The 56,042-nt window shown below is 49.0% G+C and carries 71 protein-coding genes, 1 pseudogene and 1 other annotated feature (1 of these 73 only partly in view); of the genes and pseudogenes, 3 read left to right on the forward strand and 69 right to left on the reverse strand.

Annotated features, from left to right (window positions below):
- Positions 1–99 carry the 5' end (the start) of a stage II sporulation protein M gene (locus tag MHH82_RS29230; RefSeq protein ID WP_009589220.1) on the reverse strand. Its footprint begins 510 nt before the window's first position, so the window shows 99 of its 609 coding nt (coding positions 1–99); it begins with the start codon at positions 97–99; its stop codon lies beyond the left edge, outside the window.
- Positions 100–194: 95 nt separating this feature from the next.
- On the opposite strand from MHH82_RS29230, the gene pdaB reads away from it, so the two are divergent.
- Complete coding sequence (pdaB, locus tag MHH82_RS29235; RefSeq protein ID WP_009589226.1) at positions 195–998, forward strand: polysaccharide deacetylase family sporulation protein PdaB; 804 nt, start codon at positions 195–197, stop codon at positions 996–998.
- A 53-nt stretch (positions 999–1,051) separates the two neighbouring features.
- Here pdaB and MHH82_RS29240 read toward each other — a convergent pair whose 3' ends face one another.
- Positions 1,052–1,645, reverse strand: coding sequence for a KinB-signaling pathway activation protein (locus MHH82_RS29240; RefSeq protein WP_015737612.1), 594 nt, complete (start codon positions 1,643–1,645; stop codon positions 1,052–1,054).
- A 193-nt stretch (positions 1,646–1,838) separates the two neighbouring features.
- Here MHH82_RS29240 and gerD point away from each other — a divergent pair, with 193 nt between their 5' ends.
- Complete coding sequence (gene gerD, locus MHH82_RS29245) at positions 1,839–2,552, forward strand: spore germination lipoprotein GerD (protein WP_145041133.1); 714 nt, start codon at positions 1,839–1,841, stop codon at positions 2,550–2,552.
- 70 nt (positions 2,553–2,622) lie between these two features.
- On the opposite strand, the gene MHH82_RS29250 is transcribed toward gerD, so the two are convergent.
- The 67 genes and pseudogenes from MHH82_RS29250 to MHH82_RS29580 all read right to left on the reverse strand — a co-directional run bounded on the left by MHH82_RS29250 (position 2,623) and on the right by MHH82_RS29580 (position 55,334).
- Entirely contained in the window at positions 2,623–3,717 is a 1,095-nt protein-coding gene (locus tag MHH82_RS29250) for an Mrp/NBP35 family ATP-binding protein (RefSeq protein ID WP_145041131.1), read from the reverse strand.
- 63 nt (positions 3,718–3,780) lie between these two features.
- Entirely contained in the window at positions 3,781–4,554 is a 774-nt protein-coding gene (cwlD, locus tag MHH82_RS29255) for an N-acetylmuramoyl-L-alanine amidase CwlD (RefSeq protein ID WP_145041129.1), read from the reverse strand.
- 70 nt (positions 4,555–4,624) lie between these two features.
- Positions 4,625–5,794, reverse strand: a complete 1,170-nt coding sequence (gene sat, locus MHH82_RS29260; protein WP_145041127.1) for a sulfate adenylyltransferase — start codon at positions 5,792–5,794, stop codon at positions 4,625–4,627.
- Positions 5,795–5,850: 56 nt separating this feature from the next.
- Positions 5,851–6,543 (reverse strand): phosphoadenylyl-sulfate reductase, encoded by a 693-nt coding sequence (locus MHH82_RS29265; protein ID WP_015737617.1) that lies wholly within the window; start codon positions 6,541–6,543, stop codon positions 5,851–5,853.
- Between the two features lie 190 nt (positions 6,544–6,733).
- A complete protein-coding gene (locus tag MHH82_RS29270; RefSeq protein ID WP_015737618.1) occupies positions 6,734–8,383 on the reverse strand; it encodes an MDR family MFS transporter in 1,650 nt (549 codons plus the stop codon).
- Positions 8,384–8,392: 9 nt separating this feature from the next.
- On the reverse strand, positions 8,393–8,842 hold the full coding sequence (locus tag MHH82_RS29275) for a MarR family winged helix-turn-helix transcriptional regulator (protein WP_041622270.1): 450 nt from the start codon (positions 8,840–8,842) through the stop codon (positions 8,393–8,395).
- A 427-nt stretch (positions 8,843–9,269) separates the two neighbouring features.
- A complete protein-coding gene (rpsI, locus tag MHH82_RS29280) occupies positions 9,270–9,662 on the reverse strand; it encodes a 30S ribosomal protein S9 (protein ID WP_006212891.1) in 393 nt (130 codons plus the stop codon).
- 20 nt (positions 9,663–9,682) lie between these two features.
- Positions 9,683–10,120: a 50S ribosomal protein L13 gene (gene rplM / locus MHH82_RS29285; protein ID WP_009589234.1), complete on the reverse strand. Its 438-nt coding sequence runs from the start codon at positions 10,118–10,120 to the stop codon at positions 9,683–9,685.
- Positions 10,121–10,421: 301 nt separating this feature from the next.
- Positions 10,422–11,213 (reverse strand): tRNA pseudouridine(38-40) synthase TruA, encoded by a 792-nt coding sequence (gene truA / locus MHH82_RS29290; RefSeq protein WP_145041125.1) that lies wholly within the window; start codon positions 11,211–11,213, stop codon positions 10,422–10,424.
- Positions 11,214–11,539: 326 nt separating this feature from the next.
- Complete coding sequence (gene rplQ / locus MHH82_RS29295) at positions 11,540–11,905, reverse strand: 50S ribosomal protein L17 (RefSeq protein ID WP_009589203.1); 366 nt, start codon at positions 11,903–11,905, stop codon at positions 11,540–11,542.
- Positions 11,906–11,942: 37 nt separating this feature from the next.
- Positions 11,943–12,887: a DNA-directed RNA polymerase subunit alpha gene (locus tag MHH82_RS29300; RefSeq protein WP_006212895.1), complete on the reverse strand. Its 945-nt coding sequence runs from the start codon at positions 12,885–12,887 to the stop codon at positions 11,943–11,945.
- A 134-nt stretch (positions 12,888–13,021) separates the two neighbouring features.
- A complete protein-coding gene (gene rpsK / locus MHH82_RS29305; protein WP_009589209.1) occupies positions 13,022–13,417 on the reverse strand; it encodes a 30S ribosomal protein S11 in 396 nt (131 codons plus the stop codon).
- 19 nt (positions 13,418–13,436) lie between these two features.
- Entirely contained in the window at positions 13,437–13,805 is a 369-nt protein-coding gene (gene rpsM / locus MHH82_RS29310) for a 30S ribosomal protein S13 (RefSeq protein ID WP_006212897.1), read from the reverse strand.
- Positions 13,806–13,825: 20 nt separating this feature from the next.
- A complete protein-coding gene (gene rpmJ, locus MHH82_RS29315) occupies positions 13,826–13,939 on the reverse strand; it encodes a 50S ribosomal protein L36 (protein ID WP_003333770.1) in 114 nt (37 codons plus the stop codon).
- Positions 13,940–14,070: 131 nt separating this feature from the next.
- On the reverse strand, positions 14,071–14,286 hold the full coding sequence (infA, locus tag MHH82_RS29320; RefSeq protein ID WP_006212898.1) for a translation initiation factor IF-1: 216 nt from the start codon (positions 14,284–14,286) through the stop codon (positions 14,071–14,073).
- A gap of 2 nt (positions 14,287–14,288) precedes the next feature.
- Positions 14,289–14,600, reverse strand: coding sequence for a KOW domain-containing RNA-binding protein (locus MHH82_RS29325; RefSeq protein WP_015737620.1), 312 nt, complete (start codon positions 14,598–14,600; stop codon positions 14,289–14,291).
- 4 nt (positions 14,601–14,604) lie between these two features.
- The gene (map, locus tag MHH82_RS29330) at positions 14,605–15,357 is read right to left on the reverse strand and encodes a type I methionyl aminopeptidase (protein WP_015737621.1); all 753 of its coding nucleotides are present in this window, start codon (positions 15,355–15,357) and stop codon (positions 14,605–14,607) included.
- A 5-nt stretch (positions 15,358–15,362) separates the two neighbouring features.
- On the reverse strand, positions 15,363–16,007 hold the full coding sequence (locus MHH82_RS29335) for an adenylate kinase (RefSeq protein WP_127595291.1): 645 nt from the start codon (positions 16,005–16,007) through the stop codon (positions 15,363–15,365).
- A gap of 89 nt (positions 16,008–16,096) precedes the next feature.
- Positions 16,097–17,398, reverse strand: coding sequence for a preprotein translocase subunit SecY (secY, locus tag MHH82_RS29340; RefSeq protein WP_251502194.1), 1,302 nt, complete (start codon positions 17,396–17,398; stop codon positions 16,097–16,099).
- Entirely contained in the window at positions 17,398–17,838 is a 441-nt protein-coding gene (gene rplO, locus MHH82_RS29345) for a 50S ribosomal protein L15 (protein WP_006212903.1), read from the reverse strand. The genes secY and rplO overlap by 1 nt, the downstream gene beginning before the upstream one ends.
- A gap of 46 nt (positions 17,839–17,884) precedes the next feature.
- A complete protein-coding gene (gene rpmD / locus MHH82_RS29350; protein ID WP_006212904.1) occupies positions 17,885–18,070 on the reverse strand; it encodes a 50S ribosomal protein L30 in 186 nt (61 codons plus the stop codon).
- Positions 18,071–18,082: 12 nt separating this feature from the next.
- Positions 18,083–18,580 carry a 30S ribosomal protein S5 gene (gene rpsE / locus MHH82_RS29355; RefSeq protein ID WP_009589212.1) on the reverse strand — a complete coding sequence of 166 codons (498 nt, stop codon included), beginning with the start codon at positions 18,578–18,580 and terminating at the stop codon, positions 18,083–18,085.
- A gap of 26 nt (positions 18,581–18,606) precedes the next feature.
- Positions 18,607–18,975: a 50S ribosomal protein L18 gene (gene rplR, locus MHH82_RS29360; protein WP_009589217.1), complete on the reverse strand. Its 369-nt coding sequence runs from the start codon at positions 18,973–18,975 to the stop codon at positions 18,607–18,609.
- Between the two features lie 112 nt (positions 18,976–19,087).
- Positions 19,088–19,630 carry a 50S ribosomal protein L6 gene (rplF, locus tag MHH82_RS29365; RefSeq protein ID WP_015737622.1) on the reverse strand — a complete coding sequence of 181 codons (543 nt, stop codon included), beginning with the start codon at positions 19,628–19,630 and terminating at the stop codon, positions 19,088–19,090.
- Between the two features lie 29 nt (positions 19,631–19,659).
- Entirely contained in the window at positions 19,660–20,058 is a 399-nt protein-coding gene (gene rpsH, locus MHH82_RS29370) for a 30S ribosomal protein S8 (RefSeq protein ID WP_006212908.1), read from the reverse strand.
- Positions 20,059–20,091: 33 nt separating this feature from the next.
- Complete coding sequence (locus tag MHH82_RS29375) at positions 20,092–20,277, reverse strand: type Z 30S ribosomal protein S14 (protein ID WP_013312154.1); 186 nt, start codon at positions 20,275–20,277, stop codon at positions 20,092–20,094.
- A 46-nt stretch (positions 20,278–20,323) separates the two neighbouring features.
- Positions 20,324–20,866 (reverse strand): 50S ribosomal protein L5, encoded by a 543-nt coding sequence (gene rplE, locus MHH82_RS29380; RefSeq protein ID WP_007132558.1) that lies wholly within the window; start codon positions 20,864–20,866, stop codon positions 20,324–20,326.
- A 28-nt stretch (positions 20,867–20,894) separates the two neighbouring features.
- Entirely contained in the window at positions 20,895–21,251 is a 357-nt protein-coding gene (rplX, locus tag MHH82_RS29385; protein WP_006212910.1) for a 50S ribosomal protein L24, read from the reverse strand.
- A 77-nt stretch (positions 21,252–21,328) separates the two neighbouring features.
- Entirely contained in the window at positions 21,329–21,697 is a 369-nt protein-coding gene (rplN, locus tag MHH82_RS29390) for a 50S ribosomal protein L14 (RefSeq protein ID WP_006212911.1), read from the reverse strand.
- Positions 21,698–21,733: 36 nt separating this feature from the next.
- Complete coding sequence (gene rpsQ / locus MHH82_RS29395) at positions 21,734–22,000, reverse strand: 30S ribosomal protein S17 (protein ID WP_009589223.1); 267 nt, start codon at positions 21,998–22,000, stop codon at positions 21,734–21,736.
- Between the two features lie 44 nt (positions 22,001–22,044).
- On the reverse strand, positions 22,045–22,242 hold the full coding sequence (rpmC, locus tag MHH82_RS29400) for a 50S ribosomal protein L29 (RefSeq protein WP_007132561.1): 198 nt from the start codon (positions 22,240–22,242) through the stop codon (positions 22,045–22,047).
- Positions 22,232–22,666: a 50S ribosomal protein L16 gene (gene rplP, locus MHH82_RS29405; protein WP_009589221.1), complete on the reverse strand. Its 435-nt coding sequence runs from the start codon at positions 22,664–22,666 to the stop codon at positions 22,232–22,234. The genes rpmC and rplP overlap by 11 nt, the downstream gene beginning before the upstream one ends.
- Positions 22,667–22,668: 2 nt before the next feature.
- A complete protein-coding gene (rpsC, locus tag MHH82_RS29410; RefSeq protein ID WP_006212915.1) occupies positions 22,669–23,334 on the reverse strand; it encodes a 30S ribosomal protein S3 in 666 nt (221 codons plus the stop codon).
- Positions 23,335–23,347: 13 nt separating this feature from the next.
- Complete coding sequence (gene rplV / locus MHH82_RS29415) at positions 23,348–23,680, reverse strand: 50S ribosomal protein L22 (RefSeq protein ID WP_015737624.1); 333 nt, start codon at positions 23,678–23,680, stop codon at positions 23,348–23,350.
- Positions 23,681–23,716: 36 nt separating this feature from the next.
- Entirely contained in the window at positions 23,717–23,992 is a 276-nt protein-coding gene (gene rpsS / locus MHH82_RS29420; RefSeq protein ID WP_006212917.1) for a 30S ribosomal protein S19, read from the reverse strand.
- A gap of 71 nt (positions 23,993–24,063) precedes the next feature.
- On the reverse strand, positions 24,064–24,894 hold the full coding sequence (rplB, locus tag MHH82_RS29425) for a 50S ribosomal protein L2 (protein WP_009589218.1): 831 nt from the start codon (positions 24,892–24,894) through the stop codon (positions 24,064–24,066).
- A 29-nt stretch (positions 24,895–24,923) separates the two neighbouring features.
- Positions 24,924–25,217, reverse strand: coding sequence for a 50S ribosomal protein L23 (gene rplW, locus MHH82_RS29430; RefSeq protein ID WP_006212919.1), 294 nt, complete (start codon positions 25,215–25,217; stop codon positions 24,924–24,926).
- A complete protein-coding gene (gene rplD, locus MHH82_RS29435; RefSeq protein ID WP_009589231.1) occupies positions 25,217–25,840 on the reverse strand; it encodes a 50S ribosomal protein L4 in 624 nt (207 codons plus the stop codon). The genes rplW and rplD overlap by 1 nt, the downstream gene beginning before the upstream one ends.
- A gap of 26 nt (positions 25,841–25,866) precedes the next feature.
- Positions 25,867–26,490, reverse strand: a complete 624-nt coding sequence (gene rplC / locus MHH82_RS29440) for a 50S ribosomal protein L3 (protein ID WP_009589211.1) — start codon at positions 26,488–26,490, stop codon at positions 25,867–25,869.
- A 41-nt stretch (positions 26,491–26,531) separates the two neighbouring features.
- Positions 26,532–26,840 (reverse strand): 30S ribosomal protein S10, encoded by a 309-nt coding sequence (gene rpsJ / locus MHH82_RS29445; protein ID WP_009589214.1) that lies wholly within the window; start codon positions 26,838–26,840, stop codon positions 26,532–26,534.
- A gap of 192 nt (positions 26,841–27,032) precedes the next feature.
- On the reverse strand, positions 27,033–27,665 hold the full coding sequence (locus MHH82_RS29450) for a methyl-accepting chemotaxis protein (protein ID WP_340970188.1): 633 nt from the start codon (positions 27,663–27,665) through the stop codon (positions 27,033–27,035).
- Between the two features lie 183 nt (positions 27,666–27,848).
- A pseudogene (locus MHH82_RS29455) lies at positions 27,849–28,300 on the reverse strand (protoglobin domain-containing protein); the annotation flags it as partial.
- Between the two features lie 299 nt (positions 28,301–28,599).
- Entirely contained in the window at positions 28,600–29,790 is a 1,191-nt protein-coding gene (gene tuf / locus MHH82_RS29460; protein WP_009591967.1) for an elongation factor Tu, read from the reverse strand.
- A 97-nt stretch (positions 29,791–29,887) separates the two neighbouring features.
- Positions 29,888–31,969 (reverse strand): elongation factor G, encoded by a 2,082-nt coding sequence (gene fusA / locus MHH82_RS29465; protein WP_015737625.1) that lies wholly within the window; start codon positions 31,967–31,969, stop codon positions 29,888–29,890.
- A 48-nt stretch (positions 31,970–32,017) separates the two neighbouring features.
- Positions 32,018–32,488 carry a 30S ribosomal protein S7 gene (gene rpsG, locus MHH82_RS29470; protein WP_006212929.1) on the reverse strand — a complete coding sequence of 157 codons (471 nt, stop codon included), beginning with the start codon at positions 32,486–32,488 and terminating at the stop codon, positions 32,018–32,020.
- A gap of 53 nt (positions 32,489–32,541) precedes the next feature.
- Positions 32,542–32,961, reverse strand: a complete 420-nt coding sequence (gene rpsL, locus MHH82_RS29475; protein ID WP_006212930.1) for a 30S ribosomal protein S12 — start codon at positions 32,959–32,961, stop codon at positions 32,542–32,544.
- Positions 32,962–33,101: 140 nt separating this feature from the next.
- The gene (locus MHH82_RS29480; RefSeq protein WP_015737626.1) at positions 33,102–33,353 is read right to left on the reverse strand and encodes a ribosomal L7Ae/L30e/S12e/Gadd45 family protein; all 252 of its coding nucleotides are present in this window, start codon (positions 33,351–33,353) and stop codon (positions 33,102–33,104) included.
- A gap of 171 nt (positions 33,354–33,524) precedes the next feature.
- Positions 33,525–37,139 (reverse strand): DNA-directed RNA polymerase subunit beta', encoded by a 3,615-nt coding sequence (gene rpoC / locus MHH82_RS29485; RefSeq protein ID WP_015737627.1) that lies wholly within the window; start codon positions 37,137–37,139, stop codon positions 33,525–33,527.
- A 93-nt stretch (positions 37,140–37,232) separates the two neighbouring features.
- The gene (rpoB, locus tag MHH82_RS29490; protein WP_036662748.1) at positions 37,233–40,778 is read right to left on the reverse strand and encodes a DNA-directed RNA polymerase subunit beta; all 3,546 of its coding nucleotides are present in this window, start codon (positions 40,776–40,778) and stop codon (positions 37,233–37,235) included.
- A gap of 348 nt (positions 40,779–41,126) precedes the next feature.
- On the reverse strand, positions 41,127–41,732 hold the full coding sequence (locus MHH82_RS29495) for a class I SAM-dependent methyltransferase (protein WP_036662750.1): 606 nt from the start codon (positions 41,730–41,732) through the stop codon (positions 41,127–41,129).
- A 184-nt stretch (positions 41,733–41,916) separates the two neighbouring features.
- Positions 41,917–42,279, reverse strand: coding sequence for a 50S ribosomal protein L7/L12 (gene rplL, locus MHH82_RS29500; RefSeq protein WP_009591984.1), 363 nt, complete (start codon positions 42,277–42,279; stop codon positions 41,917–41,919).
- A gap of 68 nt (positions 42,280–42,347) precedes the next feature.
- On the reverse strand, positions 42,348–42,851 hold the full coding sequence (gene rplJ / locus MHH82_RS29505) for a 50S ribosomal protein L10 (protein WP_009591975.1): 504 nt from the start codon (positions 42,849–42,851) through the stop codon (positions 42,348–42,350).
- 58 nt (positions 42,852–42,909) lie between these two features.
- Positions 42,910–43,068 (reverse strand) — a sequence feature (ribosomal protein L10 leader region).
- 69 nt (positions 43,069–43,137) lie between these two features.
- A complete protein-coding gene (gene rplA / locus MHH82_RS29510) occupies positions 43,138–43,830 on the reverse strand; it encodes a 50S ribosomal protein L1 (protein WP_009591966.1) in 693 nt (230 codons plus the stop codon).
- 80 nt (positions 43,831–43,910) lie between these two features.
- On the reverse strand, positions 43,911–44,336 hold the full coding sequence (gene rplK / locus MHH82_RS29515; protein WP_006212938.1) for a 50S ribosomal protein L11: 426 nt from the start codon (positions 44,334–44,336) through the stop codon (positions 43,911–43,913).
- A 72-nt stretch (positions 44,337–44,408) separates the two neighbouring features.
- A complete protein-coding gene (gene nusG / locus MHH82_RS29520) occupies positions 44,409–44,942 on the reverse strand; it encodes a transcription termination/antitermination protein NusG (protein WP_006212939.1) in 534 nt (177 codons plus the stop codon).
- Positions 44,943–44,963: 21 nt separating this feature from the next.
- Entirely contained in the window at positions 44,964–45,155 is a 192-nt protein-coding gene (gene secE / locus MHH82_RS29525) for a preprotein translocase subunit SecE (protein WP_006212940.1), read from the reverse strand.
- A 24-nt stretch (positions 45,156–45,179) separates the two neighbouring features.
- Positions 45,180–45,329, reverse strand: a complete 150-nt coding sequence (rpmG, locus tag MHH82_RS29530) for a 50S ribosomal protein L33 (RefSeq protein WP_006212941.1) — start codon at positions 45,327–45,329, stop codon at positions 45,180–45,182.
- 561 nt (positions 45,330–45,890) lie between these two features.
- Positions 45,891–46,511 carry an RNA polymerase sporulation sigma factor SigH gene (gene sigH / locus MHH82_RS29535; protein ID WP_198031585.1) on the reverse strand — a complete coding sequence of 207 codons (621 nt, stop codon included), beginning with the start codon at positions 46,509–46,511 and terminating at the stop codon, positions 45,891–45,893.
- A gap of 229 nt (positions 46,512–46,740) precedes the next feature.
- Positions 46,741–47,259 carry an NYN domain-containing protein gene (locus MHH82_RS29540; protein ID WP_036662755.1) on the reverse strand — a complete coding sequence of 173 codons (519 nt, stop codon included), beginning with the start codon at positions 47,257–47,259 and terminating at the stop codon, positions 46,741–46,743.
- A 5-nt stretch (positions 47,260–47,264) separates the two neighbouring features.
- Positions 47,265–48,017, reverse strand: a complete 753-nt coding sequence (rlmB, locus tag MHH82_RS29545) for a 23S rRNA (guanosine(2251)-2'-O)-methyltransferase RlmB (RefSeq protein ID WP_036662775.1) — start codon at positions 48,015–48,017, stop codon at positions 47,265–47,267.
- 92 nt (positions 48,018–48,109) lie between these two features.
- On the reverse strand, positions 48,110–48,553 hold the full coding sequence (locus MHH82_RS29550; protein WP_009591968.1) for a Mini-ribonuclease 3: 444 nt from the start codon (positions 48,551–48,553) through the stop codon (positions 48,110–48,112).
- On the reverse strand, positions 48,550–49,956 hold the full coding sequence (gene cysS, locus MHH82_RS29555; protein WP_340969093.1) for a cysteine--tRNA ligase: 1,407 nt from the start codon (positions 49,954–49,956) through the stop codon (positions 48,550–48,552). Before cysS ends, MHH82_RS29550 begins: the two co-directional genes overlap by 4 nt.
- A gap of 155 nt (positions 49,957–50,111) precedes the next feature.
- Positions 50,112–50,801, reverse strand: a complete 690-nt coding sequence (gene cysE, locus MHH82_RS29560) for a serine O-acetyltransferase (RefSeq protein ID WP_340969094.1) — start codon at positions 50,799–50,801, stop codon at positions 50,112–50,114.
- 655 nt (positions 50,802–51,456) lie between these two features.
- Positions 51,457–52,920, reverse strand: coding sequence for a glutamate--tRNA ligase (gltX, locus tag MHH82_RS29565; RefSeq protein WP_009591965.1), 1,464 nt, complete (start codon positions 52,918–52,920; stop codon positions 51,457–51,459).
- Positions 52,921–52,988: 68 nt separating this feature from the next.
- Positions 52,989–53,477, reverse strand: coding sequence for a 2-C-methyl-D-erythritol 2,4-cyclodiphosphate synthase (gene ispF / locus MHH82_RS29570; protein WP_015737634.1), 489 nt, complete (start codon positions 53,475–53,477; stop codon positions 52,989–52,991).
- The gene (ispD, locus tag MHH82_RS29575; protein ID WP_090914123.1) at positions 53,474–54,169 is read right to left on the reverse strand and encodes a 2-C-methyl-D-erythritol 4-phosphate cytidylyltransferase; all 696 of its coding nucleotides are present in this window, start codon (positions 54,167–54,169) and stop codon (positions 53,474–53,476) included. The genes ispF and ispD overlap by 4 nt, the downstream gene beginning before the upstream one ends.
- A 76-nt stretch (positions 54,170–54,245) precedes the next feature.
- Positions 54,246–55,334, reverse strand: a complete 1,089-nt coding sequence (locus MHH82_RS29580; protein WP_015737636.1) for a PIN/TRAM domain-containing protein — start codon at positions 55,332–55,334, stop codon at positions 54,246–54,248.
- Positions 55,335–55,614: 280 nt separating this feature from the next.
- Between MHH82_RS29580 and MHH82_RS29585 the strand changes: the two genes are divergently transcribed.
- Positions 55,615–56,010, forward strand: a complete 396-nt coding sequence (locus MHH82_RS29585; RefSeq protein ID WP_009594665.1) for a hypothetical protein — start codon at positions 55,615–55,617, stop codon at positions 56,008–56,010.
- The last annotated feature ends 32 nt before the right edge of the window (positions 56,011–56,042 follow it).

Consider the following 56,042-nt stretch of genomic DNA (forward strand, 5'->3'; position numbering starts at 1 on the left):
TGCTCCCGCTGCGATTCCGGCTATGAATAGAACGGCCGCCAAGAGCAATGCCTTCCGGATGGATCTTAAATCTCTAAGAAAAATGCTAAAACGTAACATTCGAGAACCTCCTAAATTGGTATAACTCGCAAGTACGAGCATATGTTGAAAGTAAACAAGCTATTGCACACTGAAGGGAGAGGGGCGCACGTATTATGAATTCTTTTTATGTATTCAACGGCAGAAAGATTAAGCGGTTTTTCTTCGTTCTTGCCGCGGCGATCTTTGCAATCGGCGTTATTTATGTGGAGAGTGACAACATCTCGGTCTTCTCCGAGGACAACCCGTCAGCGATTTACAGCGTGTCTACGGACAAGAAACAGATTGCGTTGACCTTTGACATCAGCTGGGGCGAAAAACGCGCAGAGCCCATTTTACAGGCTTTAAAGGACAATGGAGTTCAAAAGGCAACCTTCTTCCTGTCTGCGCCATGGAGCAAAACGCATCCCGATATCGTGAATGCCATCAAGGAAAGCGGATATGAAATCGGGAGCCACGGCTTCAAGCACGATAATTACAGCACGCTCACCGACGAGGAAATACGCAAGCAGATTTCTTCGGCACACACTATTTTAACCGCAATGACCGGACAAGAACCCAAATTGATACGGATGCCGAACGGGGATTTTGACAAAAGAGTCCTCAGCATCGCCCAAAGCCTGAACTACACGGTGATCCAGTGGGATACCGACTCCAGGGATTGGAAGAACATCGGCGTCGAGAAAATCGTCGATCGCGTCGTCTCCAAAGCCCATCCGGGAGATATCGTGCTGATGCACGCCAGCGATTCGGTGAAGCAAACCCATGAAGCGCTGCCTCTCATCATCAAGGAACTTCGCAATCAAGGCTACGAGTTCGTCACGGTCACCGATCTGCTTCAACAGGGCAGCACCCAAGGCACCGAGGTCCGCGATCACGCTTCATTGCAGAAGAGCATCGAAGACGCAGGCGGGCTATGACTCATGAAGACCCTTAACATTAAATAATGCTTAACAAAAAAAGAGCTAAGGCGTTAGCTCTTTTTTTCGTCTTGTGTAACTTTATGAAGCGTCAGAATCTGGTATGCATTACAGATCAGCAACGGTACAACCATAAAAATCGTGGCGTTGCTCACTCCGATTTGCAGCACGCCGATAATCTCTACGATGGAAATGGCCATCATGAAGAACAGCGTCGGGATCCATGCGTTGGCATTTGTGCTCTTTACTTTGAGGTAAGCAACGACAATGGCAATGACCAGTATGGAGATACCCAAAATCAAATCCTGCTGCAGGCTGGTGGATCCGCCGACAAACGTACGGAAGAACATCAGCTCCAGCAATGCCAGTACAGCCAACACAATCTGAATGTATTGCCAAGTCTTTCTTCGGAATATGCCAATCCCCATATAATTTAACGTCAGGTATGCAAAAAAGCCCATCTGGGAGTATACGCTCACCAGCGCCCCAGAGCCTAACAAAATCAGCGGGTATATCAATAAATCGGCCATTCCCGTGAACTCGATAGCGCCATTAAACAACTGCAGGATCAGACCTACGATCAATGCCGCCACTGCCCCGACGAGCAGCGTTTTCAAAAACAATTTGGACCACTTACGTAAGCTCAACTAACTTCCACCCCCACAGATCATTATTTTACCAACGTTCACAATAAAAAACCATTCTGAATCCGACATATTTCTGCAAATCCATCGCATACTATGCGAAGACCCGTAAGAAAAATGACAATCAACTTACTTTCACGAAAAGACAGACCGCATGCAGAAGGATTTTTCTTGCGAAAAAAGGAGGACAACGGTAATGAAGTGGCCGTTATTTCGTTTATGTATTATCGTCTTCGTTGCTGCCATGGTGCTTACCGCTTGTGGCGTAGAACAAAGCTCGTCCCCGCAGCTTGGCTATAAAGAAATCAAGTCTATGGTGGTCGACATTCTGAAAACCGACGAAGGCAAAAAAGCGGTGGAAGAAGCGCTAGGCGGCGGATCCGGCGGTTCCTCAGGCAGCGGAGGCTCAATGGGAATGCGGATGATGTCCGCCCAATCTGGCGATCAAATTCGGATGGCTGTTAAGGATACGCTGGTATCGGATGAATATAAGAAGGAAATTGAGAAGATCATGACCGATCCGCAATTCGCCGGCGATTTTGCCAAAGCCATTAATTCCGAGAGCAAGCAGCTGCATATGCAGCTGATCAAGGACCCTACGTATCAAAAGGCTATTCAGGATATGTTAAAATCACCGGATGTGATGAAATCGTTTCTTGAATTGACCAATACGCCGGACTACCGCAAACAGTCCATGACCGTGATGCAGGAAGCTATGCAAAATCCGCTGTTCCGCATGGAGGTTCTGGAACTGCTCAAAACGGTCGTGAAAGATGAACTTCAGCCTAAAGTGGAAAAGAAAAAACAAGGCGAGGGACAAGGCCAAGAAGAGCAAGGTGGTGGCGGCGGTGAAGGCGGCAGCGAAAGTGGCGGCGGTGAAGAAGGCGGCGGCGATGGCGGCGGCGGTTAAAGCATCCATTCCGAAAAATAGAACAAGCTCCCTGCAGAGGGAGCTTGTTTCGTCATATTATGAGTTGGTCTTAAACGGATCCTTCAAGCTTAGCCGCGATTCGTGAGGCGATCTCTTCGTAAATCGCTGCGTTCTCGGTCCCCGGTTTATAAACCGATGGCGAGAAATCCGGCTCCGAAGGGTGATTATCCGGGGCCCCCAACGGAAGCTGCGCGAGAAGCTCCGTATGAAGCGTCTCGGCAAGCTTGCCTCCGCCTCCACGACCGAACACATAATCCTTCTCTCCGCCATGGGAGCAGACATAATAGGACATGTTCTCGACGACGCCCAGAATTTCATGATCGGTCTGCAAGGCCATCGCACCCGCTCTGGCGGCAACAAACGCCGCCGTAGCATGCGGGGTGGTTACGATGATCTCTTTGCTCTGCGGAATCATTTGATGCACGTCCAGCGCCACGTCACCGGTTCCTGGCGGCAGATCAAGCAGCATGTAGTCCAAATCCCCCCAAGCGACATCGGTGAAAAATTGACGCAGCATTTTGCCAAGCATCGGTCCGCGCCAAATCACCGGACTGTTCTCACGGATGAAGAAGCCCATCGACATGACCTTGACGCCAAAGCGCTCAACCGGGTGAATGACGCCGTCTTCGGTTACGGAGGGCCCTTCCTCAATACCCATCATGTCCGGCACGCTGAATCCGTAAATATCCGCGTCGATCAGACCGACCCTCTTCCCTTGTCGGGCCAAAGCCGCGGCTAAATTCACCGTAACGGTGGATTTGCCGACGCCGCCTTTGCCGCTTGCGATCGCAATGAAATGAACGCCGGATTGTTCGCTTAGAAGCGTATTCTGCTCCATGCCGGCAGCATGCCCTTTTGTCAGCTTGTCGCGATCGTTGGCTTCCTCGCGGTTCGCTTGGTTTGAGGCATTGTCCAGGGGACGCATGCGGATATGAATATCCTCTGCCCCCATCGCCTCCAGAATTTCTCTGATCTGCGCTTCCAGGGAAGCGCGTACATCTTCGCTGCTGTACGTCACGGATAGTCGAACCGTGCGTTCCTTGACTACAATATCTCGAATACGCTGGAGTTCCATCAGGCTCTTCCCGGTTTCGGGATCACGTAAAGGCTGGAGTATCTCCTGTACCGTTTCTCTAGTCAGCATATAAGCACCTCTGCTCTATGTAATGGAATAGACAATGTTTCGATATTCGTGTCTATTATACCATTACTCTGCAGCTTGTGACGACTCGCTGATGGACTCTCCGGAGGTATACCGCAAAATGCCGTTATACACGGAAGCTGCGACCTTCCTCTGGTATTTCTCGTCCCGAAGCAATTCGGATTCCTGCGGGTGGGACAAGAAACCGACCTCGACCAGGGCGGATGGCATGCGCAGGGCTCGGAGCAAATATATCTTGTCGTCCGTTTTGGCCAGACGCTGCGTATTCTCCAGGTTATGCCTAATTTCAGCTTGGATCAATTCGGCAAGTTTCTTGCTGTCCTCGTTATTCGGCGGGAAAAAGGTCTGCGCGCCTCTCCACCGATTGGACGGAATGCTGTTCAGATGCATGCTGATAAACAGGTCGGCCTTGCTGTCCTCAATCATCCGCACGCGTTGTTTGAGATCTTCCGTTTTCCGCTTGGAATATCCCTTGGTGCTTTCCGCCGCCAGGTCGTAGTCTCCTTCTCTTGTCATAATGACAAGCGCGCCTGCCTGCTGCAAGTAATCACGTAGATACAAGGTGATGGCCAGGTTTACATCTTTCTCTATGACGCCTTGGCGGCTTACTGCTCCCCCGTCTGGCCCGCCATGGCCTGCATCAAGGGCAATGACTTTGCCGGCAAGCGGCAGGCTCCAGGTATTGGACGTTTTGGCAGAGGGGATTTCGTACGTCACTACGATAATGAGCAGTGCCAGTAGTACGGCACCAATCAGGGTTTGTTTGATTCTCTTCAACGATATCCATACCGTAACCTTGTCCGTTCTCCGCCTGGACATAACAAAACCACCTCGTCCCATGAGTTGTTCTACTCCATCATATGGGACAAGGTGGTTATTTATGCCTTTGTTATACCGTGATCTGCTCTTTCATGCCTTCGATCAGTACTTGCGCAACTTCCGGGCGCGTAAATTCCGGCGGCGGGCAATGTCCCTCGCGAAGCAAGCCGCGAACCTTCGTTCCCGACAAGGTCAGATGGTCCTCCTTAGGGTGCGGGCATGTTTTGCTCGAGGCCATGTTTCCGCATGTTGTGCAGAAGAAGCTGTGCTCGAAGAACAGCGGGGTAATGCCTAACTCTTCCGCAGTGAAATTCTTGAAAATTTCCTGTGCCTCATAAGTGCCGTAGTAGTCGCCGACTCCGGCGTGATCCCGGCCCACGATAAAATGAGTGCATCCATAATTTTTACGAACCATGGCATGGAATATGGCTTCCCTTGGGCCTGCATATCGCATGGCAGCCGGAAATACACCCAGGAAGGTACGATCCGCGGGGTAATAGTTCTCCAGCAAGGTCAGGTAGCTCTTCATCCGCACGTTGGCAGGAACGTCATCCGATTTGGTCTCTCCCACGAGCGGATTGAGGAATAGCGCATCTACGATTTCCATTGCGCTTTTCTGAATGTACTCATGTGCACGGTGGACCGGATTTCGGGTCTGAAAGCCGACAACCGTATTCCAGCCCTTGGCTTTAAAATGTGCGCGTGTTTCTGCCGGATCAAAATAAAACTCGCCAAACCGTTCCGGTTGCGGACGATTCAATACTTGAATCGGACCTCCAACATACGTCGCAGGTCGTTCCAAAAGCTTTTTCACGCCTGGATGCTCCGGATCATCGGTCTTGAATACTTGTACAGCCTCGACTTGCTGATCGACCTGGTAGACACTCTCGACATCGATGACGCCATAAACGACGCCATCTTCTTCTCCTACAAGCGCCGCCTTCTCGCCGACTACGAGCTTCGCCGCCGTGTCTTCATCTACGGCCAGCGTGACCGGTATGCTCCACACCGTTCCGTCAGATAAACGCATATTGGAAACGACGGATTTGTAGTCCTGCTCGTTCAGAAATCCCTGCAATGGCGAAAATGCTCCGACCCCGATTAGATCCAAGTCCGAAATGCTCCAGGCGTTTACAGGGATCTTATGAAAGGTGTCAACCTGCTTCAACAAAGCTTCACGTTCTTCTCCTTGGGCTACCCGCTGTACCAGCGTACCGCCATGAGGGAGTATGGCTGTCATGAATAATTCCTCCTTCTTATGCTGCAACTGTGATAAGGCAAGTGGTTCTTATCTGTTTATTTATGAAGCCCGCACTCCGTCTTCTCATGCCCGGACCAGCGTCCTGCACGTGGATCTTCTCCCGGCATGACCTGCCGCGTGCAGTATTCGCAGCCAATGCTCGGATAATTCTGATCATGCAGCGGGTTGTAGATGATCTCGTTCGTGCGGATGTAATTCCACACATCCTCACTCGTCCAGCCCGCGATCGGATTGAACTTCACCAAACCAAACTTGGTATCATATTCAATCTTCTTCGAGTTCGCCCGGGTAGGGGCTTGATCTCTTCGTATGCCTGTGATCCAAGCCTCGTATTGAGACAGAATCCGGGTCAACGGCTCTACCTTGCGGATGTTGCAGCATTCGTTCGGGCTGACGCTCCATAATGCTTCGCCATGCTGAGCCGCTTGCTCTTCCGGCGTGATGAGCGGAGATACGCGCACAAATTCCAGGCCATAACGTTCTGCCATACGATCCCGCGTTTCATATGTCTCCTTGAAATGAAAGTCGGTATCCAGATAAAAAATATCCGTCGACGGACTGATCTTCTGAATCATATCGACCAATACCACATCTTCTGCTCCAAAGCTGCAAGCAAACGTTATGTTAGGAAACGTCTTGATAGCAAATTCGATGACTTCCTCAGCCGATGCGTGCTCAAGCTCTTCAGCTTGCACTCTGATCAGATCTTCTTTCTCCAGCAAATTCATGATTGGATGCCTCCCCCGATATTAATCCCGATAATCCTACTGAAATAATATGAATTAAATACAGTATAAAACATTCCTAATAAATGTCAACCATCAAATCGATACCAAGAAAAACGAAAAAACCCTTCCTGCGCAAGCAGAAAGGGTCTTCTTTCTCTTCGATTTCCAAACATTTTGACAAATGCCAATCTTAGTCTGTAGTTGCCACCGATACCTCTTTAGCTCTAGTACCAGCGCCAGCACTTTTCCCTTCCGAGTCCTCGGATTTGGGAGCGGATGCCTGATTCGTCGTTCGCAGCGGAATTTCCTTCAAGAAGAATACGAGCAGCAACGCGACTACGAGGACTAACGTACCTGTGAGGAACACCATGGACAATGTATTTCCAAGTGCATCGCGGATACTGTCGATCATTTGCGCGAACAAAGGCTGTACATCAGCAGGAAGACTTGCCTGCGTTTGCTCGATCAGCGGTTTATTCATCAGTGTCTGCGGATTAGCGAAGGACAACATCTGCTGGGCTAGCTGCGGATCCACCGAGCTAAAATCCGGTGCATTAGTCGACTGAAGTGCTTCCTTCAAATTCTTCGTCAGATTGTTCGACATAACCGTTCCCATAACCGCAATCCCGATTGTACCGCCGAGATTACGGAACAATTGAGATGAAGCCGTTGCTACACCGAGCTCATTGTGGGGTACGGCATTCTGCGTAGCCAGCGAGAATACCGGCATACCCAAACCAAGACCGATACCGAAAATAATGGTACTAACGACAGTAAGCCATATGTTGTCCATAAACACCATAATGCCCATACCGACCATCATAATTGGAACTCCAAGAAGTGCGTACCGTTTGTACTTTCCGCTCTTAGCAATGAGTTGACCTGCTATAGCACTCGTACCCATCATGAAAATCGACATGGGTATGGTTACATAACCCGCATAGGTTGGTGAGATGCCAAGCACACCTTGAACATAGAAGGAAATATAAATCATGGCACCCATCAAACCAAAGTTCATAAAAAATCCAATCAGATTAGAAACCGTAACGACACTATTTTTGAACAAACTAAGTGGCAATACCGGTTCCTTCGCCTTCATCTCTACCAAGATAAAGATTAAAGCTGATACGACTGAAGCTGCGATGAGACCAATAATCTGAGGTGATCCCCAAGCATATTCCGTACCTGCCCAAGAAAAGGCCAGCAGTAAAGGAACGATGGACGTTGTAAGGAACAGGGAGCCCAGATAGTCAATGGATTGGCCAGGTTTGCGTTCAACCTTCGGAAACAACGTCCATATCATAATAAAGGCTACTACACCCAGCGGCAGGAAGATCCAGAATAACCAACGCCATTCAATGTTATCGACCAGGTATCCGCCTAGCGTAGGGCCAAGGACACTGGAAAAACCGAATACCGCCGTCATCAGGCCCATCCATTTACCACGTTCCCGCGGCGGGAATAAGTCCCCGACCGACATAAATGCCGTTGACTGGATAATGCCGGCACCGATACCTTGAATACCGCGATAAATGATAAACTGATACACGTCTGTTGAAGTACCCGTCAGGAAAGCTCCTAACATGAAAAATAATATACCTATCAAGATAAACGGCTTACGTCCGAACATATCGGACAGCTTGCCAACCAGTATGGTTGCGATCGTTGATGTTAACAAATAAATGTTGATGGTCCATGTGTAATAATCCATGCCATCAAGAATGGCGATAATCCGCGGCATCGCGGTGCTTGTTATCGTCTGGTTAATGGCTGCGAAGAACATCGCAGCCATGATCGCGATCATAATCGAAACTTTACGTTTAAGCGTTAAATGCTCCATGCTCCACCTCTACCCGTTGTGATTGTCTTTATCTATGTTTGACAGCATCAAGGAGAAGATTCTTCTTAAATGCTGAATGTCTTCCTCAGAGAGGAAGTCAAAAAATCCCTGGATCATTTCTTTTTGATCCTTCTTCACTTTCTTAATGATCTCAAGCCCCGGTTCCAAGAGCGTGATGTTGACAACTCTGCGGTCATCCTCGGCGCGTTCTTTCTGCAGATATCCTTCTGCAACCAATTTATCCGTCAGTCCGGTTATAGCCGGCGGCGTCAAAGACAAAACTTCAGCAAGCTCCGAGACCTTAAGAGGTCCTCTCATCTTTAATACATACAGCACCTGAAATTGAGGGAAACTTAAATTGTATTTCCCGGCGCTCGACTTGTTCCATTCTTGAGAAATGTTCTTCAGCAGCGCCCGAAACATCGACGACACCTTAAAAATCTCTTCATTGCGATCCAACCATATCACCCCTTACTGCTCCAAGAAATTACTTATCTAATTAATGATTAAATATTAATTATTTAAGTGCTTAATTAATTTGCAATTAATAATATATCTCTATTTACATATGAAGTCAAGTGGTTAACGATGTCAGATGATCATGCTCGGAAGCCAGCTTCATTCTTTCTATCCTCAACCTGTGCACATGATGTGAACAACATGCCCCAAAACACGCGAACGTATTCCAAATGTGCTCACCATGATGTGCATATCTTTGTGGACAACCTGACTACAAACGTCTTGTCCACTTAATATTCAGTAGACAGACTTCGTGCAGAGGACGGTGTATTGCGATAACCGGGAGACCTATGCTTCGAGAATTATGCTTTCAGACACCACAAAAAAGCCCTTGACCATAATGGCCAAGGGCTTGGTAAATCGAATATTAACGTTTGGAGAACTGAGGCGCGCGACGAGCTGCTTTAAGACCGTATTTCTTACGTTCTTTCATACGAGGGTCGCGAGTCAGGAATCCAGCTCTTTTCAGAGAAGGACGGAATTCAGGATCTGCTTTCAGAAGAGCACGGGAGATACCGTGACGGATTGCTCCAGCTTGACCGGAGATGCCGCCACCGTGAGCGATGACAAGCACGTCATATTTGCCCAGTGTTTCTGTCAGATTCAAAGGTTGTTTAACGATCAGTTTGAGTGTTTCCAAACCGAAATATTCATTGATATCACGTTTATTGATGACAATGCGTCCTTCACCCGGTACGAGGCGTACACGTGCTACCGAGTGTTTACGACGACCTGTCCCATAGTATTGTACTTGTGCCATGAAACTGTCCTCCTTTTTAATTAACCGCGAAGTTCGTAAACTTCTGGTTTTTGTGCTTCATGTGGATGTGCCGTGCCTGCGTATGCTTTCAGTCTCAGCTTCATTTTCTCGCCCATGCGAGTTTTAGGAAGCATGCCGTGAACCGCGCTTTCGATTACACGCTCTGGGAATTTAGCAATCAGGTCTTGAGCTGAAGTTACTTTCAATCCACCTGGATGCAGGGAGTGACGATAATATTTCTTGTTCTCCATCTTTTTGCCAGTGAGGTGGATTTTCTCGGCGTTGATAACAACCACGAAATCCCCTGTGTCAACATGTGGAGTGAATTGAGGCTTATGTTTGCCGCGGATCAGAGCCGCAACTTCACTTGCCAAACGGCCAAGCGTTTTGCCTTCGGCATCAACGATGTACCATTTGCGCTCAACTTCATTTGGCTTCGCCATATAGGTGGTACGCATGTATAGTTCCTCCTTGTATTCGTCCGAAAATCATCATTAATTTTCATCATTTATCTTCGTTCATGTGTAAAGCATTTTCATGGTGATGCTGTCTTGCTATTGGCATTCTCTTAACCGGGGCTGTGGGAGAGCCGTTAAGAAAACACAACTTATATAATACAGGATTACGCCCACTTCCGCAAGTGTTTTTTGCTTTTCTACCTTACACCCTGCGGTTTGATTCAAACAAGCCGCCAAACGCATCCCGAATGCTTTCCGGTTCTTTGGGGAATAGCCGTCTGCGTGGTACGTACCGCGTCAGTCATTGCAGCTTCTCGTGGCTGGCGATATCGTAATCCACTTCCCATAACATCAAGCCCTTGCCCATCGCTGTGGGACCGGCTGCCGCCCGATTTTGGGCTTCCAATATGACCTTCATATCATCCGGATGACGCTTGCCTTCCCCTACCTCAATCAACGTTCCCATAATGATCCGGACCATGTGCTGCAGAAACCCGTTCCCGGATATGAACGTATGAATGATTCCTTGATCTCTGGTGCCTGGGCGGCACATGGATGTATCCTTCTCGATCCAAGCATCAAAAATCGTACGGACATGGGACGGCTTCGTCGACTTTCGTGACGCAAACGTTGTAAAGTCATGCGTTCCGATCAGATGAGAAAGTCCCTGCTCCATCGCTGCGATATCCAGTTTTCCATGATGATGGATCTGGTACCGCCGGTTGAAGAGATCCGGATATTGATTCGCATTGATGGTAAAACGATAGGTTTTGCGTTTCGCTGCATGGCGGGAATGGAATTCCATCGGTACCTCCATTGCATCCGAAACCACGATATCTTCCGGCAGCCAAGTGTTTAATGCCATGCACCAACGCTCCACGGGAATGGGGGAAGCCGTGTAAAAATTAAATACCTGGGCGCGGGCATGCACCCCGGCATCTGTCCGGCCGGAAGCCGTAATCTTGAGCTGCTCTCCGGACAAGCGGCGAATGGCTTCCTCCAAATAGTCCTGAATCGTGTGGCCACCGGGCTGGGTCTGAAAGCCGTTATAATCGGTACCGTCGTAACTGACCTTCATCAGAAGATTACGCATTGCTTGCCTCCTGCGTGCTTTCATCGAATGATTCCGCAACGAAACTTGCGATTTAGAATCTCATCAGCATCGCTGATAACTCATGAGTTCCATATCTATCAAAAAAAGAGCCCCATAGGAGCTCCTTTTCATCATGTTAAGCCGAACCCTTCGAGTCAGCCACATGACTAGAAGGTCCCCGTTATCGTAGCCCATGGAGTAGTCGAGACGAGTCGAACCAAATGATCGACTATATCTCGCACCACTTCCCGTTCATGGCTCCTAGAATAAACATCTGAAGAGCCGGGCATACATAACTTCAGTCACTTCAATGGAACAAAACGAAATTACGCGCGATCTACCAGTTCCAAATAAACCATTGGAGCTGCGTCACCACGACGAGGACCCAGTTTCAGGATACGCGTGTATCCGCCTGGACGCTCTACGTAGCGAGGAGCGATTTCGGAGAACAATTTTTGGATTGCATCTTGTTCACCGTCAACTGTTTCACGACGCACGAATGCAGCTACTTGACGACGAGCGTGCAGATCACCTTTTTTTGCTTTTGTGATCAGTCTCTCAGCGATCGAACGAACTTCTTTCGCTTTGGCTTCAGTCGTTTGAATACGCTCATATAAGAAAAGGTCGGTTACCAGGTCACGGAACAACGCTTTACGCGCACTGGAATCGCGGCCCAACTTTTGGTATGCCATGTGTTTTTCCCTCCTTTGCTAAGCTAAGCCGAATCTGCTATTCTTCCGTACGAAGTCCCAGGCCCAACTCTTCGAGCTTCTCTTGAACTTCCTCCAAGGATTTGCGTCCGAGGTTCCGGACTTTCATCATATCCTCTTCGGTTTTCGTAGTCAGCTCTTGTACCGTATTAATGCCGGCACGTTTCAAGCAGTTGTAGGAACGAACGGAAAGATCCAGCTCTTCGATCGTCATTTCAAGCACTTTTTCTTTCTTGTCTTCTTCTTTCTCGACCATGATCTCCGCATCCTTCGCTTCGTCGGTCAGACCCACGAAGAGGAACAGATGCTCAGTCAAGATTTTCGCGCCGAGACTAACGGCTTCTTCTGGGCGGATGCTGCCATCCGTCCAAATTTCAAGCGTCAGTTTGTCGTAGTTGGTTACTTGGCCAACACGCGTATTTTCCACGCCGTAGTTAACACGGCTAATCGGAGTGTAGATCGAATCGACGGGAATGACGCCGATAGGCTGGTCATCGCGTTTGTTCCGATCCGCCTGGACATAGCCACGACCGCGACTGGCAAAAATACGCATATGAAGTCTTGCACCAGGGCCCAGCGTCGCAATATGAAGATCCGGATTCAGAATCTCCACATCACTATCCGCACGGATGTCACCAGCAGTAACAACCCCTTCACCCTCCGCATCAATCTCGAACACTTTCTCTTCATCGGAATGAATTTTCAGAGACAAAGCTTTCAGGTTCAGGATGACCTCGGTCACGTCTTCCATGACACCCGGAATCGTGGAGAATTCATGAAGCACGCCATCGATTTGAATCGATGTGACGGCTGCACCCGGGAGTGAGGATAACAAGATGCGGCGAAGCGAGTTCCCCAGCGTCGTGCCATATCCTCTCTCTAGAGGCTCAACAACGAATTTCCCATAGGTTCCTTCTTCATTGACATCAACGGTCTCAATTTTCGGCTTTTCGATTTCAATCACGCAAGTACCCCTCCTTCAAACGTCGCTCCTATATGAAACTGTCATCTTATCCAGTAATCCATGTAGTAGTATGCCTAAACAACCATTATTAGCAGATTGCAACGGATTTATACCACATTAACAGGATGACTTCATTATACGCGACGACGTTTTGGTGGGCGGCATCCGTTATGTGGAATTGGTGTTACGTCTTTGATCAGGTTCACTTCGAGACCTGCTGCTTGCAGGGAACGAATTGCTGCTTCACGACCAGCACCAGGACCTTTAACCATGACTTCCACCGCTTTCATACCGTGTTCCATAGCCGCTTTGGCAGCTGTTTCAGCAGCCATTTGCGCAGCGAACGGGGTCGACTTACGGGAACCTTTAAATCCAAGGCCGCCGGAGCTTGCCCAAGAAATCGCGTTTCCGTGAGGATCCGTAATCGTTACGATGGTATTGTTGAACGTGGAGCGGATATGAGCCACGCCACTTTCAATATTTTTGCGGTCACGACGTTTAGTACGTACGACTTTTTTTGGTTTAGCCATTGTCTATTATCCCCCTTTCTTATTTCTTCTTGTTCGCTACGGTACGACGAGGACCTTTACGTGTACGAGCATTCGTTTTAGTACGTTGACCACGAACAGGCAATCCACGACGGTGACGAATACCGCGGTAGCAGCCGATCTCCGTAAGACGTTTAATATTTAAGGAAATTTCACGACGCAGGTCACCTTCTACCTTAACCATACCATCGATCGTTTCGCGCAATTTGCTGACTTCATCTTCTGTCAAATCACGGACACGAGTGTCTGCATTGATTCCAGTTTCTTTCAATACTTTCTGGGAAGTCGTTTTACCGATTCCGAAAATGTAAGTCAAGGCGATCTCAACGCGTTTGTCACGTGGCAAATCCACACCAGCTATACGAGCCATTTTACGCTACACCCCCTTCTTTAACCTTGTTTTTGTTTGTGTTTCGGATTTTCACAGATAACCATTACGTTCCCTTTGCGGCGAATGACTTTGCATTTTTCGCAAATAGGCTTTACAGAAGGTCTTACCTTCATGCTAATTACCTCCTCCAAGTTTTACGTTGTAAAACCAGCTTCGAAACTAAAGTAGTTTGTTACCGCTGCTGAGTTTTACGTCAGTAAAACCGCTTCGCAGCTTTCCTTGATTCCCCGGGGGAACCTTGAATCTATTTACGGTACGTGATACGACCTTTGGTTAAATCGTACGGCGAGAGTTGAACAACCACTTTGTCTCCTGTAAGGATACGGATAAAGTGCATCCGCAGCTTTCCGGAAACATGAGCGAGAATCTGGTGACCATTCTCCAGCTCGACTTTAAAGGTAGCATTCGGCAACGGCTCGATGACCGTTCCTTCGACTTCAATGACATCTTCTTTAGCCACAGTTAGTCTCCTTTCTGATCTGCCTTGGATTTATCGGATACAAATTGGCCAAGTGCGAAACGCAGTTTACCGTTTGTAACCCGACCGCTTTCTTGCAAACTGTTTACCACTTCACTGCTAATGTAGGATTGAGGTTCAAGATGAAGAACATTCTTCTTCTTGGCCCCGTCAAACTTGCGTTTGTCCCCATCCGCGATCCACACGAACCTGCTGTCCTCAATCGAAACGATAACGGCATACTGTCCGGCATCTCTGCCCTTCAGTATCTTAACAATCTGACCGGGTTGTAGCGTGATTTCATGATTCAATGTCATCACCCTATTCCGGCAGCTTCGTCAAAATTTCCATGCCATCCGGCGTGACTGCTACCGTATGCTCGAAGTGAGCACATAGTGAGCCGTCAACCGTTACAACCGTCCAGTTGTCTTCCAGCGTCTTGACATGCCGTTTCCCGGCATTGACCATCGGCTCAATCGCGAGCACCATGCCCGGTTTGAGTCTTGGTCCGCGGTCAGGGATGCCATAGTTCGGAATTTGCGGATCCTCATGCAGATCGGTACCCACGCCATGACCAACGTACTCCCGGACGACAGAGAAACCTGCATCCTCGATATGACGCTGAATGGCATGAGAGATTGTAAACAAGCGGACATCGGGTTTGACTAGCGCAAGTCCAGCATAGAGCGATCCTTCCGTAACGTCCAGCAAACGCTGGGCCTCTTCGGAAATTTCTCCTACAGCGTAGGTCCATGCCGAGTCACCATGGTAACCCTGGTATTGCGCGCCGATATCAAACGTAACGATATCGCCCTCGATCAATTTGCGTTTGCCTGGAAATCCATGCACCAATTCTTCGTTGACTGATGCGCAAATGCTGGAAGGAAATCCGTTGTAGCCTTTAAAAGATGGCACAGCGCCTTGGCTTCGAATGAACTTGTCGGCCATCAGGTCCAGTTCCCCGGTCGTAATGCCCGGTTCAACATGAGCGGCAAGGAGTTTGTGGCATTCCGCCACGATCCTTCCTGCTTCTCTCATCAAGCTCAGTTCCGTTTCGGATTTACAAATGATCATTATACTTAACCTCTCAGTATAGACGCAATTTGTGATGAAACCGCGTCGATTTCCTGATCACCATCGATTTGACGCAAAAGACCTTTGTTCTCATAAAACGTGAGGAGTGGTGCTGTTTTGTTGATATATTCGTCTAAACGAATGCCGACGCTCTCTTCGTTATCATCGGAGCGTTGGTACAATTCGCCGCCGCATTTATCACAAATGCCTTCCTGTTTAGGAGGATTAAAGATCACATGATAAGTCGAACCGCAGTTTTTGCAAATCCGGCGGCCGGTTAGGCGGGCCAGAAGCTTTTCCCGATCCACTTTCAGGTTGATGACGTGATCGAGACCAGTATTCAAGCGGGCGAGAATCTCATCCAGCGCTTCCGCTTGCGAAAGGGTTCTTGGAAAACCGTCCAATAAAAAACCTTTTTCGCAATCGGACTGCTGCAGACGCTCTTCCACAATACCGATCGTTACGTCATCCGGTACCAGCAGACCCTGATCCATGAATTCCTTCGCTTTAATCCCGATGGGAGTTCCTTGTTTGATCGCGAGACGAAATGCATCGCCTGTTGAAATATGAGGAATACCGAATTCATTCACGATGTTTTCTGCTTGCGTTCCTTTTCCTGCCCCAGGAGGACCCATGAATAAGATGTTCACCTTACGTCACTCCCTCCCCTTGATTGACTAGCAAGAACAACACAATAGGCGCCGGGAAGCGATACAGACCACTCGCCGGAACCTATCGCCTATTTATTGATAAAACCTTTGTAATGACGTTTGATCAGTTGGCTTTCGATCTGCTTCATCGTATCCAGTGCAACACCGACCACGATCAAGAGGGACGTACCACCAATCTGAACTGTACGAGGAAGACCTGCAAGTGATCCAAAGAACACCGGAAGTACGGAGATCACGGCCAGGAACAATGCTCCTGTCATGGTCAGACGGGTCATAACCCGGGTCAGATACTTCTCGGTAGCTTTACCAGGACGAATGCCCGGAACATAGCCGCCGTTCTTCTTCATATTATCAGCCATTTGGTTCGGGTTCATCTGCACGAAGGTGTAGAAGAACGTGAAACCAATGATCATGAGTACATACAGTACCATTCCAAGCGCGCTGTCATAAGCAAGATTAGCAGTTACCCACTTTGCCCAACCCTGTGTATCCAACCAGAAGCTGGCCAGGATAACCGGGAATTGCAGCAATGACATCGCAAAGATTACCGGGATAACGCCTGCTCCGTTAATCTTGAGTGGAATGTGTGTGTTCTGTCCGCCGTACATTTTGTTTCCTACAACACGCTTCGCGTATTGAACCGGAATTTTACGGATACCTTGCTGAATGAATACAACACCGGTAATGATCAGAACCAAAATCAGGAGGATGATAACACCCTTCAGAATGTTCATGAACACTTGACCATCCTGAATGAAGTTCGATTCGATCGTTGTCCGAATGTGCATCGGGATACCAGCAGCGATACCTGCAAAGATAATGATCGAAATACCGTTACCGATTCCGCGTTCCGTGATCTGTTCGCCGAGCCACATCAAGAATGATGTACCTGCAGTAAGCACGATCGCAATAACAACAAAGTCGATAAAGGTTGCTCCAGGAACCATTTCGGCGCCATACATACGGTTAAACCCGATGGACATACCGAACGCCTGAATCAGACCCAGTATTACCGTACCATAACGAGTAATTTGAGCCAACTGCTTCTTTCCGTGTTCCCCTTGTTTGTTCCATTCCGCAAACTTTGGAATGACGTCCATCGACAGCAACTGCACGATAATGGACGAAGTAATATATGGAAATATCGAAAGGGCGAAGATCGAAAACTGCGATAACGCGCCCCCCGAGAACGTGTTAAGAAGACCGAACAACTCATTGCCTGCCTGATTTGTCTGGGTAAAGACATCCTTGTTAACACCGGGAACCGGTACAAAGGATCCGATACGGAAGATGATCAGAACGAATAAGGTGAACAAAATACGCTTGCGAAGGTCCTCGACACGCCATATATTTTTCAGGGTCTTAAACATTAGATCACCTCGGTTTTACCGCCGGCAGCCTCGATCTTCTCTACCGCAGATTGAGAAAACTTATTAGCTTTTACAGTCAAAGAAACGGTAACTTCACCGTTGCCAAGAATTTTGATTCCGCTCTTTGTATTGTTAACAATACCGCTCTCAACCAAAACTTCTGGAGTCACTTCAGTACCTGCTGCAAAGCTGTTAAGTTCTTCGATGTTCACAATCGCGTACTCTTTCCGAGTTGGGTTTACGAAACCGCGCTTCGGAAGACGACGATACAATGGGTTCTGTCCACCTTCGAAGCCTGGACGTACACCACCGCCGGAACGAGAGTTTTGTCCTTTGTGACCGCGACCCGACGTTTTACCCGTACCGCTACTTGTACCGCGTCCAACGCGCTTGCGCTCTTTGCGGGATCCAGGTGCTGGGCTCAGCTCATGTAACTTCATCGTTCGTTGCACCTCCTTAATATGTCCGGGGATAAACTGCCCGGGATTAACCTTCGATTTCTTTAACAGAAACCAGGTGATTTACTTTCTTGATCATTCCGCGAATTGCAGCATTGTCGCTTTGAACCACGGAATGGTTGATTTTGCGAAGTCCGAGTGTTTTCACGGTTGCACGCTGATCCTCTGGACGACCAATCACGCTGCGTACGAGGGTGATTTCAAGTTTAGCCATGAGATTCCCTCCTTAACCCAACAGCTCTTCGACGGATTTGCCGCGAAGCTTGGCAACATCTTCAACACGCTTCAGGCGGGACAAGCCTTCCAAAGTCGCATTGACCATGTTCATGGAGTTCGAAGAACCTAGAGATTTTGTCAAAATGTCGCCTACGCCAGCCAGCTCGAGTACTGCACGAACCGGTCCGCCAGCGATAACCCCAGTACCTTCAGATGCCGGCTTCAACAATACGCGGCCTGCTCCGAAGTGTCCTGTTACGAGGTGAGGAATAGTGGTTCCAACAAGTGGAATGTGAATCAGGTTTTTCTTAGCATCTTCAATACCTTTGCGGATTGCATCCGGTACTTCGCCTGCTTTACCGATACCTGCTCCTACCCAACCTTTGCCATCACCGACAACTACCAGTGCGCTAAAGCTAAAGCGACGTCCGCCTTTTACAACTTTAGCAACGCGGTTAATGTTTACTACTCTTTCAGTCAGTTCTAAAGTGTTAGGATCTACACGCAAGTCGTTTACCTCCTTTTGAAAATATCTTAGAATTCAAGGCCTGCTTCGCGAGCTGCCTCTGCAAGTGCTTGAATACGTCCATGGTACAAATATCCACCACGATCGAATACGATCGATTTATAACCTTTGTCTGCTGCACGTTTTGCAACCAGTTCGCCGACTTTACGAGCGGATTCAACGCTTCCGCCGTTCTTGATGTCGTTAACCAGTTCTTTGTCCAGCGTAGAAGCTGATGCCAAAGTCACGCCAGCCACGTCGTCGATCAATTGAGCATAGATGTGTTTCGAAGAACGGAACACGTTCAGACGTGGACGTTCTGCAGTGCCTTGGATTTTCTTACGGACACGCAGGTGTCTTTTCAGACGAGCTTTGTTCTTGTCTTGTTTCGTGATCATGCTTCCATTTCCTCCCTTCAGTTTTGCCTTAAGAGCTTCACTTTTAGACGCATCGGGTAAGTATGGGAGAAGAGGCAAGTTATCAACCAGGTAGATCCCCAGTCAGCTAACCTTACTTCTTCTTACCAGCTTTACCTTCCTTACGGATAATGCGTTCACCTTCGTATTTAATCCCTTTACCTTTGTAAGGCTCAGGCTCACGTACGGAACGAATCTTAGCAGCGTATGCACCTACGCGCTCTTTATCGATACCGCGAACCGTGATTTTCGTGTTAGCCGGTACGTCGAATTCAATACCTGGCTCCGGTGTAATTTCAACTGGGTGGGAGTAACCCACGTTCAGAACGATTTTATCTCCGGATTTGCTTGCACGGTATCCGACACCAACCAACTCAAGGTTTTTCGAGAATCCTTCAGTTACACCGTTGACCATATTCGAGACAACGCTGCGGGTCGTGCCGTGAAGAGAGCGATGTGTTTTGTTGTCGGAAGGACGAACAACATTGATCTCGTTGTTTTCTACTGTAATTTGCATGTCTTTATGCAATTCACGAGTCAAGGTACCTTTAGGTCCTTTTACAGTGATTACAGCGTTATCCAGTGTGACTTCCACACCGTTAGGAATAGCAATTGGTTTACGACCAATACGGGACATTCATTACACCTCCTATCTTGTGACGTTGATTACCATACGTAGCAGAGAACTTCTCCGCCAGCTTTGGATTGACGAGCTTCTTTGTCGGTCATAACTCCCTTAGACGTGGAGATGATCGCAATACCCAAACCACCAAGTACGCGAGGTACTTCGTTGCTCTTCGTGTAAACGCGAAGACCTGGTTTGCTGATTCTTTTCAGACCTGTGATTACGCGCTCGTTGTTGGAACCATATTTCAGGAATACACGAATGATCCCTTGTTTATTGTCTTCCACAAACTCTGCATCACGGATGAAGCCTTCACGCTTCAAGATGTCAGCGATTTGTTTTTTAATCGTCGAAGCAGGCATTTCTACTGTTTCGTGGCGAACCGTGTTCGCGTTACGAATACGAGTTAGCATATCTGCAATTGGATCGGACATAGTCATGTAGGATAAACCTCCTTCCCGTTTATAAACTTCTTACCAGCTTGCTTTTTTCACGCCAGGAATCTGGCCTTTATAAGCTAATTCACGGAAACAAATTCTGCAAATTTTAAACTTCTGCAGTACCGAATGTGGGCGACCACAACGTTCACAACGGGTATATGCCCGTACTTTGAATTTCGGTGTACGTTGTTGTTTAACTTTCATCGAAGTTTTTGCCACTTAGCCTGACACCTCCTAAATAGTTTCGGAGAAAAGGACAACCGTCTTATTTCGCGAAAGGCATGCCCAGTTGAGCAAGCAGTTCACGGGATTCTTCGTCGGTTTTAGCAGTCGTTACGATAACGATGTCCATACCGCGAACCTTATCCACTTTGTCATACTCAATTTCAGGGAAAATGAGCTGCTCTTTCAGACCGAGCGTATAGTTACCGCGTCCGTCAAATGCTTTGGTGGACACGCCTTGGAAGTCACGTACACGTGGGAGTGTAACGTTGAACAGCTTGTCGAGGAAGTAGTACATACGCTCACCGCGCAGCGTTACCTTCACACCGATTGGCATGTTCTCACGCAGTTTGAATCCCGCGATGGATTTCTTTGCACGGGTGATAACCGGTTTTTGACCAGCAATCAGCTGCATGTCGTTCACAGCGGAATCAAGCACTTTCGAGTTGGCTACAGCGTCACCCACACCCATGTTGATGACAACCTTCTCGATTTTTGGTACTTGCATTACTGTCTTATAGCTAAACTTCTGCATCAGAGCAGGAGTTACTTCGTTCAAAAAACGCTCTTTCATTCTTGCTGCCATGATTCAAGGACCTCCTTTCTAAACCGTCTTATTTATCGATAACTTCTCCGGATCTTTTAGCTACGCGAACTTTTTTACCGTTGTCCAGTACTTTGTAACCGATACGAGTTACTTTTCCGCTCTTCGGATCAACGTGCATAACGTTCGATACATGGATCGGAGCTTCCTTCTCGATGATACCGCCTTGTGGGTTCATTTGGTTTGGCTTCTGGTGTTTCTTGATCATGTTCACACCTTCAACCAAAACACGATTTTCACGAGGGTACGCTGCGATGACACGGCCTTTTTTGCCTTTGTCTTTACCGCTGATGACGATAACCGTATCATCTTTTTTCACGTGCAGTTTGTTGCTATGGGATTCCAGAACTTTTTTCACTTTAGGCATTCGTTACACCTCCTATGACTAGCCAGTTCAACTATTTATCGGGTTCCCGAAAAGTTACGTCACTTTTTGGGGTGTTATTAGATTACTTCCGGAGCCAAGGAAACGATTTTCATGTAGTCTCTTTCGCGAAGTTCGCGAGCAACTGGTCCGAAAATACGAGTTCCGCGTGGGCTTCTGTCGTCTTTAACAACAACAGCTGCATTCTCGTCAAATGAGATGTAAGATCCGTCTTTACGACGTACAGAACGCTTCGTACGAACGACTACCGCTCTTACTACATCACCCTTTTTGACAACGCCGCCTGGTGTTGCTTGTTTGACGGAACATACGATCAAATCACCGATTTGAGCTGTACGACGACCAGTACCACCCAATACGCGGATACACATCAGTTCCTTCGCACCGGAGTTGTCAGCAACAGCTAAACGTGTAAATGGTTGAATCATTTAAATTTCCTCCTTCCATCAAAAACTGATCATATCTTAGATGATAACCGCTTTTTCAACCACTTCTACCAGTCTCCAGCGCTTGTCTTTGGAGAGAGGGCGAGTTTCCATGATTTTAACGGTATCTCCGATTTGAGCTTGATTGTTCTCATCATGCGCTTTAAATTTTTTCGTGTATTTAATGCGTTTGTGATACAAGTCATGCTTCTTATAAGTTTCAACAGCTACAACAATGGTTTTATCCATTTTATCGCTGACAACTTTACCGATTTGCACTTTACGAGCATTGCGTTCTTCGCTCATTTGTTAGCCTCCTTCCTGAATACAGAACATGACGTTCCATTTCATTAACTAATCCCAAGTTCTCTTTCACGGATAACGGTTTTAGCACGAGCTATTTCTTTGCGAACGTCACGGATCCGAGTCGGGTTATCAAGCTGGCCAGTGGCCAATTGAAAACGGAGGTTAAAGAGTTCCTCTTTAAATCCGGCGATTTTTTGCTCGATTTCTGCAGTGGTTAAGTTGCGCAGTTCATTAGCTTTCATTTGCTTCACCACCCACTTCTTCTCGTTTCACAAACTTCGTTTTTACAGGCAGCTTGTGAGCGGCGAGACGCATCGCTTCGCGGGCGATTTCCTCGGACACGCCTCCAAGTTCAAACATGATCTTGCCTGGTTTTACAACGGCAACCCATTTCTCAACGTTACCTTTACCGCTACCCATCCGCACTTCGAGAGGCTTTTGAGTAATCGGCTTATCTGGGAAAATCTTGATCCATACTTTACCGCCACGACGGATGTAACGAGTCATCGCGATACGAGCAGCTTCGATCTGACGGTTCGTGATCCAGCCTGGTTCTGTAGCTTGCAGACCGAATTCGCCGAAGTTCAGTTCAGTACCGCCTTTCGCTTGGCCTCTCATATGGCCGCGCTGTTGTTTGCGGTGTTTTACACGTTTTGGTACCAACATGATTAGTTGCCTCCTTCCTGAGCAGCTTGTTTCTTAGCCGTAGGAAGAACCTCTCCACGATAGATCCATACTTTCACGCCGATACGGCCGTAAGTCGTATGCGCTTCTGCTGTACCATAGTCGATGTCTGCACGAAGCGTATGAAGTGGAACAGTTCCTTCACTGTAGCCTTCCGTACGAGCAATCTCGGCTCCGCCAAGACGTCCGCTGACCGATGTTTTAATCCCTTTCGCTCCAGAGCGCATAGTTCTTTGAATCGCTTGTTTCAGTGCACGACGGAAAGATACACGACGTTCCAGCTGTTGTGCAATGCTTTCAGCAACAAGAATTGCGTCCAGTTCAGGGTTTTTGATTTCAGAAATGTTGATGTGAACTTTTTTACCGCCGGCGATTTTAGTCACTTGTCCGCGCAGTACTTCTACTTCGGAACCACCTTTACCGATAACCATACCTGGCTTCGCAGTGTGGATCGTCACGTTCACACGATTAGCCGCTCTCTCGATTTCGATACGGGATACAGCGGAGTCTTTCAATTTATTTTTCAGGTATTCACGGATTTTCACGTCTTCCAGCAAAAGATCACCGAAATCTTTGCCTGCATACCATTTGGATTCCCAATCACGGATAATACCGATACGGAGTCCTACTGGATTTACCTTTTGGCCCACACGTTTTCCCTCCTTATTTTTCAGCTACCACCAAAGTAATGTGGCTGGTGCGTTTATTGATCCGGCTTGCACGTCCCATCGCACGAGGGCGGAAACGTTTCATAGTCGGTCCCTGGTTGACATAAGCTTGCGTCACAACCAATTTAGTTACATCCAAAGAGTAGTTATGCTCAGCGTTTGCGATAGCCGAGTTCAAAAGCTTCTCAACAACCGGAGATGCAGCTTTCGGAGTGTGACGAAGAATTGCGATCGCTTCGCCGACTTGCTTACCGCGGATCAAGTCAACAACGAGTTGAGCTTTACGAGGAGCAATACGAATCGATCTAGCATGTGCTTTTGCTTCCATATGTTTAACCTCCTCTCAAACAAAGAGCTTCGTTAATTATCTTCTTGTTTTCTTATCGTCTTCATGACCTTTGTAAGTACGGGTTGGAGCGAACTCACCCAACTTATGTCCTACCATGTCCTCAGTTACATATACAGGTACATGTTTACGGCCATCGTATACACCGAACGTGTGACCGATAAATTGCGGGAAAATAGTGGAGCGGCGGGACCAAGTTTTGATCACAGCCTTTTTGCTTGCGGCGTTCATATCCTCCACTTTTTTGAGCAGATATCCGTCAATAAAAGGTCCTTTTTTCAAACTACGGCTCATATTGAAATCCTCCCTTCATCAAATTGTCGTTACCTTCGGGCCTGACACGAAGTTATGCACTTAAGCGCGCATTACTTCGTGCGGCGGCGAACGATATATTTGTCAGAAGCTTTGCCTTTTTTACGAGTCTTAGCACCAAGGGTTGGTTTACCCCATGGAGACATAGGAGACTTACGTCCGATTGGAGCGCGGCCTTCACCACCACCGTGAGGGTGATCGTTAGGGTTCATGACGACACCGCGTACTTCAGGACGTTGTCCGAGCCAGCGGCTGCGGCCTGCTTTACCGATTTTGATCAACTCATGGTCTTGGTTACCCACAGAACCGATGGTTGCACGGCAAACTTTCAGGATGCGGCGAACTTCACCGGAAGAAAGACGAACCGTTACGTACTTGTCTTCTTTACCGAGAAGCTGAGCTTCTGTACCAGCAGCACGAACCAATTGTCCGCCTTTGCCTGGTTTCAATTCGATGTTGTGGATAACGGTACCTACTGGAATGTTTTCCAGAGGAAGCGCGTTACCGATCTTGATGTCAGCACCTACTCCAGATACTACTTGGTCTCCAACTTTCAGACCTTTAGGAGCGATGATATAACGCTTTTCACCATCTACATAGTGAATCAGAGCGATGTTGGAAGTACGGTTCGGGTCGTATTCGATTGTAGCAACGCGACCTGGAATGCCGTCTTTATTCCGTTTGAAGTCGATGATACGGTATTTACGTTTGTGTCCGCCGCCATGGTGACGAACCGTAATTTTACCTTGGTTGTTGCGGCCAGCTGTTTTGCTCAGTGGAGCCAGCAACGATTTCTCCGGCTGATTCGTGGTGATTTCTTCGAAAGTCGACACGGACATGTTGCGTCGAGCCGGGGATGTCGGTTTATACTTTTTAATAGGCACTGAATTTTCCCTCCTTACTTAAGAAATTCTTATTCAACCGATTCAAAGAACTCGAGCGGTTTGCTGTCTGGTGCCAAAGTCACGATTGCCTTTTTCCATTCGGTCGTGTAACCGGAATAACGGCCGTAACGTTTTGGTTTAGCAGGGACACGCATCGTATTCACGTTCGATACTTTAACTTTAAAAATAGATTCGACAGCTTGCTTGATCTCGGTCTTGTTAGCACGGATATCCACTTCAAAAGCATATTTCAGCTCTGCCATGTAGTCAGCCGTACGTTCCGTGATCACCGGGCGCTTGATTATATCGCGTGGGTCTTTCATTACGCGAGCACCTCCTCTACCTTCTGAACTGCTTCCTTCGTAATGATCAGTTGATCGTACGACAGTACGTCAAGAACATTAATGCCGTCAGCCGCTACGAATTTCACACCAGGAATATTACGTGCGGAAAGGGCTACATTATCATCATAGCTTGGAGCAACGATCAGAGCTTTACGGCCTACTTTCAGGTTGCTAAGGATGTTAGCAAACTCTTTCGTTTTCGGCGTGTTCAGCGTCAGTTGATCCAATACGATAATTGCGTTGTCAATCACTTTGGAAGACAAAGCGGATTTGATAGCCAATCGACGAACTTTCTTAGGAAGTTTAAACGTGTAGCTGCGCGGAGTCGGTCCAAATACCACGCCGCCGCCTTTCCATTGTGGAGAACGGATCGAACCTTGACGAGCACGGCCGGTACCTTTTTGTTTCCAAGGCTTACGTCCGCCGCCGCGTACTTCAGAACGTCCTTTTACTTTGTGGGTACCACGACGAAGGGAAGCGCGCTGCAGCAATACTGCGCTGTGCAGTACGTGAGCGTTCGGCTCGATGCCGAATACAGCTTCATTCAATTCTACTTCGCCAACCTGGCTACCGCTGACATTATAAAGTGCTACTTTAGGCATTGTTTGTTCCTCCTTTCTTTAGGCGATTATTTCTTCACCGTTTCTTTGATTTGAACGAAACCTTTTTTAGGTCCAGGAATGGAGCCTTTAACAAGGATTACGTTACGCTCTGCGTCGACTTTAACAACTTCGAGCTTTTGGATCGTAACTGTCTCATTGCCCATGTGACCTGGCAGACGCTTTCCTTTAGGAACACGGTTTGCCTGGATCGAACCCATGGAACCTGGTCTACGGTGATAACGGGAACCGTGAGACATTGGTCCGCGGCTTTGGCCCCAACGCTTGATTACGCCTTGGAATCCTTTACCTTTGGAAATACCCGTTACGTCAACAAATTCGCCTTCTGCGAAGACATCAGCCTTCAGCTCTTGTCCAACCTCGACACTCGCGAGGTCAACACCGCGAATTTCGCGAACGTAGCGCTTAGGCGCAGTGTTTGCTTTTTTCGCATGGCCTGCTTCTGGTTTGTTAGATCTGTTCTCTTTCTTATCGGAGAAACCAACTTGGATCGCTTCGTATCCGTCGTTTTCCAGATCTTTCTTTTGAAGAACAACACAAGGACCTGCTTCGATAACCGTTACAGGAATTACAACACCCTCAGGGGTAAATACTTGAGTCATTCCGAGCTTTCTACCTAAGATACCTTTCATGTTGACACCTCTTTTCTCTTCTCTAATTCGTTATGCAATGCTTACAGTTTGATTTCGATATCTACACCGGACGGCAGGTCCAAGCGCATCAAGGCATCCACAGTTTGTGGAGTCGGGTTCACGATGTCGATCAAGCGTTTATGTGTACGCATTTCGAACTGTTCCCGAGAATCCTTATACTTGTGCACCGCACGGAGAATGGTAATTACTTGTTTCTCAGTTGGAAGCGGGATCGGACCGGATACACCAGCACCCGAACGTTTTGCTGTCTCAACAATTTTCTCAGCGGATTGATCAAGAACTCTGTGGTCGTATGCTTTCAAGCGAATACGAATTTTTTGCTTTGCCATTTTATTCCCTCCTTCTATCGCCCAATTTGGTATCGGACATACTCCGTGAAAATTTTCCAACCACCCACCTCATGGCAAAGGGGCCGGGTGTGTCGGTAACCTCTCACATCATCGCAACGTCGCAGAACAACATTCACTATTATATATAAAAGATAGGCGCATTGCAAGCACTAATTCATATTTGATATGTATTTACATTCGCTCCGTGCTTTCCTTGAAATTTTCGGCAGAAACCGCAGCTTCGGACGTGGCTTCCCGGATGCTTCCGATCGTCATGGAGAGCAGTTTCATTTCTTTCTCCGCCCTCATCATTCGATCTGCACTGGACTGTACGGACATCAGAATGCTGGAGAACAGCTTGCTGGATTCCTCGGACTGTCTCTTCCCTTGCATCGTTAGCCCTTGAACCTGGTTAATAGATTCTACCACTTCAGCCGTGATGGATCTCGACTTGGTTACGATATCTGCAATTCGGTTCACGGTCGTCCTCGTGTCCTCCGACAGGCGGCTTACCTCTTGGGCTACAACGGCAAAACCCTTTCCATGCTCTCCGGCGCGTGCTGCTTCTATGGTTGCATTTAAGGAAAGCAGCTTGATCTGGGAGGCTATTTCCTGAACACTCACCGCTATAACGGAAATCTGCTTGGAGGATTCCTGAAGTTCTTGCACCGCATGCTGCATCCCGGCCGCGCTTTGGTCAATCGCATTCATTTGATCCTCCAACTCTGCTATTTTTGCTTCACCGGCCCTTGCATCCGATATCGAGCCCTGCGTTGTGGTTGAAGTGCGTTCAAATGTATCAGCCATCTCGCTACTGCTGGTCATCAGGCGTTCTACAGCCTCATTAATATCCAGCGTCAGCCCGGATAACTCGCTAACAAAAGCAGCAATGTTCTGTTTCAGCTCTTTTCTTACCCTATCATACTGGAACTGCTTCTCACTTAAGTTTACTCTCTCGTAAGCTTCCAACACTAGCTGCTGCTCCAGGCTAAGCAACTTGGTAATCGTCGACACTAGCCGTATTTGTTGTTCTTCTCCTACAACCTCTCTATAGATCATCTTGAAGAATTCGTTCTGTAAGTTCTGGAAAGCGGACAAGTACCATTTAGGCTCAAGCCCCACGCGCTTATGCACCTCGGCAATGCGCAGCCTTTTTGCTACATAAGCTTCATTGATTTCTCCATTCCATATTTCGAGGAGATGATCGCGACAGACTGATAAAATGCTTCTGTTATCTCCTCAAGCCTCTCCTCCATTTGCGGACGGAGCTGCCTCAAAAGCTGAAGATCCCCCTCGGTTAGGCCAATCATCCGCATTTGATCATTCAGCTCGCCTAATGGTTCTTGATACACATAACGGGCCTCTTCTGAATTGCGCAGTTCTACTGCAGGCTGAACTTCATCTTCCAAACTCCTCTTCATCCATGCAAACGGACATTTCATACAGGCTGTGATCTCCATTCTATATAATAGATAGTTTCTAATTCCTTAACTGACTTCAATCAAAGATTGTAATCATACTGGAACCAAATAAATAGAATGAATCCTTGAATATATGGCATATTCTGTACAGTAAGCTTGACTAATTTTCTACATATCCTACACTTAAGGTTTTAGTTTAGCCGCAAAGATCACAGGGGGGGTATCACTACAAATAGAAAAAGAGCCCGATCCAAGGGATCAGACTCTTTTATCAGGACATCACACTGTTGCTCGTTACAATACACTGTTGCTATATGCAAGGCTGTTCGAAGCCTTAATTATTTAATGATGGAAGCAACGGAACCAGCACCTACGGTACGGCCGCCTTCACGAATGGAGAACTTAGTTCCTTCTTCGATCGCGATTGGGCTGATCAGGTTAACCGTTACAGTGATGTTATCACCAGGCATAACCATTTCAGAACCTTCTGGCAAGTTGATCACGCCAGTTACGTCCGTAGTACGGAAGTAGAACTGTGGACGGTAGCCAGTGAAGAAAGGCTTATGACGTCCGCCTTCTTCTTTGCTCAGTACGTATACTTGAGCTGTGAACTCAGTGTGTGGTTTAACGGAAGCAGGCTTAGCAAGTACTTGACCGCGCTCGATTTGAGTACGCTCAACACCACGAAGCAATGCACCGATGTTGTCACCAGCTTGTGCGGAATCCAGCAATTTACGGAACATTTCAACGCCCGTAACAACGGATTTCTTAGTTTCTTCAGCGATACCAACGATTTCGATCTCGTCACCAACTTTGATCGTACCACGCTCTACACGACCTGTAGCAACGGTACCACGACCAGTGATGGAGAATACGTCCTCGACAGGCATCAAGAAAGGCTTGTCAGTGTCACGCTCAGGCAATGGGATGTACTCGTCGATTGTTTTGAACATTTCAACGATTTTTTGTGCCCATTCGCCTTCTGGGTTTTGCAGAGCTTCACGAGCGGAACCACGAGTGATCGGAGTGTCGTCGCCTGGGAAGTCGTACTCGCTCAGAAGGTCGCGAACTTCCATTTCAACCAATTCCAAGAGCTCTTCGTCTTCAACCATGTCGCATTTGTTCAAGAATACAACGATGTAAGGAACGCCTACTTGGCGGGACAGCAGGATGTGCTCGCGAGTTTGCGGCATTGGGCCGTCAGCTGCGGATACAACCAGGATTGCTCCGTCCATTTGAGCAGCACCAGTGATCATGTTTTTAACATAGTCAGCGTGACCTGGGCAGTCAACGTGTGCGTAGTGACGAGCATCAGTTTCATACTCTACGTGGGAAGTAGAGATTGTGATACCGCGTTCGCGCTCTTCTGGAGCTTTGTCGATTTGATCGAAGGACATTGCTGCGCCACCGTAAGTTTTGGACAATACAGATGTAATTGCAGCAGTCAATGTTGTTTTACCATGGTCAACGTGACCGATAGTACCGATGTTAACATGGGGTTTCGTACGTTCGTATTTAGCCTTTGCCATTTGAACAATTCCTCCTTAAGGGGATTATATATGTTGGGCCGGAAGCGGAGTTAACGGGATGTTTGGTCCCGCCTCCTATCCAGCAGGTAAAACGTTATTATTCTCCGCCTTTGATCTTGGACACAATTTCATCGGAGATATTCTTAGGAACTTCTTCGTAGTGGGAGAGTTCCATGGAGAACACGCCGCGTCCTTGTGTACCGGAGCGAAGGGTTGTGGAGTAACCGAACATTTCGGAAAGAGGCACTTTCGCACGGATAATTTGAGTACCGCCACGGGAGTCCATACCTTCGATACGTCCACGGCGGGAGTTCAGCATACCCATTACGTCGCCCATGTATTCCTCAGGCACGGTAACTTCAACTTTCATGATTGGCTCGAGCAGGACAGGCTTACACTTGTCTTTAGCTGCTTTCAGAGCCATGGAACCAGCGATTTTAAACGCCATTTCATTGGAGTCAACATCATGGTACGAACCGTCAACGATGGTTGCTTTAACGTCAACAAGCGGGAAGCCGGCAAGTACACCGTTCTTCATTTGCTCTTCGATACCTTGTTGTGCAGGACCAATATATTCTCTTGGTACAGAACCACCGACAACCTTGCTGTCGAATTGGTTACCGCTACCAGGTTCCAGAGGTTCGAACTCAACCCATACGTGACCGTATTGACCACGACCACCGGACTGACGAACGAATTTACCTTCAACGCGAGCTGGCGCACGGAATGTTTCGCGGTAAGCTACCTGTGGTTTACCCACGTTGGTTTCTACCTTGAACTCACGACGCATACGGTCGATGATGATGTCCAAGTGAAGCTCACCCATACCTGCCAAGATCGTTTGGCCAGTTTCTTCATCGGTATGCGCGCGAAGAGTTGGATCCTCTTCCGTCAACTTACCGAGAGCCACGCCCATTTTATCTTGGTCAGCTTTTGTTTTAGGCTCAACTGCGATTTCGATAACCGGGTCAGGGAAGTTCATGGACTCCAGGATAACCGGGTTTTTCTCATCACATAGTGTATCACCTGTGCCCGTATCTTTCAAACCTACGGCAGCTGCGATATCTCCGGCGAATACTTCGGAAATTTCTTGACGGCTGTTCGCATGCATTTGAAGGATACGACCAATGCGCTCACGCTTGCCTTTTGTTGCATTCAGTACGTAAGAACCGGATTGCAGTACGCCGGAGTATACGCGGAAGAATGTCAGCTTACCAACGTAAGGGTCGGTTGCAATTTTGAATGCCAAAGCCGAGAACGGCTCTTCATCGGAAGAATGCCGAATAGCTTCAGTTCCGTCTTCAAGAGTACCCTTGATGTCTGGAACGTCAGTTGGAGCCGGCAAATAATCGATTACGGCATCAAGCATCAACTGAACGCCTTTGTTACGGTAAGAAGATCCACAGATAACCGGGAAGATCTTAACTTCGACAACACCTTTACGCAGAGCAGCTTTCAACTCAGCGATGGTGATTTCTTCACCTTCAAGATATTTCATTGTCAAGTCTTCGTCAAGTTCTGCTACCTTCTCAACCAACTCGTTGCGAAGCTCTTCCACTTGATCCTTGAATTCTGCTGGAATTTCGGTTTCTTCGATATTTTGACCGAGGTCATCCTTATACATATAAGCTTTTTCCTCGATAATATCGATGATGCCAACGAAATCGTTCTCTGCACCGATCGGAAGCTGAATTGCTACCGCATTCGCCTGCAGGCGCTCTCTCATATCTTTAACTACGTTCAAGTAGTCGGCACCGATAATATCCATTTTGTTTACGTATGCGATCCGCGGAACTCCGTAACGGTCTGCTTGTCTCCAAACAGTCTCCGACTGAGGTTCAACGCCCTCTTTCGCACTGAATACACCTACTGCCCCATCCAATACACGAAGGGAACGTTCAACTTCTACTGTGAAGTCAACGTGCCCCGGGGTGTCGATAATATTAACGCGATGACCCTTCCAAGAAGCGGTAGTCGCAGCGGACGTAATCGTGATACCGCGCTCCTGCTCCTGTTCCATCCAGTCCATTGTAGCTGCACCCTCGTGAACTTCCCCGATTTTGTGCGTACGGCCTGTATAGAACAAAATCCGCTCTGTAGTGGTCGTTTTACCAGCGTCAATATGCGCCATGATCCCGATATTACGTGTATTTTTCAAGGAGAACTCTCTTGTCGCCATGCGAATAGTCTCCCTTCAAAATTTGAAGTATAAATTAGTTGCTGAATCCTACCAACGGTAGTGAGCAAACGCTTTGTTCGCTTCAGCCATTTTGTGCGTGTCTTCACGTTTCTTAACGGAAGCGCCTGTGTTGTTGGAAGCGTCGATGATCTCAGCCGCCAAACGCTCTTCCATCGTCTTCTCACCGCGGTTGCGGGAGTAGTTTACGAGCCAACGTAATCCAAGGGATGTACGTCTCTCTGGTTTAACTTCGATCGGAACCTGGTAGTTAGCACCGCCGACACGACGAGCTTTAACTTCCAATACTGGCATGATGTTCTTGATAGCTGCTTCAAACACTTCCATCGGATCATTACCAGTACGTTCCTTGATGATGTTGAACGAATTGTAAAGGATGCTTTGAGCAACACCTCTTTTACCATCCAACATGATGCGGTTGATCAGACGAGTTACCAGTTTGCTGTTATACACCGGATCTGGCAGCACGTCTCTTTTAGTTACTGGACCTTTGCGTGGCATGGATATCCCCCTTTCTTCAGTCATGAGTCATGTTACGAAAACATGAGCATCAATTAGCTTTTTGCTTTAGGACGCTTCGTGCCGTATTTGGAACGAGCTTGCATCCGGTTGTTTACACCAGCGGTATCAAGTGCGCCGCGAACGATATGGTAACGTACACCCGGAAGGTCTTTTACCCGTCCACCGCGAACCAATACAACACTGTGCTCTTGCAAGTTATGTCCGATACCCGGAATGTAAGCCGTCACCTCAATGCGGTTCGTCAAGCGAACACGAGCATACTTACGAAGTGCGGAGTTCGGTTTTTTCGGCGTCATTGTGCCTACACGAGTGCATACACCGCGTTTTTGCGGAGCGCTCAAGTCGGTCTCCTCACGTTTCAAAGCGTTAAAACCTTTTTGAAGAGCTGGAGATTTCGATTTGTAAACTTTAGCTTGACGGCCCTTGCGAACCAGTTGGTTAATTGTTGGCATGCTAGCCACCCCCTTCCCGTATTTATCATTCAATTACAAACCCCGTTTAAGTCCACAGACCCAGGCGGTTCATAAAAGAACAAATGAAAAGTTTTTGCCGAAAGAAGTAACGTCTTCTCCAACAAAAACGATTTCTCAAATCATGATTTCAAGACAGCTACCATAGCTGCACCAACTTCAATACCGCATGCTTCTCCAAGCTCTATCATCGTGGGTACATAGTTGATATGCACGCCATTCTTATCACACTCGGATACGACTTTTGAAATCAAACGCTGGTCGCAATCTTCAGCCACATAAACCTCTGTAGCCAAACCGGATTCAACGGCCTTCATCGTTTGTTTGGTGCCAATCTTGATGTGTGCATCCTGTAATCCTTTATCATTAGACACAAGTCATTCCTCCAAAAGAACAGGGAACAAAGAAACTATTCACGCACCTTTGCTATATTAGCATCTGCCCTAATCGATGTCAAGCTATTAAATCAGAAAAAAAGAAACTTTGGGACGAGGAGGGCTTCCGCATCTTAAGACACGGAAATCTCCTCATCACCTGACTGTTTCTTAATCTATAGAAGCTGTTTCGAGTTCCTGACTTTCGTCATTCACATCATTTTGTCCCGCGAACTTCACGCTGCGATAACGGTTCATACCGGTACCTGCAGGGATCAGTTTACCAATGATAACATTCTCTTTCAGACCAAGCAGCTGATCGACTTTACCTTTAATGGCAGCGTCGGTCAACACGCGAGTTGTCTCCTGGAAGGAGGCCGCTGACAAGAACGAATCGGTTTCGAGGGAAGCTTTTGTAATCCCGAGAAGAACCGGTTTTGCAACCGCTGGTTCTTTCCCGGAAAGAATAGCGTCTTTATTCGCTGTCTCGTATTCATGCATATCCACGAAGGAGCCTGGCAGCAGGTTCGTATCTCCCGCATCAACGATACGGAATTTACGCAGCATCTGTCTGATCATAACTTCAACGTGTTTATCGTTAATTTCTACGCCTTGGTTACGGTATACGCGTTGAACTTCCTGAAGGATGTAGTTCTGCACGCCACGGATACCTTTGATGCGAAGCATTTCCTTCGGATCAATGGAACCATCGGTCAGTTCATCCCCGGCTTCAATATGCTTGCCTTCGCTTACGCGCAGACGGGAGCCATAGGTAACCGCGTAAACTTTGGTTTCAGCTTCACCTTGAATTTCGATTTCACGACGATCTTTCGTTTCACGGATCTCCTTAACTACGCCGTCGATCTCACTAATGGTCGCTTGACCTTTAGGATTACGGGCTTCAAAGAGCTCCTGGATACGCGGAAGACCTTGTGTAATATCATCACCGGCAACACCGCCTGTGTGGAACGTACGCATCGTGAGCTGTGTTCCCGGTTCGCCGATGGATTGAGCTGCGATAATACCAACCGCTTCACCAATCTCAACATGCTTACCAGTAGCCAGGTTACGGCCGTAACATTTTTTGCAGACGCCATAACGTGCACGGCAGCTCAAGATGGAACGAATTTGAAGCTTCTCAACTCCAGCTGCCACGATTTCCTCAGCTTTGTCGGAATCAATCAATTCGTTACGATTAACGATGATCTCTTTCGTTTCCGGATGACGAACGGTCTCAAATGCATAACGTCCCTCAATACGGTCGTAGAGATCCTCGATAACTTCTTTACCGTCCTGAATACGGCTAACGGTAAAGCCTTTATCCGTGCTGCACTCGTCTTCGCGAACGATGACATCCTGGGCCACGTCGACAAGTCGACGAGTCAAGTAACCGGAGTCAGCGGTACGAAGCGCTGTATCGGCAAGACCTTTACGCGCACCGTGCGTGGACAGGAAGTACTCGAGTACCGTCAGTCCTTCACGGAAGTTCGATTTGATCGGGAGTTCGATGATACGGCCCGACGGGTTCGCCATCAGACCCCGCATGCCACCGAGCTGGGTGATCTGCGATTTGTTACCCCGCGCCTTGGAATCCACCATGAGCATGATGGAGTTAAAGCGATCCATCGACTTCATGAGTACATCCGTAATATCGTCTTTGGTCTTGGACCAGATGTCGATAACGCGGTCATAACGTTCTTCGTTCGTAATCAAGCCGCGGCGATATTGGTTCGTTACCACTTTAACCTTCTCGTCGGACTCTTTCAGGATTTCATTCTTCTCGTCAGGTACGATAACGTCTGATACCGCAACGGTTACGCCTGCACGGGTAGAGTATGTGAAACCGATCTGCTTGATTTTATCCAAAATCACAGAGGTTTCCGTTGTATGGTACGTTTCGAAACAGCGCGCAATGATGGAACCCAGGTATTCCTTGCCAACGGCTCCGCTGACCGGCAGTTCCTGAATCACCTTCTGAATATCCGCGCCCTTCTCGTATACGAAATACTTCTCAGGCGTGCCTTGCAGCAGGTTCGTACGAGTCGCTTCATTGATGTATGGGAAGCTGGCAGGGAAAATCTCGTTAAAGATAATCCGGCCGATCGTCGTAATCAAAATCGCATCCTGCTGTTTGTCGGTGAAGCTGGTTTTGCCAAGGGCTTTAACCGGAATCGCTACGCGTGCATGCAGACCGGCTGCTTCACGCTGATAAGCGGAAACCGCTTCGTTCACGCTGCCCAGAATCATGCCGGTACCTTTCTCTTCCTTGTTATCCATTGTCAGATAGAAGGAACCCAGTACCATATCCTGAGACGGCGTAACAACCGGCTTACCGTCTTTCGGGTTCAAAATGTTGCCCGATGCCAGCATCAACAGACGCGCTTCAGCTTGAGCCTCAGCGGACAAAGGAACGTGAACCGCCATTTGGTCACCGTCAAAGTCAGCGTTATACGCCGTACATACGAGCGGGTGAAGACGGATCGCATGGCCCTCAACCAGAATCGGCTCAAATGCTTGAATACCGAGTCTGTGAAGCGTCGGTGCACGGTTCAGAAGAACCGGATGCTCTTTAATGACTTCCTCGAGCACATCCCATACTTCTGGACTTACACGTTCTACTTTGCGTTTCGCACTCTTGATATTATGTGCCAGGCCTTTGTTGACCAGTTCTTTCATTACGAACGGCTTGAAGAGCTCGAGCGCCATTTTCTTAGGCAGACCGCATTGGTACATTTTCAGGTAAGGACCTACGACGATAACGGAACGACCAGAGTAGTCAACCCGTTTACCGAGCAAGTTCTGACGGAAACGCCCTTGTTTACCCTTCAGCATGTGGCTGAGGGATTTAAGCGGACGGTTACCCGGACCTGTTACCGGACGGCCGCGGCGGCCGTTGTCGATCAGTGCATCGACAGCTTCCTGCAGCATGCGCTTCTCGTTTTGAACAATGATATCCGGCGCGCCGAGATCCAGCAGTCTTTTCAGACGGTTGTTCCGGTTAATAACACGGCGGTACAGATCGTTCAAGTCGGAAGTCGCAAAGCGTCCGCCATCAAGTTGAACCATCGGACGAAGCTCCGGCGGAATGACCGGCAGCACATCCATGATCATCCATTCCGGATTGTTGCCGGAGTTGCGGAACGCCTCAATCACTTCCAGGCGTTTGATCGCCCGGTTGCGGCGCTGACCTTGTGCAGTGCGAAGTTCTTCCTTAAGGAATTCAAGCTCTTTCTCAATATCAATGTCTTGAAGAAGTTTCTTGACCGCTTCAGCACCCATGCCGGCTTGGAAGCCGTAGCCGTACTTCTCACGGTAGCTGCGGTATTCCTTCTCGGACAGCAATTGCTTCTTCTCCAGCGGCGTATCTCCTGGATCGGTTACAACATAAGATGCGAAGTAAATGATCTCCTCAAGAGATCTTGGGGACATATCCAGAGCCAAACCCATGCGGCTTGGAATGCCTTTGAAATACCAAATGTGCGATACAGGAGCTGCGAGCTCAATATGGCCCATCCGTTCGCGGCGGACCTTGGCGCGCGTAACTTCAACGCCACAGCGATCGCAGACTACTCCTTTATAACGGACACGCTTATACTTACCGCAATGACATTCCCAGTCCTTCTGAGGACCGAAAATACGCTCGCAGAAGAGGCCTTCTTTCTCCGGCTTCAATGTACGGTAGTTAATCGTTTCCGGCTTCTTCACCTCTCCGCGAGACCAAGAACGGATTTTTTCCGGTGAAGCAAGACCGATTTTCATGTACTCAAAATTGTTAACGTCCAACAAGGAGCAACCCTCCTCAACCTAGTCCTATTTATGTGCTGTACGACCATAACACCACCGCCGACTAATCAGCCGACGGGGGTGAATGATTGACCGTTATTCCACTCCGACTTCAGCGCCTTCCAAGTTAAGGCTCAGTTTATCACCTTGAGCATCGTCTTCGTCATCGAGTTCTTTCATCTCGATTTCCTCTTCGTTCTCGCTCAGGATTTTAACGTCCATACCGAGAGACTGAAGCTCTTTAATCAATACCTTGAACGATTCAGGAACACCCGGTTCCGGAACGTTCTCGCCTTTGACGATCGATTCGTAGGTTTTCACCCGGCCGACCACGTCATCGGACTTGACGGTAAGAATTTCTTGCAGCGTATAGGCAGCACCGTAAGCTTCAAGCGCCCATACTTCCATCTCACCGAAGCGCTGTCCGCCGAACTGGGCTTTACCACCCAGCGGCTGCTGCGTAACGAGGGAGTATGGTCCCGTGGAACGGGCGTGAATTTTATCATCAACCATGTGCGCGAGCTTGATCATGTGCATGACGCCGACGGTAACTTCACGTTCAAAACGTTCGCCCGTCCGTCCGTCGTACAACACGGTCTTACCATTGCGCTGCATGCCTGCTTCTTCCATCGTATCAAACACGTCATACTCGCTTGCACCGTCGAATACCGGTGAAGCCACGTGAATGCCGAGCTGGAGCGCAGCCATACCCAAGTGAACCTCAAGCACCTGACCAATGTTCATCCGTGATGGAACCCCCAGAGGGTTCAACACAACTTGAACCGGCGTGCCATCCGGCAGGAACGGCATGTCTTCTTCAGGCAGAATACGGGCAACGACACCTTTGTTACCGTGACGTCCGGCCATTTTGTCGCCTTCGGAGATTTTGCGTTTCTGTGCGATGTAGACGCGAACCAATTGGTTGACGCCCGGCGGCAACTCGTCGCCGTTCTCACGCGTAAACACCTTCACGTCCACGATGATTCCGTCACTACCGTGAGGAACGCGCAGCGAGGTATCGCGCACTTCGCGAGCCTTCTCACCGAAGATCGCATGCAAGAGACGCTCCTCTGCCGTCAGCTCGGTTACGCCTTTAGGCGTTACCTTACCAACGAGAATGTCGCCAGCGCTGATTTCGGCACCGATGCGGATGATTCCGCGCTCGTCAAGGTTCTTGAGCGCTTCTTCCCCTACGTTAGGAATATCGCGCGTGATTTCCTCCGGACCAAGCTTCGTGTCACGTGCCTCGGATTCGTACTCCTCGATATGGATCGAAGTGTACACGTCCTCTTTGACCAGCTTCTCGGAGAGAAGAATCGCATCCTCGTAGTTGTAGCCTTCCCAAGTCATGAACGCAACAACGACGTTGCGGCCCAGTGCCAATTCGCCCATCTCGGTGGATGGTCCGTCAGCCAGGATGTCACCTTTTTTGATCACATCGCCGCGCTTGACGATTGGACGCTGATTGATGCATGTTCCTTGGTTCGAACGCATAAATTTGTGTAATTTATATTTAACAATATCGCCTTTGACTTCTTGTCCGTCGATATTTTCCACGCGGCGGAGCCAGATTTCGTTGGCGGATGAACGTTCAATAATCCCGTCGTATTTGGATACAATACATACACCGGAGTCTTTCGCAGACTTATGCTCCATCCCGGTTCCGACGAGCGGAGCCTTAGGAATAAGAAGCGGAACAGCCTGCCGCTGCATGTTCGATCCCATCAGCGCGCGGTTGGAGTCATCGTTCTCGAGGAACGGAATGAGCGCCGTCGCTACCGACACGACCTGCTTAGGCGATACGTCCATGTAGTCTACACGGTCGCTCGGCATTGGAAGGATGTTGTCGGATTGCTTGTTATAACGGACGATTACCATTTCGTCAGCGAAGGTACCGTCTTCGTTGAGTTCGGCGTTTGCCTGGGCAACGATGTAGTTATCCTCTTCGTCTGCAGTCAGGTAATCGATTTGGTCCGTGACTTTACCGGTCTTCGGATCCACCCAACGGTACGGAGCTTCGATGAAGCCATACTCGTTGATGCGCGCAAACGTGGACAAGGAGTTGATCAGACCGATGTTCGGTCCCTCCGGCGTCTCGATCGGACACATACGGCCATAGTGACTGTGGTGAACGTCCCGCACTTCAAAGCCTGCGCGCTCACGCGTCAAACCGCCCGGTCCGAGTGCAGACAGACGACGTTTGTGCGTCAGTTCCGCTAGCGGGTTCGTCTGATCCATGAACTGGGACAACTGGGAGCTGCCGAAGAACTCTTTGATCGATGCGATAACAGGACGGATGTTGATGAGCGCCTGCGGCGTAATCACGTTCGCATCCTGGATCGACATTCTCTCACGAACAACGCGCTCCATCCGGGACAAACCGATACGGAACTGATTCTGGAGCAATTCGCCCACGGAACGCAGACGACGGTTACCCAGGTGATCGATATCATCCGTATTGCCGATTCCATGCAGCAGGTTGATGAAGTAGCTGATGGAGGAGATGATATCCGCCTGCGTAATATGCTTCACGGATTTATCGATGTTTGCGTTCGCGATGACTTTCACGACTTTTCCGTCCTCGATCGGAGAGAATACGTCGATCGTTTGCAGCGGGATATCCTCGCTGTCCATCACGCCGCCGGCAACATGATAATTCTTGAAGCCTACGCTCTTCTCAAGGTAAGGCATAATCTCGTCCAAAAGACGACGATCTACGGTTTGACCGGCTTCCGCCACGATCTCACCCGTATCGATGTCTATCAAACTTTCTGCCAAACGTTGATTAAAGAGACGGTTCTTAATATGAAGCTTCTTGTTGATCTTGTAACGACCAACGTTAGCCAAATCATAACGCTTCGGATCGAAGAAACGGGCAACGAGAAGGCTCTTCGCATTCTCCAGTGTTGGCGGCTCGCCCGGACGAAGGCGTTCATAGATTTCAATGAGCGCTTTTTCCGTGGAGTCCGTGTTGTCTTTATCCAGCGTATTTTGAATATATTCATCATTGCCCAGAAGATCCAAAATCTCGGCATCTGTGCCAAAACCAAGTGCACGTAAAAGCACCGTTACAGGGATTTTACGGGTGCGGTCGATCCGGACATAAATAATGTCCTTCGCGTCCATCTCCAGTTCCAGCCAAGCGCCGCGGTTAGGGATAACTGTTGCAGTGTACGTCGTCTTACCGTTTTTATCCACTTTCGTGCTGAAATAGACGCTGGGAGAGCGAACCAACTGGCTGACAATAACCCGTTCGGCACCATTGATAATGAATGTTCCGGTTTCCGTCATTAACGGGAAGTCTCCCATGAACACTTCCTGCTCCTTGACCTCGCCGGTCTCCTTGTTAATGAGCCGGACTTTCACGCGGAGCGGCGCCGCATAAGTAACGTCGCGTTCTTTCGCGTCATCGACGGTGTATTTCGGTTCTCCAAGGCTGTAGTCAATGAACTCTAGCACCAAATTGCCTGTGAAATCCTGAATCGGCGAGATGTCCTGGAACATTTCGCGGAGTCCTTCCTCCAAAAACCATTCATAAGATTTTTGTTGGATTTCAATCAGGTTCGGAACTTCGAGTACCTCGTTAATACGAGCATAACTTCGCCGAGTGCGTCGACCATATTGAACAAGATGTCCTGCCAACTTAAACTCACCCCTCATGTCTACTCACTTTAAAAATTTCATTGCGAACCTCTGTTTGTAACACTATAATGGAACATACAGAGGACACTCCCATAAATAGAGAAAAGCCCTTATCGAATACCTTTTCGAAAAAAGAGCAGCTTATCCATGGTTATGATAATCATCTCATATCCTGTAGATTTGCCCAAAATGTACATATTATACGTCAATATGATCGACTTTATGCGTATTTCCGCATAATAAGTCTTGACATTTCAGCCAACTAAAGACAAAGAGACCATCCTAATACTGACATTTTATAATAATACCATACCAGCATACCCAAGTCAACAGCCTAGTCGAACTATTTTAAGAAGATTTCGTCGCTTTGAATATTCGGTACCCTTTATCCTTCGTTACTTCCTCAACCTGTTCAAATAAACTCTCCAGCTTCGCTTTTGCCGAAGGCGCACCCTGCTTCTTCTGAATCACAACCCACAACTGTCCATTCTCGCGCAGATGTTTCCACGATTCCTCGAATATGGCATGCACCGTTTCTTTTCCCGCACGAATCGGCGGATTGGTCAGAACCACATCAAATTGCTGATCCTTCACCGCCTCAAACAAGTCGCTTTCTAAGATCGTAACGTTGATTATACCGTTGCGCTTCGCATTCTCTTTGGCCAATTCGACAGCCCGGCTATTGATGTCGATCATCGTCACATGGCCTTGCGAGGCCATTCTTGCCGCCGTTAGGCCGATCGGGCCGTACCCGCACCCTACATCCAGCACTTGGGCATCCTGCCCGAAATCCATGGCGTCTATTAACACCTTGCTGCCATAATCCACGCCGCCCTTGGAGAACACGCCGGCGTCGCTGACCAAACTAAATGACTGCCCCCGAAGTTCCGTCTTTAGCTCCTTACGATCATGAGCAATCTCCGGCTGGTTTGAGTAATAATGTTGATTCGGCATCATTTCCTCCGTCTTGAATCAAATTCTGCCCGCCTAAGGCATACCGGCCTTAAGCGCTCCATTATCCCAGTATAACCTTTCCCGCGGAGAATCAGTACCTATCGAACTCCCCGCCACAATAACAAACCCCTTGAACAAATATTCAAGGGGTTTGTTTCTTGCTGACATTCATCTAGAGAAGTAATTACTTCACTTCTACGGATGCGCCTGCTTCTTCCAATTTAGCTTTAACAGCTTCAGCTTCTTCTTTAGCTACTTTTTCTTTCAATGGTTTTGGAGCGTTGTCAACCAGTTCTTTTGCTTCTTTCAAGCCAAGACCTGTGATTTCGCGAACCACTTTGATTACGTTGATTTTGGACGCGCCTGCGCTTGTCAGGATTACGTCGAATTCGGATTGCTCTGCTTCAGCAGCTGCACCAGCGCCACCTACAACAGCTACTGGAGCTGCAGCAGTTACACCAAATTCTTCTTCGATTGCTTTTACGAGATCGTTCAGTTCCAGAACAGACATACCTTTAATTGCTTCCAAGATTTGCTCTTTGCTCATTTAAGTTGAACCTCCATTTATTATTAAGATTTGATAGTTGTTGTTACACAGCTTCAGCAAGACAAGGCTTATGCGCCTTGTTCTTCCTTCTCAGCAACGGCTTTAACTGCAAGCGCGAAGTTGCGCACTGGAGCTTGAAGCACGCTGAGGAGCATGGAGAGGAGACCTTCGCGGGACGGAAGTTCTGCCAGAGCTTTGATTTCGCTCTCTCCGATTACACGGCCTTCTACTACGCCGCCTTTCAATTTCAACGCGTCGTTTTTCTTAGCAAAATCGTTGAGGATTTTTGCTGGAGCGACAGCGTCATTGGTACCAAAAGCAACAGCTGTAGGACCAGTCAGGACTTCGTCCAGATCAGTCAGCTCTGCTGCCGCAGTTGCGCGGCGAAGCAGCGTGTTTTTCAGTACTTGGAACTCGACGCCAGCTTCGCGAAGCTGCTTACGAAGTTCAGTTACTTGCGCAACGTTCAGTCCGCGATAGTCAGCAACTACTGTAGATACGCTCTCGCGCAGCTTAGCAGCAACGACATCAACCGCTTCTTGTTTCGCTTGAATCACTTTTGCGTTTGCCAATGATTACACCTCCTGGTTGTATTAGTAGCGTAAGAGCACCAAGCTCTCCGCTCTTCCTACGGGCACTAAAAAAGCCTCCGTAGAATCACGAAGGCCTGATGAATCATCATTTGGCCGGTGTAACCGGACAAATTGTTGACGTTCTATCATAACACCTCGGTAGGAAATTAAGCCTGCTTAGGGCACCTACTGTCTACGGTAAGCATATTCAACTTTAAGGGTCAGTCTCGAAGACTCACAACTGTTACATAATATCAAACTTCATTGACCAAAGTCAATGGTAATATTATCTGTAAACGGTTGTGTTCACGCGAGCGCTTGGTCCCATCGTCGAGGAAACAGCGATACCTTTCAGGTAAACACCTTTAGCAGCAGCTGGTTTCGCACGATTCAATGCATCGATGAGAGCTTTGAGGTTCTCATTCAATTGAGCTGCATCGAAAGACACTTTACCGATTGGCGCGTGAATTTGACCTGCTTTGTCCAGACGGTACTCGATTTTACCGGCTTTGATTTCTTGAACAGCCTTTGCAACATCGAATGTAACCGTACCAGCTTTAGGGTTAGGCATCAGGCCTTTACCACCGAGCAGACGGCCAAGTTTACCGACTTCACTCATCATATCAGGTGTAGCTACGCAGACATCAAACTCGAACCAGCCTTGTTGAATTTTGTTGATCATGTCTTGATCGCCAACAAAATCAGCGCCAGCCGCTTCAGCCTCTTTCGCTTTTTCACCTTTTGCAAATACCAGAACGCGTTGTGTTTTACCTGTGCCGTGAGGCAAGACAACAACACCACGAACAGCCTGGTCTTGTTTACGTGGGTCTACGCCCAAACGTACAGCCGCTTCAACAGTTTCGTCGAATTTGGCAGTTGCAGCCTTCTTCACAAGCTCTACAGCTTCCAAAGGCTCATAAGTTGCTTCGCTGTCAATCAGCTTGGCAGCTTCAACGTATTTCTTACCGTGTTTAGCCATGTTTGTTTTCCTCCTTTGTGGTGTTAGCGGAAATTCCTCCCACATAATCCGGACCTCGTCCGGTTTCAACCGAAAGACGATTAGTCTTCGATTGTGATACCCATACTACGGGCAGTACCTTCTACCATCTTCATTGCAGCTTCAACAGATGCAGCGTTCAGGTCAGGCATTTTTTGCTCAGCGATTTGACGAACAGCGTCACGCTTAACGGTAGCCACTTTCTTCTTGTTAGGCTCGCCGGATCCTTTTTCGATCTTAGCAGCCACACGAAGCAGAACAGCAGCCGGTGGAGTTTTCGTGATGAACGTAAAGGAACGATCTTCAAACACCGAAATTTCAACCGGAATGATCAGACCAGCTTGATCAGCAGTACGTGCGTTGAATTCTTTACAGAATGCCATGATGTTGACACCCGCTTGACCCAATGCAGGACCTACTGGAGGAGCCGGATTCGCTTTACCTGCAGGAATTTGCAGTTTCACAATTTTGATAACTTTTTTAGCCATGGTTGACACCTCCTTGCATCAATAGTGGTAGACGGACGCGTATTTACGCCCTCCCACAAGAAACCTGAAGAATCAGATCTTCTCCACTTGAGTATAATCCAACTCCAGCGGGGTTTCCCGTCCAAACATGTTGACGTGAACTTTCAACTTGCTCTTTTCAGCCAAAATCTCTTCCACGGAGCCCACAAAATTCGCAAAAGGACCAACCTTGATACGAACGGATTCCTTGATGTCGAATTCGATCTTCGGTTTCGGCTCTTCCATGCCCATATGCTTCAGAATCTGTTCCACTTCTTCCGGAAGCAAAGGCGTCGGTTTAGAACCGGACCCTGTCGAACCAACAAAACCGGTCACTCCTGGCGTATTGCGGACAACATACCAAGAATCATCGGTCTGAATCATTTCGACCAAGACATATCCCGGGTAAACTTTACGCATGACGGTTTTTTTCTTGCCGTCTTTGTTTACGATTTCTTCTTCCATCGGAACAAGAACGCGGAATATTTTGTCCTCCATGCCCATGGACTCGACACGTTTTTCCAAATTGGCTTTGACTTTATTCTCATACCCAGAATAGGTATGAACTACGTACCATCTTTTTTCCATATCAAGCCACCTGGGACCCTTCTAAATTATCGCTTCGATCACAGCGGAAATACCGATGTCTACAACCCAAAAATAAATCGTGACAAACACAATGGTGCCTAGAACAATGAGAGTATAGTTCGTCAGTTCTTTACGATTGGGCCAGCGAACTTTTTTAAGTTCCGCCCAGCTTTCAGAGAAAAAGGAAAACAGAGACTTGAAACCACGTTTCACGCCGACTACACCTCCAAAAGAAAACTATCTGGTTTCGCGATGAGGAGTTTGCTCGTTACAGAACTTGCAAAATTTCTTCATCTCCATGCGGTCGGGGTGATTTCGCTTGTTTTTGGTGGTTGTGTAGTTTCTTTGTTTGCAGCTTGTACAAGCCAAAGTGATAATTACCCGCATGATGTGCACCTCCCGAAGACGTCCTTCTTTGTCAGAAGAATCGATATTGATCCTAGTAGAAACAACCTTGTTCTCATCGAAACCCGGTTATTTCTGCGAGATGAATAAAACCGTTGTTCCAAAAGCTGTAACAACGATCCATTCATAAAACACGCGAATTTAGGCCTACCTAAAACACTTTATCACAAGGGTAGCGCCATTTCAAGCCTTTTTCTCTCTGATTGCGGGCTGCAATAAATGCCATTGCCAGCTAAACCAGGGAATAAGTCCCCGGCTTATTGTACACCTTCCGCTGTAAAAAACTGTGGCGTTTCACAGTCTTTGTCCATCTTGCATAGCATTTAGCCTATATCCAGTATGTTCAATCTTCCAACAGATGAAACACCAAATATTACACATTATGCGAAAATGGACATCTCTGAATTGCGTCCTATCACGTCTGCCGACAAAAGATCATGGCGGTAAAGCATGCAAAAATCCTTCACCGGCCATCCCGAAATACGATGCTGCAATTAAAAAAAGGCTCTGATTGAGCCTTCTGCTTCTTGTCCGACATTTGCTTTAATTATCCCTGACCTCCAGATAACGCTCAAGCTTTCGCTTTACCCGCTGAAGGGCATTGTCAATCGATTTCACGTGACGCCTCAAATCTACCGCGATCTCTTGATAGGAACGACCGTCCAAATAAAGCATCAAGACTTTCCGTTCCAGATCGCTTAAGATCTCTGACATCTTGTCTTCCAGGCCGACAAACTCCTCTTGATTGATGATCAGTTCCTCCGGATCGCTTACCGCTGTACCACAAATGACATCCAGCAGCGTACGGTCCGAGTCTTCGTCATAAATCGGCTTGTCCAAAGAGACATACGAATTGAGCGGAATATGCTTCTGTCTCGTAGCGGTCTTGATCGCCGTAATGATCTGCCTGGTAATGCAGAGCTCGGCAAAGGCCTTGAACGAGGACAGCTTATCCCCTTTAAAATCACGAATTGCCTTGTACAGCCCGATCATGCCTTCCTGGACGATATCCTCCCGGTCGGCGCCAATCAGAAAATAGGAACGGGCTTTAGCACGTACAAAATTCCGGTACTTATTGATCAAATACTCCAGCGCCCCGCTGTCACCCTCGCGGACCGCCTCGACAATGTCTTCATCGCTTATCACATCATACCCTGACAACATGACTTCCTTGAGGTCCACACTCAATAGAATCCCTCCGGCCCGGAACGCACGGTAGCCCGTCACTCGCTTGAAATATATGACAAGTATATATGATGTCTACTAGACCGTCAACCACGTTCTACCTAAAATAGACCGATAATAACATTTAATGTAAACTATTTCGTAGATTCATATATTGTTTCATTTTCCAAATGAGCCGACCTTTCGTCCCTCATGGTGTAAAACTGTGTTACTCCCTTCGCCAGCGCTCGAACGCCTGTCTCACATCCGGCGGCAGCTTCCCGTCAAGCGTATTTCTGCTCTTGGTATGCTCTTTCGTAATCTTCTGCTTCACTTCGCGCTCGCTCTGCTCGACCTCGCTCAGCAATTCCCGGGCGGACAGCCGGAGTGCTCCTCTAGCAAAAATGACGTGCTGCTCGATTAAATCGCTGGTCGCCACATAAATTTTGCGCCGTCGATGGCTAAACTCGCCGACAAGCCGCTCAATGCACTCATCGGCGGTTTCCTTCTCTTTCGTAAAAAACACCTGCACCTTGCCTTGCGTGTAGGATTTCCCCAAGCCGGGGACCCGGTACGCGTCAAAAATCACCACGACTCTGAGGCCTGAATACGCTTGGTAATCCGCTAATTTCTCAAGCAGCAAGTCCCGCGCTTCGTGCATGCTGCTGTTGGCAAGCTTCGCAAGATGAGGCCAGCCGCCGATCATGTTATAACCGTCGACCAGCAGCACATCCCGCCAATCGGCCATCATCGCTAACCTTGCAGGCGGCGACGGCGAAGCACTTCGTACATGACGACGCCTGCGGCAACCGAGGCGTTAAGCGAATTGATTTTTCCGGCCATCGGCAGTTTCACAAGCACATCGCATTTCTCGCGGATCAGACGCCCCATCCCTTTATTCTCATTGCCGATAACGATGGCGACCGGCCCGTCAAAAACCTCGGTATCATACAATTCCTGAACGGCATCGACCACGGTTCCGACAACCCACACGCCCATTTCCTTCAGTTGATCGATGGTTTGGCCCAGATTGGTCACTCTGGCTACAGGCACATACTCCACCGCGCCGGCCGATGTTTTGGATACCGTTGCCGTTATCTGCGCGGATCTGCGCTTAGGCAATATGACGCCGTGAGCGCCCGTGCAGTCGGCCGTTCGGAGAATCGATCCCAGATTGTGCGGATCCTCGATCTCGTCCAGAAGCAGCAGGAAAGGCGGCTCGCCTTTTTCCTCCGCGGCCTTCAGCAAATCGTCCACTTCCACATAAGCGTAGGGTGCCGCCTGGGCAACCACGCCTTGATGCTGGACTCCCGGAACCATCTGATCCAGCTTCCGTTTGTCCACATGCTGAATGACGATGCCCAGCTTCTTCGCTTCCGCGATGATCGGCAGGGTCAGATGCTTTTGCGCGTTTTCGGCAATCCATATTTTATTGATCGTGCGTCCGGATTTGAGCGCTTCCGTGACGGAATGCTTACCGGCTACTACTTCCTCTTCTTGCATCATGTAGGTCTCCTCCTGCATATCAGCCGGCGTCCCCCTCGCTTGGGAAAAACCGGCTGTATCGTTTCATGTTGATGCCTATATTGCCACATGGTTTATTTAACGGACCCCTCGATAAACTCGATGCTCTTTCCGATGAGTTCACGGAGACGGTCCTGCTCTCCCGCATAATATAAATACCCAACCAGCGTCTCGAATGCCGTTGCATGCCGATATTCCAGCACGTCGGCATTCTTCGGTATGCTGCCTGATTTGGCATTGCGCCCCTGACGCACCACATCGCGCTCTTCCTCCGTCAGCTCCGGATCCAGAAAAGCCAATATCCGGCTCTGCGCCTTCGCCGACACGAAGCTCGTGGCCGAACGGTGCAAGTGATGGGGACGGAGATTGGCCCGTGATATCAGAAACTGCCTCACCGCCACCTCATAAATGGCATCCCCGATATAAGCGAGCACGATGGGCGGGATTAAACGGGCCGGCTTCGACGGCGGAAAATCAAACCAGCCTACTGCAGGATCCTGATGCTTATCCCCGCTCATTTACGCCGCCAGCGCATGCCCTGCGCCGTATCCTCCAGCACGATGCCTTCGTCCGCCAGCTTGTCGCGGATTTCGTCCGCTCGGGCCCAGTTTTTATTCTTGCGGGCTTCGACACGTTCGGCAATCAGCGCTTCGATTTCCTCATCCAGCAATTCATCCGTACCTGTGTTCACGATGCGGAGCACGCCGTTCATTTCGTTGAAAGCACGCAGCACTTCATGCAGATCCGCGGCAGGAATCGATGCTTCCTTCAGCAGCTGATTCGCCTCGCTGGCCCATTGGAACATCGCGGTGATGGCGTCCGGCGTGTTGAAATCGTCCTGCATTTTCTCGTGAAATTCGACAAGCACGGCCGATATTCTGTCGGCTACGTCCTGGCTGACTTGATCGTCCTTGGAGCCGATCGCCGTGCCCAATCGATGTTCGACGTTTGCCGCCGCATTCGCGAGGCGTTCCACGCTGTTCTGTGCCTGTTCCATCACCTCGTCGCTGTAATTCAGCGGGTTGCGGTAGTGGGTGGACAACATGAAATAGCGCACGGCTTCTTTCGTATATTGTTCACGAAGTTCCTTAACCAATACGCCGTTGCCCAGCGATTTCGACATTTTCTCGTTGTTGATGCGGATATATCCATTATGCATCCAATAGTTCGCGAGCGGTTTGCCCGTCAATGCCTCGGACTGGGCCACTTCGCATTCATGGTGCGGGAACTGCAGATCCTGGCCGCCGCCGTGGATATCCAAGGTATCCCCGAGATAGCGGCGAGCCATGGCGGAGCACTCGATATGCCAGCCCGGGCGGCCGTCGCCCCATGGACTGCTCCAGTAGATCTCTCCCGGCTTCGCGGCTTTCCACAGCACGAAGTCCTCCGGATTTTCCTTTCGTTTATCCACTTCGATCCGGATCCCGAACTGCAGCTCATCGAGGTTCTGCTGGGACAGCTTACCGTAGTCGTCGAACTTGCGGGTCCGGTAGAATACGTCTCCGCCGTTCTCATAAGCAAAGTCGCGATCAATGAGCTCCTGGATGAATTCGATGATGCTCTCCATATTGTCCGTTACCCGCGGATTCAATGTCGCTCTGGGTATGCCGAGTCCGTCCAAATCCTCGTAATAGGCGTTGATGAACTTCTCCGCAACCTCCGGAACCGTCGTCCCGGTTTGCTCCGCTTTCCGAATCATTTTGTCATCCACATCCGTGAAGTTCACTACGTAGTTCACGTCGTTGCCCTGATTCTCGAAGTACGCTCGAACCACGTCGAAAAAAATCATCGGGCGGGCATTGCCGATATGGATATAGTCGTACACGGTAGGACCGCATACGTAGATCTTTACCTTTCCGGGTTCCTGGGCAACAAACGTTTCTTTCATGCGGGTTAGCGTGTTATAGATTTGCAGTGCCATATTGTATCATCTCAATCCTTTCGTTCCATCGCTTATTGTCTTTTACTTCAAAAGCCTGCGTAACGCATTGATTCATGTTGAAGATGATGTATCGAAATCGCTATATGAAGTCAGGCTATGCATCGTCTAAGGCTTCCAAGGTTACGGGAGTTCTTCTATTCTTCCTTGACCGAAGACACGACAGCCTCGGAAACCATCGCTTGATGCCGGCCTCCCTTGCTCTCATCCAGTTCCGCCCGGAGCTGATCGATCTCCTTCTGCATCGAACGGAGCGTATCGACAATCGGATCGGGCAGATTCGTGTGATCCAGCCGGTCGCGCACCCGCTCCCCGTTCTGTTTCACGACTTTGCCGGGATTGCCGACAACGGTGCTGTTCGGGGGGACGGGCCTTAATACGACCGCGTTGGATCCGATGTTACAGTTATCCCCAATCGTAAAAGAACCTAGCACTTTCGCTCCGGATCCGATGACTACGTTGTTGCCGATGGTCGGATGCCGCTTGCCTTTTTCCTTACCGGTTCCGCCAAGGGTCACCCCCTGGTAGATCACCACGTCGTCTCCGATCTCGCAGGTCTCTCCAATGACAACCCCCATGCCATGGTCGATGAACAGCCGACTCCCGATACGGGCGCCCGGATGAATCTCGATGCCTGTCATGAACCGGCTGATCTGAGATATGATCCGTGCCAGCGTATACCACCGCCGCTTAAATAATGCATGAGCCACCCGGTGCGCCCACAGGGCGTGAAGTCCCGAGTAGGTGAATACCACTTCAAAAAGTCCCCGGGCGGCCGGGTCATTCTCGAACACTGTCCGAATATCCGATTTCATCTGTTTAAACATGAACGCTCCCTCTTTCCCCTCTTCCAATCGCGCATGCAACTTGCTATCCATCGTTATTCCTGTAATAAAAAACGCCCCTGCAGCTTATCGCTGCAGAGGCGCTAGACCGCGGTTCCACTCTGCTTCGAACCGGCACAAGACTCCTCCCTTCGTCAGGGACGGATTCTACCGATTCTCTTCATGTCATTAACGGCAGACGACCGGCATGATCTAACGATTGCGTTCGCTTCAACCATGCAGCTCACAGGTGCATTTCCGCTGCAGGCGACGGGACAACTCTCAGCCGGCAGATTCAAGTGGTTCTTGTCTTCTGCCGATTGTCCTCTCTGGAACGTGCCTGTTTTACGCGTACTTCTCCTGATCGTAGCTTTTAAAACGTTTATATTTGTTGATCTAAGTCAGTGATTAATGAGCGCTTCGTTTGCGGATCCTTCTTCCGATCGCTGTTGCCCTCCGATTTCTTTAACGATATTAATTAGGTTGAAATCGGAAGGCAAAGGCGAACGCTTCGCTTCTCCAGAACGATTCCGCCTCCTCCGCTGGCCTTATAATCCATGAACCCTTAGATCAAAGAATATTTCACTTATAGTTTGGTGTAATTATAACTGATGATATACGGGCTGACAAGGAACGTTTATTGCGGATGCCGCCCGACTTATGCGCCTTTGATCTGGGAACGCAAACGGTCAAGCACACGATCCCTGCCAAGCAGCCAGATCGTCTGGTTCAAGTCGCGGCCATGGGTTTGTCCCGTCAAGGCTACGCGGATCGGCATGAAGAGCTGTTTGCCCTTAAACCCGGTCTCCTTCTGGACTTCCTTGATCATGGCAGCGATCTTCTGCGCGTTAAACTCATCGGACTGTTCAATCTTCGCCAGGAATGCGGACAGTACGGCAGGCACCTGCTCGCCGCCCATTACTTCGATCCCTTCGGCATCCAGCTCCAGGTGCGTGCGGAAGAACACTTCCGACAGATCCACGATATCCGAAGCCGCCGTCATCTGCTCCTGATAGAGCGCCACGAGCGCGCGTGCCCATTCCTCTTGCTCGGCCGTAAGCTCGGACGGCAAACGGCTGGCTTTCTGCAAATGCGGAATGGCCAAATCGGCGATCCGGTCCGGATCCGCGTTCTTAATGTACGTGTTATTCATATGAGCCAGCTTGTTCGTGTCGAATACCGCCGGGCTCTTGGACAGGCGATGCTCATCGAAGATCGAGATCAGCTGCTCTTGGGAGAACACTTCCTCTTCCCCTTCCGGAGACCAGCCCAGCAGCGAGATGAAGTTGAACAGCGCTTCAGGCAAATAACCAAGCTGGTCATACTGCTCGATGAACTGGATGATCGATTCGTTGCGCTTGCTCAGCTTCTTGTGGTCCTCGCCCACGATCAGGGTCATATGCCCGAACTGAGGGGGCTCCCACCCGAAGGCTTCATAGATCATCAGCTGACGCGGCGTATTGGAGATATGATCCTCCCCGCGCAGCACATGGCTGATCTTCATGAGATGATCATCCAAAGCTACCGCGAAATTGTAGGTAGGAATGCCGTCTTTTTTGACGATGACGAAGTCGCCCGTCTCTTTGCTGTTAAATGAAATCGTGCCCTTCACCATATCGTCGAACGTGTAGACGCGGTCTTCCGGCACGCGGAAGCGGATGCTCGCCACGCGGCCTTCAGCCTCAAGCGCCTGGCGCTGCTCTTCGGTCAAATCGCGATGCTTCCCGGAATAGCGCGGCGTTTCGCCCCGAGCCATCTGCTCTTCCCGCTCCTGCTCCAGCTCTTCCTCCGTGCAGTAGCAGCGGTAAGCAAGCCCGCGATCCAGAAGGTCCTGCCAATATTCTTTATAAATATCAAGACGCTCGGTCTGGCGATAAGGTCCGTACTCGCCCCCGACATCCACGCTCTCGTCCCAATCCATGCCCAGCCACTTCAAGTACTTCAGCTGGCTCTGCTCGCCGCCTTCCACGTTGCGTTTCACATCCGTATCCTCGATGCGGATAATGAATTTCCCGTTGTTCTTGCGGGCGAATAAATAATTGAATAATGCCGTTCTGGCATTGCCGATATGTAAATGTCCCGTTGGACTCGGTGCATAGCGCACGCGGACTTCTCCGGTCATTGTAACCCCTCCGCTTCCCTATTCTACAAAGTTTCCCAGTTCAAAAACTCCCTTTTTGAACGCATACTTCAAGATGATAGCACACCTTTTACAAGGCAGACAACCGACTGGGCGGCGATTCCTTCGCCCCTGCCGGTAAACCCGAGCTGCTCGGTGGTGGTCGCCTTCACGTTCACCTGATCCACCTCGGCATCCAGCGCTTTGGCGATCACTTCCGCCATTTGCGGAATGTATGGCGCCATCTTCGGCTTCTGGGCAATAATCGTGGAATCGATGTTACCCAGTCTATACCCGCGTTCCTTCGCCATGACCCACACCTGCTCCAAAAGCTTCAGGCTGTCGGCGTCTTTAAAGGCAGGGTCGTTATCGGGAAAATGGCGTCCAATGTCGCCAAGCCCCAGCGCCCCCAGGATCGCATCCGTCACGGCATGCAGCAGCACGTCGGCGTCGGAGTGCCCAAGCAGACCTTTGTCATACGGAATCGTGACGCCTCCGATGATGCACGGCCTTCCTTCTACGAGCTGATGTACGTCAAACCCTTGTCCTACTCGAATCATTCCATGTCCTCTCCCTTACGTTTCTGTAAAAAAGCCGCATATTCCAGATCCTCCGGCGTGGTGATTTTGATGTTGCTGTATTTCCCCTCCACCACGGTGACCGGATGCCCTGCCCGCTCCATCAGCATGGCGTCGTCGGTACCGGCAAATCCCTCCTTCGCCGCAGCTTCATGCGCGGACAGCAGGTCGGAAAGACGAAAAGCCTGTGGGGTCTGGACGGCCCACAGACTTTGACGGTCCGGGGTACCTGTAATCAGCCCCTTACCGTTCACCTGCTTAATCGTATCCTTCACGGGAACCCCGAGTACCGAGGCGCCTTCGCGGATCGCCGCATCGCGGCAGGCTTCAATTTCCTCTTGCGTTACGAACGGCCTTACGCCGTCATGTATCATTACCCATTCTGAAGAGATTTGCTTGATGCCTTGATATACGGACTGTTGTCTCTCGCTTCCGCCAGGGATTACGGTCGATACCTTATCCAAACCGTATTCCTGCACCCAGGACTGGCAGCGAGGAACATCCTCCATCCCCGTTACAAGCACAATTTCCTGCAGCCATGGTATCCGGCTGAATGCTTCAAGCGTATGAACGATAATGGGCTTACCGTCCAGAACCAAGTACTGCTTACTCTCCCGGGTGCCCATCCTCGTTCCTTTTCCCGCCGCTACGATGACGGCGCCGAAGTTACTCATCACACACCAAACTCCTGTCTCACCCAAACGCCACAAAAGGACGAATACCGGATATGTATATCCCCATCATACCCCTTTACTGGGCTTTTTCCAACAGTTTTGGTTTCGCGAAGATCATCCGGCCCGCCGAGGTTTGCAGTACGCTTGTAACCAGCACCTCCATCATCGTGCCGATATACTCGCGTCCGCCCTCAACTACGATCATCGTGCCGTCATCCAGATATGCGACGCCCTGACCATGCTCTTTGCCGTCCTTGATAATCTGCACCAGGATTTCTTCCCCTGGCAGAACCACCGGCTTCACCGCGTTGGCCAGGTCGTTTATGTTCAATACCGACACGCCCTGCAGCTCGCAAACCTTGTTCAAGTTGAAATCATTCGTGACCACTTTGCCTTGAAGCACTTTGGCGAGTTTCACCAGCTTGCTGTCCACTTCGGATATCTCCTCAAAGTCGCCTTCGTAGATAAGCACCTTTACATCCAGTTCCTTCTGGATTTTGTTCAAGATATCAAGCCCGCGCCGGCCGCGATTTCGCTTTAAAAGATCCGAGGAATCCGCAATATGCTGAAGCTCCTCCAGGACGAATTCGGGAATGACAATCGTTCCTTCAATAAATCCGGTTTTGCAAATATCTGCGATCCTGCCATCAATAATGACGCTTGTATCCAGAATTTTATGTTCCTCTACGCGCCGGCCTTCCGGTTCGGCGGTTTGGCTCCACTTGCCCGACATCCATAGGGAAGCCAGCTCATCCTTCTTCTCCAATCCAATGCGCAAACCGATGTAGCCGCCGAGCAGCGTGATGCCAACCTGCAGCAGCTGCCCTGCTTGTCCGAGCAAAGATAACCCCGGTGACAGCAATAAAGACAGCAGCAAACCGCTTAACAATCCCGCCGTTCCCGCCGCCAGCTCATTCATTGGGATCCGGGAGAACGAAGAGATCAGGCTGTGCAGCCATCTCGTTACCCGATCCGCCGACAGCACGCCGATCATGCCAAACAATAATCCTCCAAGCACCGCGAAGGCTCCGCTTCCCGCTGCAAATATTCCTTGTCCAAACATAGGCGAGAGCCCTGAGAAAGACCGTTCCATTGTATGATATAACGTATACCCGCCCCATGCTCCGCATAATACCGTAAATGCTAAGATAGCTTTTTTTAACATGAGCTTCCGCACACCTCCTTTTTATACCTGATAATCTTGGCTTCTATTTCCAGTATGGTCCAATTTGCAAAGTCGTAATCGTGCCGATTGAAGTTTTTCTCATAAAGTTTCCGGATGCGATGACCTGCCTGTTTTTACCTACACCCATCAGGCTTTGACGTGTGCTGACATCGACCTCACAACTGGAATTGACCGCCTTTACACGCCTGAAACTGGTTGAAATCGGCTGAAGTAGTGGAATATAATGAACTCAATTCATAATATCGAGGTGGATGTATAAATGAGCGCTCCTAGTTTACAGGCTTTTCAGGACCAAGTTTCCGAATTGTTGCTCCGTCACCGCAGTCTCTTGGATGTTCTGTCTAAAAATGGTCAAAGCAATGCTTCAGTCAACCGGGCCGTCACCAAGGCCATCACAGAATGCGGATGCATCGAGCTCCACGCCACGAAGCAAACCTTCGATATCGGCGCTGATCTCGAATCAGCCCGGGAATTGGCAGGCACGCATGTCGAAGGCCATCTGTGCGAGAATTGCCGCGAAGCGGTAAGCACCGAGCTTGGCCGCAACCTATTTTATATGTCTGCCCTTGCGAATCTTCTGGACATTCAACTGGATGAGGTTGTTGTCAAGGAGTCGCAGAAATGCTCCACATTGGGTCTCTTCAACCTGTCGTAAAGCCGCTTACATACCGAAACGGACCTTAACGG

It is taken from the genome of Bacillus sp. FSL K6-6540 (genome assembly GCF_038007545.1).

Bases quoted from the DNA above. Each gene is read 5' to 3' on its own strand.
- pdaB (WP_009589226.1), top strand. From the start codon at position 195: ATGAATTCTTTTTATGTATTCAACGGCAGAAAGATTAAGCGGTTTTTC.
- gerD (WP_145041133.1), top strand. From the start codon at position 1,839: ATGAAGTGGCCGTTATTTCGTTTATGTATTATCGTCTTCGTTGCTGCC.
- MHH82_RS29250 (WP_145041131.1), bottom strand. From the start codon at position 3,717: ATGCTGACTAGAGAAACGGTACAGGAGATACTCCAGCCTTTACGTGAT.
- cwlD (WP_145041129.1), bottom strand. From the start codon at position 4,554: ATGTCCAGGCGGAGAACGGACAAGGTTACGGTATGGATATCGTTGAAG.
- sat (WP_145041127.1), bottom strand. From the start codon at position 5,794: ATGACAGCCATACTCCCTCATGGCGGTACGCTGGTACAGCGGGTAGCC.
- MHH82_RS29265 (WP_015737617.1), bottom strand. From the start codon at position 6,543: ATGAATTTGCTGGAGAAAGAAGATCTGATCAGAGTGCAAGCTGAAGAG.
- MHH82_RS29270 (WP_015737618.1), bottom strand. From the start codon at position 8,383: ATGGAGCATTTAACGCTTAAACGTAAAGTTTCGATTATGATCGCGATC.
- rpsI (WP_006212891.1), bottom strand. From the start codon at position 9,662: ATGGCACAAGTACAATACTATGGGACAGGTCGTCGTAAACACTCGGTA.
- rplM (WP_009589234.1), bottom strand. From the start codon at position 10,120: ATGCGTACCACCTATATGGCGAAGCCAAATGAAGTTGAGCGCAAATGG.
- truA (WP_145041125.1), bottom strand. From the start codon at position 11,213: ATGCGTAATCTTCTGATGAAGGTCAGTTACGACGGTACCGATTATAAC.
- rplQ (WP_009589203.1), bottom strand. From the start codon at position 11,905: ATGGCATACCAAAAGTTGGGCCGCGATTCCAGTGCGCGTAAAGCGTTG.
- rpsK (WP_009589209.1), bottom strand. From the start codon at position 13,417: ATGGCTAAACCAAAAAAAGTCGTACGTACTAAACGTCGTGACCGCAAA.
- rpsM (WP_006212897.1), bottom strand. From the start codon at position 13,805: ATGGCTCGTATAGCTGGTGTGGATTTGCCACGTGACAAACGCGTTGAG.
- rpmJ (WP_003333770.1), bottom strand. From the start codon at position 13,939: ATGAAGGTAAGACCTTCTGTAAAGCCTATTTGCGAAAAATGCAAAGTC.
- MHH82_RS29325 (WP_015737620.1), bottom strand. From the start codon at position 14,600: ATGACATTGAATCATGAAATCACGCTACAACCCGGTCAGATTGTTAAG.
- map (WP_015737621.1), bottom strand. From the start codon at position 15,357: ATGATCATTTGTAAATCCGAAACGGAACTGAGCTTGATGAGAGAAGCA.
- secY (WP_251502194.1), bottom strand. From the start codon at position 17,398: ATGTTTAAGACCCTGAAAAATATATGGCGTGTCGAGGACCTTCGCAAG.
- rplO (WP_006212903.1), bottom strand. From the start codon at position 17,838: ATGAAGTTACATGAGCTGAGCCCAGCACCTGGATCCCGCAAAGAGCGC.
- rpmD (WP_006212904.1), bottom strand. From the start codon at position 18,070: ATGGCTAAACTTGAAATCACCCTCGTACGCAGCGTGATTGGTCGTCCA.
- rplR (WP_009589217.1), bottom strand. From the start codon at position 18,975: ATGATCACGAAACAAGACAAGAACAAAGCTCGTCTGAAAAGACACCTG.
- rplF (WP_015737622.1), bottom strand. From the start codon at position 19,630: ATGTCCCGTATTGGTCGTAAACCAATTGCTATTCCTAACGGTGTGGAA.
- rpsH (WP_006212908.1), bottom strand. From the start codon at position 20,058: ATGACTATGTCCGATCCAATTGCAGATATGCTAACTCGTATTCGTAAC.
- rplE (WP_007132558.1), bottom strand. From the start codon at position 20,866: ATGGCAGCAAGAATGAAAGAGCGTTTTTTGAACGAAGTAACTCCTGCT.
- rplX (WP_006212910.1), bottom strand. From the start codon at position 21,251: ATGCCTAAAGTGAAAAAAGTTCTGGAATCCCATAGCAACAAACTGCAC.
- rplN (WP_006212911.1), bottom strand. From the start codon at position 21,697: ATGATTCAACCATTTACACGTTTAGCTGTTGCTGACAACTCCGGTGCG.
- rpsQ (WP_009589223.1), bottom strand. From the start codon at position 22,000: ATGAGCGAAGAACGCAATGCTCGTAAAGTGCAAATCGGTAAAGTTGTC.
- rpmC (WP_007132561.1), bottom strand. From the start codon at position 22,242: ATGAAAGCTAATGAACTGCGCAACTTAACCACTGCAGAAATCGAGCAA.
- rplP (WP_009589221.1), bottom strand. From the start codon at position 22,666: ATGTTGGTACCAAAACGTGTAAAACACCGCAAACAACAGCGCGGCCAT.
- rplV (WP_015737624.1), bottom strand. From the start codon at position 23,680: ATGGAAGCAAAAGCACATGCTAGATCGATTCGTATTGCTCCTCGTAAA.
- rpsS (WP_006212917.1), bottom strand. From the start codon at position 23,992: ATGAGCCGTAGTTTGAAAAAAGGACCTTTTATTGACGGATATCTGCTC.
- rplW (WP_006212919.1), bottom strand. From the start codon at position 25,217: ATGAAAGACCCACGCGATATAATCAAGCGCCCGGTGATCACGGAACGT.
- rplD (WP_009589231.1), bottom strand. From the start codon at position 25,840: ATGCCTAAAGTAGCACTTTATAATGTCAGCGGTAGCCAGGTTGGCGAA.
- rplC (WP_009589211.1), bottom strand. From the start codon at position 26,490: ATGAAAGGTATCTTAGGTAGAAAGCTCGGAATGACTCAAGTATTTACC.
- rpsJ (WP_009589214.1), bottom strand. From the start codon at position 26,840: ATGGCAAAGCAAAAAATTCGTATTCGCTTGAAAGCATACGACCACAGA.
- MHH82_RS29450 (WP_340970188.1), bottom strand. From the start codon at position 27,665: ATGACCAGCAGTAGCGAGATGGCTGATACATTTGAACGCACTTCAACC.
- tuf (WP_009591967.1), bottom strand. From the start codon at position 29,790: ATGGCAAAGGCTAAATACGAACGTACGAAACCCCATGTTAACATCGGT.
- fusA (WP_015737625.1), bottom strand. From the start codon at position 31,969: ATGGCGACAAGAGAGTTCTCCTTGAAAAATACACGTAATATCGGGATC.
- rpsG (WP_006212929.1), bottom strand. From the start codon at position 32,488: ATGCCACGCAAAGGTCCAGTAACTAAAAGAGACGTGCTGCCAGATCCG.
- rpsL (WP_006212930.1), bottom strand. From the start codon at position 32,961: ATGCCAACAATTAACCAACTGGTTCGCAAGGGCCGTCAAGCTAAAGTT.
- MHH82_RS29495 (WP_036662750.1), bottom strand. From the start codon at position 41,732: ATGCCGAATCAACATTATTACTCAAACCAGCCGGAGATTGCTCATGAT.
- rplL (WP_009591984.1), bottom strand. From the start codon at position 42,279: ATGAGCAAAGAGCAAATCTTGGAAGCAATTAAAGGTATGTCTGTTCTG.
- rplA (WP_009591966.1), bottom strand. From the start codon at position 43,830: ATGGCTAAACACGGTAAGAAATACGTTGAAGCTGCCAAGCTGATTGAC.
- rplK (WP_006212938.1), bottom strand. From the start codon at position 44,336: ATGGCTAAAAAAGTTATCAAAATTGTGAAACTGCAAATTCCTGCAGGT.
- nusG (WP_006212939.1), bottom strand. From the start codon at position 44,942: ATGGAAAAAAGATGGTACGTAGTTCATACCTATTCTGGGTATGAGAAT.
- rpmG (WP_006212941.1), bottom strand. From the start codon at position 45,329: ATGCGGGTAATTATCACTTTGGCTTGTACAAGCTGCAAACAAAGAAAC.
- sigH (WP_198031585.1), bottom strand. From the start codon at position 46,511: ATGTTGTCAGGGTATGATGTGATAAGCGATGAAGACATTGTCGAGGCG.
- MHH82_RS29540 (WP_036662755.1), bottom strand. From the start codon at position 47,259: ATGGCCGATTGGCGGGATGTGCTGCTGGTCGACGGTTATAACATGATC.
- rlmB (WP_036662775.1), bottom strand. From the start codon at position 48,017: ATGATGCAAGAAGAGGAAGTAGTAGCCGGTAAGCATTCCGTCACGGAA.
- MHH82_RS29550 (WP_009591968.1), bottom strand. From the start codon at position 48,553: ATGAGCGGGGATAAGCATCAGGATCCTGCAGTAGGCTGGTTTGATTTT.
- cysS (WP_340969093.1), bottom strand. From the start codon at position 49,956: ATGGCACTGCAAATCTATAACACGCTAACCCGCATGAAAGAAACGTTT.
- cysE (WP_340969094.1), bottom strand. From the start codon at position 50,801: ATGTTTAAACAGATGAAATCGGATATTCGGACAGTGTTCGAGAATGAC.
- gltX (WP_009591965.1), bottom strand. From the start codon at position 52,920: ATGACCGGAGAAGTCCGCGTGCGCTATGCACCGAGTCCAACGGGACAT.
- ispF (WP_015737634.1), bottom strand. From the start codon at position 53,477: ATGATTCGAGTAGGACAAGGGTTTGACGTACATCAGCTCGTAGAAGGA.
- ispD (WP_090914123.1), bottom strand. From the start codon at position 54,169: ATGAGTAACTTCGGCGCCGTCATCGTAGCGGCGGGAAAAGGAACGAGG.
- MHH82_RS29580 (WP_015737636.1), bottom strand. From the start codon at position 55,334: ATGTTAAAAAAAGCTATCTTAGCATTTACGGTATTATGCGGAGCATGG.
- MHH82_RS29585 (WP_009594665.1), top strand. From the start codon at position 55,615: ATGAGCGCTCCTAGTTTACAGGCTTTTCAGGACCAAGTTTCCGAATTG.